This is a genomic window from Kitasatospora sp. NPDC090091, from assembly GCF_044747365.1.
Lineage (GTDB): Bacteria > Actinomycetota > Actinomycetes > Streptomycetales > Streptomycetaceae > Kitasatospora.
In genome coordinates, this window is record NZ_JBIVDY010000010.1 from 1 (window position 1) to 55510 (window position 55510).

A 55510-nucleotide genomic window follows, 5' to 3' on the forward strand; every position below is an offset into this window, starting at 1 on the left:
GTGCGCACGGCGAGCAGGGTCATCCGGCCGGTGGTCACGGTGCCGGTCTTGTCCAGGACGACGGTGTCCACCCGGCGGGTGGTCTCCAGGACCTCGGGGCCCTTGATCAGGACGCCGAGCTGGGCGCCGCGTCCGGTGCCGACCATCAGTGCGGTCGGGGTGGCCAGGCCGAGGGCGCACGGGCAGGCGATGATCAGCACGGCCACGGCCGCGGTGAACGCCTCGGTGGGGCTGTCGGTGACCAGCAGCCAGCCGACCAGCGTGCCGAGCGCGATCAGGATCACCACGGGCACGAAGACGGCGGAGATCCGGTCGGCCAGGCGCTGGGCGGCGGCCTTGCCGTTCTGGGCGTCCTCCACCAGCTTGGCCATCCGGGCGAGCCGGGTGTCCGCGCCGACCCGGGTGGCCTCGACCACCAGCCGGCCGCCGGCGTTCACGGTGGCGCCGGTGACGGCGTCGCCCACCGCGACCTCGACCGGGACGGACTCACCGGTCAGCATCGAGGCGTCCACGGCCGAGGCGCCCTCGACCACCGTGCCGTCGGTGGCGATCTTCTCGCCCGGACGCACCACGAACCGCATGCCGACGGCCAGCCGGTCGACCGGCAGCCGGACCTCGCGGCCGTTCTCCAGCACCGAGACGTCCTTGGCGCCGAGGTCGAGCAGTGCGTGCAGGGCGGCGCCGGCCCGGCGCTTGGAGCGGGCCTCCAGGTAGCGGCCGAGCAGGATCAGCACGGTGACGGCGGCGGCCGTCTCCAGGTACAGCGCGGACGAGGCGTCGGTGGCGCCGATCGAGAGCGAGAACTCGTGCTGCATCCCCGGCATGCCGGCGTGGCCCCAGAACAGGGCCCAGCAGGACCAGCCGAAGGCTGCCAGGGTGCCGAGCGAGACCAGGGTGTCCATGGTCGCGGCGCCGTGCCGGAGGTTGGTCCAGGCGGCGCGGTGGAAGGGCAGCCCGCCGTACACGACGACCGGGCCGGTGAGTGCGAAGGCCAGCCACTGCCAGTTGGTGAACTGCAGGGCGGGGGCCATCGAGAGCAGGACCACCGGGACGCTGAGCACGGCGCTGATCAGCAGCCGGTCCAGCAGCGGGTCGGCCGGGCGCTGTTCCGCGGCGGAGCCGGCCGCGGCGGCCGGCGCACTCGGCGCGGTGGCGGGCGGCGGGGGGAGCTCCGCGGTGTAGCCGGTGTTCTCGACGGTGGCGATCAGGTCGGCGACGTCCACCCCTGGCCCGAAGTCGATCCGGGCCTTCTCGGTGGCGAAGTTGACGGTGGCCTCGACGCCGTCCATCCGGTTGAGCTTCTTCTCGATCCGGGCCGCGCAGGACGCGCAGGTCATGCCGCCGATCGACAGCTCGACGCGGTCCCGGGCACCCGACCGGCCGTCGCCGTCGGCCGCGGCGGCGTCCTGGGCGGTGGTGCCCGGTGTGGAGGTGCTCATGGCGGATCAGCTCCTTGGTGAGGGCGAAGGGCGGAAGGCGGGAGTCCGGGGTGCGGACCCCCGCCGCGCGGCGCGGCCCGGGCTCAGGCGGTCCGGCCGACGAGCTCGTAGCCGGCCTCGTCGACGGCGGCGCGGACGAGTTCCTCGTCGAGCGGGGCGGCGGAAGAGACCGTCACGGTGCCGGCCTTGGCGTCGGCCGCCACCTCGGTGACGCCGGCCAGGGCGGAGAGCTCCTTGGAGACGGAGCTCTCGCAGTGGCCGCAGCTCATGCCGGTCACGGTGTAGGTGATGGTGCTGGACATCGGGGCCTCCGGTCTGTGCCGCCGCGGGCAGACTGGCCCGGGCTCGTCCTCTGATAACACCATACCCCTGCGGGGTATCACCAGCAGGAGGGGGCGGTGTGGTCCGGATCACCGGGCCGGCTGCGCCGCGGCCCGGGCTCCGAGAGCAGAGCGTATGTGCCTGAACACGCGGCGCCCGAATCCGCCGCCGGGGTGGCGGGCGGATTCCCCCCTTGCGCGGGCCGCTTTGGTCGTGCTGTCCGACAGGCCGGGCGTTTCGGTACGGATCGGCCCGGCGGGGGAGGCGGTGGACCGGCCCGCCCCGGGAGCCGGTGCGCGATCGGGCGGACGTGCGCGGGTGGGGGCGTTGAACGTCCGTTATGTTCGATATGTGTTCCTGATCCGCCGATTCCGGTCGCCCGCGCTCCCCACGGCCGCGGGGCTGTCGCCGGAGCGGCGCCGCGGCGCGCTGCTGGCGACCGACCTCCAGGACATCCCGTTCTGGCGCCGGGCCACCCCCGCGCTTCTCGCGATCGTCCTGGTCGCGACGGCTGACCTGCTCTCCGGCAAGGACCGCTACCTCGCGCCGCTGATGACGGTGGTGCCCGCCATCGCCGCACTCACCCTGCGGCCGGTCGAGCTGCTGCTCGTCTGCTCGCTCGGCTTCCTCGCAGTCTTCGGTCTCAGCCACTACGACGAGGTCGACAACGTCGACGACGAGCGCTTCCTCTACGGCGCCCTGGTCAGCTACGTGCTGCTGACGCTCTTCTCCGCCTGGGTCGCCAAGATCCGGATGCGCCGTGCGGAGGCCTTCGCGGCCGTCAGCTCGGTCGCCGAGGCCGCCCAGCGGGCGCTGCTCCGGCTCCCCGGCCCGGAGGTCGGGCCGCTGCGCCTCGCCGTCCGGTACGTCTCCGCCGCCGACGCCTCGCGGATCGGCGGGGACCTCTACTCGGTGCTGGAGACCCCGCACGGCACCCGGGTGGCGGTCGGGGACGTGCGCGGCAAGGGGCTCGGCGCGGTGCAGACCGCCGCCGTGGTGCTCGGCGCGTTCCGCGAGGCCGCCTACGACGAGGCCGGACTGCGCGGGGTGGCCGCCCGGATCGAGGCCAGCGTCGAGCGGCACGCCCCGGACGGGGAGTTCACCACCGCGCTGTTCGCCGAGTTCCGCGCGCCCGGGGTGATGGAGCTGCTCCAGTACGGGCACGTCGCGCCGATCCGGGTCGGCCCGGACGGCGGGGTGCACGTCCTCGACGCGCCCGACCCCTGGGTGCCGCTCGGCCTCGGCCGGCTGGCCACGGGCGAGCCGACCGCCTGGGACCAGCCGTTCGGGCACGAGGACGTGCTGGTGCTCTGCACCGACGGCGTGATCGAGGCCCGGCACCGGGAGAACGGCGAGTTCTACCCGCTGGCGGAGCGGGTCGGCCCGCTGGTCCGGGGCGCGGCCCGCTCCTCGGCGGATCTGGAGGCGGCGGTCGGCCGGGTCTACGCCGACCTGCTGGAACACACCGGCGGGGAGCTGCGGGACGACGCCCTGCTGCTCCTGATCACCCGGACCGACCGGGCCTGACGGCCGCCGGCCCGACGCCGGGCCCGGCGGCGCGCGGTCGTGGCGGCGGGTCAGGGGGCCGCGACGTCGGCCAGGGCGCGGAAGAGCAGAGCGGTGGAGGTCGCGCCCGGATCCTGATGGCCGACGCTGCGCGGGCCCAGGTAGGAGGCGCGGCCCTTGCGGGCCTGGAGCGGCACGGTGTCCCGGGCCCCCTGCTCGGCCGCGTCCGCCGCCGCGGCGGCGGCCTGCGGCAGGTCGGAGCCGGCCGCCACCGCCGCGCGGAAGGCGGCCAGGGCCGGGGTGTAGGCGTCCACGATGGTCTTGTCCCCGGGCTCGGCCTTGCCGAGGTCCCGGACCGCCTGCAGGCCGGCCGCCAGTGCGTCGCCGAGGCCGGCCGGGTCGGCGGGCTCGGGCAGGGCCGCGCCCAGGGCGCGGAAGGCCTTCCCGTACAGCGGGCCGGCGGCGCCGCCGACCTTGGAGATCAGTGTGGTGCCGGTCCTGGTCAGCACCGCGCCGGGGCCGGCCGGGTCGAGCCCGTCCAGCGCGGCCAGCACCGCCGTGAACCCGCGCTGCATGTTGCTGCCGTGGTCGCCGTCGCCGATCGCGGAGTCCAGCTGGGTGAGCCGCTCCTGCTCCTTGCCGACGGCGGCGGCCGCCGCGCGGACCCAGGCCTCCGCGAGGCGGGTGTCGAACTCCATGCCCTCTCCTTCCTGCGTTGTTCCTGCGTTCCTGAGCCGGGGCCCGGCGGCCCGACCGCGCGGTCAGGCCCGCTTGAGCGCGGGGGTGTCCGCCGGGGCGTCCCAGAGCTCCAGCAGCCGGCTGTCGGCCTTGGTCAGGGTCAGCGAGAAGCCCGCCATGTCCAGGCTGGTCACGTAGTTGCCGACCAGGTTCCGGGCCACCGTGATGCCGCGCTCGGACAGCCGCGCCGCCACCTCGCCGAAGACGATGTACAGCTCCAGCAGCGGGGTGCCGCCGAGTCCGTTGACCAGGGCGATCACCTCGTCGCCGGCGGTCAGGTGGTGGTCGGCGAGGACGGTCTCCACCACCTCCGCGGCCAGGTCGCAGGCGGGGCGGAGCTTCTCGCGGCGGCGGCCGGGTTCGCCGTGGATGCCGACGCCGACCTCGATCTCGTCCTCCGGCAGGTCGAAGCCGGGCTTGCCGGCCGCCGGGACGGTCGCGGCGGTCAGCGCGATCGCGAAGGACCGGGAGGCGGCGTTCACCTGCTCGCCCAGGGCGACCACCTCGTCCAGCGGGGCGCCGCGCTCGGCCAGGGCGCCGGCGATCTTCTCCACCAGCACGGTCGCCCCGGTGCCGCGGCGGCCGGCCGTCCAGGTCGAGTCCTCGACGGCGACGTCGTCGTCGACCAGCACCGTGCGGACCTCGATGCCCTCCTCGGCGGCCAGCTCGGCGGCGAGTTCGAAGTTCATCACGTCGCCGGTGTAGTTCTTGACGACGAAGACCACGCCGGCGCCGGAGTCCACGGCCTTGGCGGCGGCCAGCATCTGGTCCGGCACCGGAGAGGTGAACACCTCGCCCGGACAGGCGGCGTCCAGCATGCCCCGGCCGACGAAGCCGCCGTGCAGCGGCTCGTGCCCCGAACCGCCGCCGGAGACGAGGGCGACCTTCGGGGTGCCCGGGCGGACCGCGCGGGTGATCACCCGGTTGGCGACGTCCACCGTCAACTCTGGGTGGGCGGCGGCGACTCCGGCCAGCGCGTCCTCCAGGACGCTCTCCGGGGTGTTGATCAGCTTCTTCAAAGCGCTTCGCTCCCTCGGCAGACGCTGCTGACCCGACGCTACGCCAGACGGGGGGCGGGGGGAGGTGCTGCGACACGCGGGTGACGGGGCGGGACGGATGTGGCGGACGTGGCGGGTGCCGGGCCGCGCCCGGGAGGGCGGGCGGCGGGGACACACCGTCGGGTCACCCTTGCGGAGCAGCCGGTGGGCCGTAGGGTCGGCGGTATGAGCGACTACGTGGGCATCGTCCTGGTCTCGCACAGCCCGCAGTTGGCCGCCGGCCTGCGGCAGCTGCTGGGGGAGCTCGCCCCGGACTCGGTGCGGGTGATGGTGGCGGCCGGGACGGAGGACGGCGGGCTCGGCACGAGCTACGACCTGATCGCCGGTGCGGTCGCGGAGGCGGACGGCGGGGCGGGCGTGGTGGTCGTCCCCGACCTCGGCAGCTCGGTGCTGACCGCCGTCACGGTGCTTGAGGACGTGCCCCGGCCCGGGGTGGTGCTGGTGGACGCGCCGTTCGTGGAGGGCGCGGTCTCGGCCGCGGTCACCGCCGCGACCGGGGCGGGGCTGGCGGAGGTGGTGGCGGCCGCCGAGGAGGCCCGCGGCTTCCGCAAGCTGTAGCGCCCGGCCGCAGGCTCCCCGGCCGACGTGCCCCGCCGCGCCCCGGACAGGCCCTACTTGGCGTCCGCGTAGCAGTCCACCACCGCGGTGGTGAGCGGGAAGCGGACCGGGGTGTCCCCGAAGACCAGCAGCCGGGCCTCGTCGGCCGCGGCGGCGACGGCGGCGGCCACCTCGTCCGCGAGGTTGGCCGGGGTGTGCACCACCACCTCGTCGTGCTGGAAGAAGACCAGGTGCGGGCGGTCGGCGGGGCCGGCCACCGGCAGGGCGGTCAGCCGGCGGCGCAGCGCGGCGAGCAGGGCGAGCGCCCAGTCGGCGGCGCTGGCCTGGATCACGAAGTTGCGGGTGAAGCGCCCCCGGGCGCGGGCCGAGCGCCCGCCGGCGTCGCCGGCCGTCTCCGGGGCCTCGGTGAGGTCGAGCCAGTCGGCCGAGGGCGGCGGGCAGACCCGGCCCAGCCGGGAGGCGACCACGCCGCCGTCCTCACCGGTGCGGGCGGCCGCCTCGACGTAGCCCATGGCGGCCGGGTAGCGGTGGCGCAGGGTGTTCAGCAGCGGGCCGATGTCGCCGCTGGTCTGGCCGTACATGGCGCCGAGCAGGCCGAGCTTGGCCTTGTCGCGGTCCCCGTGGAAGGCGGTGGCGGCCAGCGCCTCGTACAGGTCGCCGCCGGCGGCGGTGCGGGCCAGGCCGGCGTCCTGGGAGAGCGCGGCGAGGACGCGCGGCTCCAGCTGGGCGGCGTCGGCGACGACCAGCAGCCAGCCCGGGTCGGCGACCACGGCGCGGCGCAGGATGCGCGGGATCTGCAGGGCTCCGCCGCCGCGGCTGGCCCAGCGTCCGGACACCACGCCGCCGACCACGTACTCGGGGCGGAACCGGCCGCCGCGGGCCCAGGCGTCCTGCCAGGCCCAGCCGTGCGCGGCGTGGATCCGGGAGAGCTCCTTGTAGCGGACCAGCAGCCGGGCGGCCGGGTGGTCCACCCCCTTCAGCTCCCAGGAGCGGGTGGAGCCGAGCTGGATGCCGCGGTCGGCGAAGGCGCGCAGCACCTGGGTGTGCGAGTCGGGGTTGAACGGGCGCCCGCCGAGGGCCTGCTGGAGCTCGGCGGCGAGGTCGGCGAGGAGCTTGGGCCGGGCGCCGGGGACGCTCGGGCGCGGGCCGAGCAGCTCGGTGAGCAGCCGGTCGTGGATGTCGGCGCGCCAGGGCAGGCCGTCGTACGCCATCTCGGCGGCCACCAGGGCGCCGGCCGACTCGGCGGCGACCAGCAGCCGGAACCGGGCGCGGGCACCGTCGTCCTGGATCGCGGCGAGCCGGCGCTGCTGTTCGGCGTGGACGGCGACCACCGCGGCCAGCGGGTCGGCCCCGGGCGGCAGCTGGAGCCGGTCGGGGGCGAAGAGGGTGTCCTGGCCGTCGTCGGACTCGGCGGAGCCGGGCTCGGGCAGGTCGGGCGGGACGGGCAGGCCGCGGAGCCGGGCCCAGGCGGCGCCGAGCGAGCGCGGCGCGCCGAACCGGCCCTCGTGGGCCAGCAGCAGCGCCTCGACCAGCCGCAGGTCGTGGCAGCGGCCGAGCCGGTCGGGCAGCCGGGGGAGCAGCGGCGCGTAGGCGCTGTCGGCGGCGGCCCAGACCCAGCGGACGGCGCCGTCCCGCTCGGCGGCGGCGACGGCGGCCGCGAGGTCGGGGGCGGTGGCCGGCGGGCCGAGCGGGGTGCCGGCGTCGTCGAGGGGCTGCAGCCGGCCGCCCGGGCCGTGCGGGTCGGGGACGAGGGCGATCCGGGGCGCCACGCGGGCTTCTCCTCTCGGGCGGACGGACGGGGACCTCGACGGTAACCGGTGGGTACGACAGCCGGTCGGCGGCGGGTCCCGCGCGTCGGCCGGGGTCGGGTCCCGCCGCGTCGGCCGGGGTCGGGGGCGGCGGGGGCGCGTGAGAGGGGTACGGCTCGGGCGCGCGGCTCGGGCGCATGGTCCGGGCGGTGCGCCGGGGCCGGTGCGGTGCGCCGTCGAGCCGGCCGGGTGGCGTAGGCAGGGCCGGTGCCAGCGCGTAGGGTCGGCCGAATGACGGAGAACCCCTTCTTCAAGCCCAGCACCCTGGTCTACGAACTGCCGCCCTTCGCCGAGATCCGGGAAGAGCACTACCTGCCCGCCTTCGAGCGCGGAATGGCCGAGCAGCTCGCGGAGATCGGTGAGATCACCGCCAACCCGGAGCCGCCGACCTTCGAGAACACGCTGATCGCGCTGGAGCGCTCCGGGGCCCTGCTGCGCCGGGTCCGGGTGGTCTTCGAGAACCAGAGCTCCGCGGACACCACGCCCGGGGTGGACCGGGTGGACGCCGAGATCAGCCCGCTGCTGGCGGCGCACCGGGACGCGATCCACCTGGACGCGGCCCTGTTCGCCCGGGTCGAGGAGCTGTACGCACGCCGCGCCGAGCTGGGGCTGGACCCGGAGTCGCTGCGGCTGCTGGAGCGGCGGCACACTGCCTTCGTCCGGGCCGGCGCCCGGCTGGACGCCGACCGGCAGCAGCGGCTGCGCGGGCTGAACGCCGAACTGGCCACCGCCTCGGCGGTGTTCCGGCAGAACGTGGCGGCCGACTCGAAGGCCCGGGCGCTGGTGGTGGACTCCGCCGAGGAGCTGGCCGGCCTCTCGCCGGACGAGATCGCCGCCGCGGCCGAGAACGGCCGGGCGCTCGGGCACGACGGCAAGTACGTGCTCAGCCTGAAGAACTTCTCCAACCAGAGCGAGCTGGCCTCCCTCACCGACCGCTCGGTGCGCGAGCGCCTGCTGGCGGCCTCGCTGGGCCGTGCCGTCGCGACCAACGGGCCGCTGGCGATCCGGATGTCCGCGCTGCGCGCCGAGCGGGCCCGGCTGCTCGGGTACGACACGCACGCCGCCTACGTGGTGGCGGACGAGACCGCGGGCACCGTCGACGCGGTGGACGCCCTGCTGGCCCGGCTGGTGCCGCCGGCGGTGGCCAACGCCCGCCGGGAGGCCGCCGAACTGGCCAAGCTGGCCGCGGCCGACGGGATCGACGAGATCGCCGCGCACGACTGGGCCTACTACTCGGAGCAGGTCCGGCAGTCCTCCTACCAGGTGGACGCCGGGGCGCTGCGCCCGTACTTCGAGCTGGAGCGGGTGCTGCGGGACGGCGTCTTCTTCGCCGCCAACCTCGCGTACGGCGTGACCTTCACCGAGCGCCCCGACCTCGTCGCCTACCACCCGGACGTGCGGGTTTTCGAGGTGTTCGAGGAGGACGGCGGCTCGCTGGGCCTGTTCCTCGGGGACTTCCACGCCCGGGCGTCCAAGCGCGGCGGGGCCTGGATGGACGAACTGGTCACCCAGTCGGGGCTGCTGGGGCGGCGGCCGGTGGTGTACAACAACCTGAACGTCGCCCGGCCGGCGCCCGGTGAGCCGGTGCTGCTCTCCTGGGACGAGGTGCGCACGCTGTTCCACGAGTTCGGGCACGCGCTGCACGGGCTCTTCTCGGACGTGCGCTACCCGTACTTCGCCGGCACCGACGTGCCGCGGGACTTCGTCGAGTTCCCCTCGCAGGTGAACGAGATGTGGATGGTCCGGCCGGAGGTGCTGGCCAACTACGCCCGGCACCACGTGACGGGCGAGCCGCTGCCGGCCGAGCTGGTCGAGCGGATGGCGGCGGCCGAGGGCTTCGGGCAGGGCTTCCGGACCGTCGAGTACCTGGCGGCGGCGCTGCTGGACTGGGCCTGGCACAGCGTGCCGGAGGGCCAGGAGATCACGGACGCCGAGGAGTTCGAGGCGGCGGCGCTGGCGAAGGCGGGGCTGGCGGTGGCGGCCATCCCGCCGCGCTACCGGACGGCGTACTTCTCGCACATCTTCTCGGGCGGCTACAGCGCGGGCTACTACGCGTACATCTGGTCCGAGGTGCTGGACGCCGAGACGGTGGACTGGTTCGAGCGGAACGGCCGCAGCGTGCGGGAGAGCGCCGAGGTGTTCCGCCGCGAGCTGCTGTCGCGCGGGGACAGCCGGGACGCGCTGGACTCCTTCCGCGCGGTGGTCGGGCGCGACCCGCAGCCCGGTCCGCTGCTGGCCCGCCGCGGCCTGGCGTAGGCGCTGTCCTGGGTGCTTCGGGGGCGGCCCGCCGGTTTCGCGGCGGGCCGCCCCCGGGCTCGTCGGGGCTCAGCAGGGCTCGGCGGGCCTCAGCGGGGCGTGAGGGTGACCGTGACCGGGGTGCCCGGGCGGGCGTGCGGGAGGCGGATCCGGGCGGTGCCGGCGCGGTCGCCGGCCGGCTGGTCGATCTCGACCCGGGCGCCGGCCGGTACCACGGCGACCCGCACGCCGGTGGGGAACGCCGAGGCGGGCAGGGCGAGTTCGGTGCTGTGGCCGGTGCCGTCGGCGCGGTAGCGCACGGTGTGGCCGCCCGCGGTGGCGGTGGTGGCCGGGTCCGAACCGGCGACCGCCACCGGGTAGGGGCCGAAGGCGGGCTCGTTCCCGGGGGCGGGCCGGCCGGCCGGGTCGAGCGCGCAGTAGCCGCCGTTGCCGCGGCACCAGTACCACATGGTCCAGCCGGCGGCGAAGCCGTCCATGGCCGCGACCTGGCGGCGGACCAGCTGGGTGTTGCCGGGCCTGCGGGAGTCGGGCGGGCCCCACTCGCCGACCAGGACCGGCAGCCGGTGTTCGGCCGGGTACGCGGTGATCGCGGCGGTGTAGTTCTCGACGAAGCCGCCGGCAGGGTCCCAGTCGGCGCCGGATTCGACGGCGGTGTCGTAGAAGTGCGGCGCGTAGCCGATCCGGGCCGGGCCGGGGCGCGGGTCGGCGAAGCCGGGCAGCCGGGTGGGCACGCCCTGGCCGACCAGGACGGTGGGCTCGACGAACAGCCAGGCGCGGGTGTCGACCCGGCGCACGGCCAGGATCAGCCGGCGGTACATGTCGGCGAGCCGGCCCTGTTCGAGGGCGGCCGCGGAGGCGGCGAGGACGGCCGGGTCGGTCGGGTCGCCGTCCACCGGGCCGAACGGCTCGTTGAACAGGTCGTAGCCCAACAGCGATCGGTGGCCGCGCAGTTCGCGGGCGAGCCGGGTGTAGAAGTCGGCCTGCCAGGTGCGCAGGTCGGAGTCGTCGTAGAGGTGGCGGAAGGCGGCCTGGACGGCGGGCTGGAAGTAGCCGGCGAACCAGTCGTCCGGGTCCGGGGTGAACGGCAGGTCGTCGTCGCGGGTGGCCCAGACCGGGATGCCGCGGTCGCCGCCGCCGAACTTCGGCCCGTAGACGTCCTGGTGGAAGTCGACCAGGGCCAGCACGCCGTACCGGTCGGCCCAGCCGAGGACACGGTGCAGCCGGCGCAGCTCGGCCTCGTCGAGGCGGCCGCGCTGCGGCTCCAGCCTGGTCCAGGAGACGGCGACCCGGATCAGGGTGAAGCCCCGGTCGGCGAGGCCCTTGACGTCCTGCTCGGTGGCCTCGGCGTACTTGTCGAGATTGAAGCCGCGCAGTTGGATCCGGCGGCCGGCGGAGTCGGTGAGGCTGGTACGGCCGTCGGCGGCGGTGGCCGTACCGGTCGGGAAGGCGGCTTCACGGGGTGCCGGCCGGGCCTCGGCCGGGCCGGCGGTGAGCGGGGCCACGGCGGCGGTGGCGGCGAGCAGGAGGGCAACGGCGGTGCGGCGTAAGCGCATCGGGACCTCGGGGGGATCGCTCGGGCTGGGGGTGGGGCCCGATGATGCCCGGCTCGCCGTGTACTGCACAAGAGTCGTGTACCGCACAAGAGTCTTGTGGCGTACGGGAGTCTTGCAGCGCACGGGAGCCGGAGAGTTCGGAGAAGTCCCGGCCACCTGCCCGGGCCCCGCCGGCCCGGCCCGCGCCCGGGGCGGCTCAGGCCGGCGGGGCCTCCGCGGCCGGGGCCGGCAGGACGGCGGTGGGCAGGTCGGCGGCGGCCGCGAGCCGGCCCCAGAGCAGGTCGGCGAGCGCCTGCACCATCCGGGTCCGCGAGCAGGGCTTGGTCTCCAGCCACCAGTCCCCGGCCGCCAGGACCATGCCGGTGATGCCCCGCCCCCAGGCCTCGGCGAGGAGTTCGCGGTCGGCGCCGAGGTCGATCTGGCTGTCGACGGCCCGGGTGATCTCCTCGGCGATCTGCCGCAGCGCCGGGGCGAGCGCGTGCCCGGCGCCGCTCGGGTCGCCGGGCTCGGGGTGGGTGAGCAGCCGGTACACCTGCGGGCGGGCTTCGATGCCGGACAGGTAGGTGTCCAGCACGTGCTCGACCCGGTCGCGCCGCTCCAGCGGCTCGTTGAGCGCGGCCCGGACGGCGGCCAGCAGGCCGCTGGTGTGGCGTTCGGTCAGGGCCCGGATCAGCCCGTTCCGGTCGCCGAAGTGGCGGTACAGGATCGGCTTGGTGATGCCGGCCTCGGCGGCGATGGCGTTCATGCTGGCACTCGGGCCGTCCCGCTGGATCACCCGGTCGGCGGCGTTGAGCAGCTGCTCCCGGCGCGGTTCGTCGGCGGGCGGCATGGGGGCTCCTGACGGGTCTGGCCGGCCGGGGCGCGGCTGCGGGGGCGTGCTCCGGCGCGGTCCGGGCGGCGTTGTGCGGGGCGTTGACATTCCTACCTATGAGTAGCAGACTCCGGCCATGTTACCGCCGGTAACACCTGACCGACACCGCTTCAGCGCCCACCCGCCCGGCCGGAGTCCGGGGCGGTGGCCGCCGCTCCCACCGGAGGCATCATGAGCACGTTCTCGCTGGACCCGGGCGCGGACCAGCTCGCCGTACGCGACTGGCTGCACGGCTTCGCCGCCGACGTGATGCGCCCGGCCGCCGCCGAGTGGGACGAGCGGGAGGAGACCCCGTGGCCGGTCATCCAGGAGGCGGCCAAGCTCGGCATCTACTCCCTGGACTTCTACGCCCAGCAGTACTTCGACCCCTCCGGCGTCGGCATCCCGATCGCCATGGAGGAGCTGTTCTGGGGCGACGCCGGCATCGGCCTGTCCATCGTCGGCACCACGCTCGCGGCGGTCGCCGTCCTCGCCAACGGCACCGAGGAGCAGATCGGCACCTGGGCCCCGCAGATGTTCGGCACGCCGGAGGACGTCAAGGTGGCCGCCTTCTGCTCCTCCGAGCCCGACGCCGGCTCGGACGTCTCGGCGCTGCGCACCCGGGCGGTCTACGACGAGGCCAAGGACGAGTGGGTCCTCAACGGCACCAAGACCTGGGCCACCAACGGCGGGATCGCCGCCGTGCACGTGGTGGTGGCCGCCGTCGACCCGGCGCTCGGGGCGCGCGGCCAGGCCTCCTTCGTGGTGCCGCCGGGCACGCCCGGGCTGAGCCAGGGCCAGAAGTTCAAGAAGCACGGCATCCGCGCCTCGCACACCGCCGAGGTCGTCCTGGACGGCGTCCGCCTGCCCGGCCACTGCCTGCTCGGCGGCAAGGAGAAGCTGGACGAGCGGCTGGCCCGGGCCCGCGAGGGCGCGAAGCGCACGGCCGGCAAGGGCAACGCCGCGATGGCCACCTTCGAGGCCTCCCGGCCGGCGGTCGGGGCCCAGGCGATCGGCATCGCGCGGGCCGCGTACGAGGTGGCGCTGGACTACGCCAGGACCCGGGTGCAGTTCGGCCGCCCGATCATCGACAACCAGGGCGTGGCCTTCCAGCTGGCCGACATGAAGACCCGGATCGACGCCGCCCGGCTGCTGGTCTGGCGCGCGTCCTGGATGGCGGCCAACAACCAGCCGTTCACCGCGGCCGAGGGCTCGATGTCCAAGCTGTACGCGGGCGAGACGGCCAAGTGGGTCACCGCGCAGGCGATGCAGATCCTCGGCGGCAACGGCTTCACCCGTGAGTACCCCGTGGAGCGGATGCACCGGGACAGTGCGATCTACTCGATCTTCGAGGGCACCAGCGAGATCCAGCGCCTGGTCATCGCCCGTGCCATCTCCGGTATGCCGATCCGCTGACCACCCCGGGCCGGGCCTTCGACGGCCCGGTTCCCGACACCCGGTTCCCGGCGGCTCGGCTCGCGGCGGCCCGGTTCCCGGCTCCGGCCGGGAGCCGGGCCGGCGCTGTTCGCGGTCCGTGCGCGGGCGCTCAGAAGCGCGGCGGGCGGCCGTCGAGGAAGGCGGCGAGGCCCTCGTGGGTGTCGGAGGCCTCGCGGGAGCGGCGCTCCCAGGGCCGCAGGGCCTCGGCCGCCTGCTCCGCGGGGACGGCCAGGGCCGCCTTGACCGCGCCGATGGTCTGCGGCGAGCGCAGGGTCAGCAGGCGGGCGAACTCCAGGGCGCCGGCGTCGAGTTCGGCATCCGGCAGGGCACGCTCGGCGAGGCCGAGCACCACGTTCTCCCGGCCGGTCACCAACTCGCCGGAGAACAGCAGCAGTTTGGCCCGGGCCGGACCGACCAGCCGGGCCAGCCGCAGGGTCGGCACCGCCGGATAGACCACGCCGAGCTTGGCCGGGGTGATGCCCATCCGGGCGTTCTCGGCGACGAACCGCAGGTCGCAGGCGACGGCCAGCTGGCAGCCGCCGCCGACGCAGGCCCCGTGCACCACCGCGATCGTCGGGTGCGGGAAGGCCGCGAGCGCCTCCTCGGCGGCGACGTTGGTGGCGTGGTAGGCGTCGGCGCGGTCCGGGTCGCCGTAGACCTCGGACAGCTCGGTGATGTCCGCGCCGGCGCTGAAGGTGGCGCCGGCGCCGGTGACCAGCAGGGCGCGCACGCCCGGCTGCTCGGCCAACTGCTGCAGCACCTTCGGCAGCGCCTGCCAGATCGCCAGGGTGATCGCGTTGCGCCGGTGCGGCCGGGCGAACTCCAGCACCGCGACGCCGTCCCCGCCGGTCCAGGCGTTGAGGCCGTCGACGTGCGTGGGCAACGGGGAGCGGTCCCGCGTGAGCAGCGGCTGGTCGTCCATACGCACCTCCGGTGATCGTGGTGCGCCCACTCTCTCAGGAACGCCCGGCGGCACTCTTCGGCGGTCGGGGTGCCGCCCGGCCGGGCGCCCGGCTGCCGGCCGTGAAGAACGGCCGGGCGGTCAGGCGGTCGGCTGCGCCGGTGCGGAGTCGGGCCACACGCCGTAGTCGCCGAGCCCGTGCTCGACCATGTCGTAGGCGCGCCGGGCGTTCTCGACCGCCTCCGGCAGGACGTCCGCGGCCCGTTCGCCGGCCAGCATCCGGTCCTGGTTGTGGGTGGTCAGCGCCACGCGGACACCGAGCAGTTGGGTGGCGGCGACCTTGGCGCGGATCCGGTCGCCGGCCGGGTCCTGCAGCAGCAGCTCCGCGGTCAGCAGCCGGTTCGCCTCGTGGCTGACGCTGGTGATCGCCCGGAGTGCCAGGGTGGGCGTCCGGTGGATCAGCCGGACCACGGAGAGCGTGAACGGGTCGTCGTTGAGGCCGGTGGCCGGGTCGAACTCGGCCAGGGCGGCGAGGAACTGGGCGCGCAGTGCGGCCACCACCGACGTGTCGGGCGCCCGTTCGCGCGCCACCCGGGCGGCCTCGTCGGTGTGGTGCTCCATCGGGGCCATGACCAGGTCTTCCTTGGTCGGGAAGTAGTTGAAGACGGTCATCTTCGAGACCTCGGAGGCGGCGGCGATCTCGGCCACCGAGACCTCGTCGAAGCCCCGCTCCGTGAACAGCCCGATGGCGCTGCGGTAGATCCGGACGGCGGTCTGCCGCTTCTTGCGCTCGCGCAGGCCCAGCCCGTCGTCGGGGTCGATGGGGGTCGCGGTGCGCTTCGCCATGGCAGCACTGTACCAGGATCAAAGATGTATTGGGTCGAAAGATTGGCTCAACAAAAGAATTGACCGAGTCAAAAATGCCTGCCATGGTGGTGGCGTGCCGCCGAGCCGCCCGGGCCGGTGCGGCCCGCTCCTGCTCGAACCGCCGAACTCCACTGCCCCAGGGGGACTTCCATGGCCGCGTCCGCGCCGACAGCAGCTCTGATGACCGAGCCTCAGCGCAAACTGGGCATGCTGCTCTGTCTGATCACGATCATCCTGGCCGTGCTCGACATGAACATCGTGTCGGCGGCCACCGTGCCGATCGTGCGGGACCTCGACCCGGTTCACGGCGTCGACCGGCTGCCCTGGCTGGTCAGTTCGTTCGCGCTGGCCGCCACCGCGCTGCTGCCGCTCTACGGCAAGCTCTGCGACCTCTACGGCGCCAAGCGCGTGCTGCTCGGGGCGGTCGGCACCTTCCTGCTCGGCTCGGCGCTCTGCGGCGCGGCGCAGTCGATGGAGCAGCTGATCGCCTTCCGGGCCGTCCAGGGGATCGGCGGCGGCGGGCTGATGAGCGTGACCATGGTGGTGATGGCCCAGCTCAAGGACCCGGCGGGGGAGAAGGGCGGCGGAGGCGGCATGGGCGGCATCGTCGGCGGCGCCGGCATGGCCGTCGGCCCGCTGATCGGCGCCCTGCTCGCCGACCACCTCGACTGGCGCTGGATCTTCTACGTCAACCTGCCGCTCGGCCTGCTCGTCCTGGTCGGCTCGGCGCTCGTCCTCAAGCTCCCGAAGTCGGACGGCCGCCGCGGCCTGGACTTCGCGGGGGCGGCGCTGGCGGCCGCGTTCGCCACCGGACTGCTGCTGGTCACCGAGTGGGGCGGCAAGAACTACGCCTGGACCTCCCCGCAGATCCTCGCGCTGGCCGCGGCGACCCTCGCCGCACTCGGCCTCTTCGTCCGGCGCCAGGCCACCGCCGCCGAACCGGTACTGCCGCTCTCGCTGTTCCGCGTGCCCGAGATCCGGATCGGCTTCGCGGTGCAGGGGCTGGTCGGGATCGGCCTGATGGGCGCGATCATGTACGTGATGCTGTACCTCCAGGTGGCCCGAGGGGTCGCCGCGACCTCGGCCAGCCTCTACCTGATCCCGATGGCGGTCGGCATGACCGGCGTCGGCCTGGTGATCGGCCGGCTCACCGAGCGGGGCTGGTCGGTCCGCACCGTGCTGGCCTCCGGGGCGGCCTGCGCCTCCGTGGCCCTGCTGCTGCTCGGGCTGAGCGGTCCGGAGACCTCGCTCTGGCTGGTGCGGGCGGAGCTGGTGCTGCTCGGCTGCGGGCTCGGCCAGCTGATCGGACAGCTCGTCGGCGTCGTCCAGGACGCCGCGCCGAAGCACCAGCTGGGCGTGGCCACGACCGGCATCCGGTTCTTCCAGACGCTCGGCGGCGCGCTCGGCGCGGCGCTCTTCGGCACGCTGCTGGCGCGGGTCTTCGCGGACGGCGAGCCGGGGATGCCGCTCGGCGCGGTGGGCCGGACGGCCGGCGCGGCCCGGGTGCACGCGGTGCAGAGCTTCGTCGACGCGGTGGACGTGGTCTTCTTCACGGCGTCCGGTGTGATGGCGCTGGCGCTGCTGCTGGCGCTGCGGCTGCGGCCGCGCCCGGTCGCGGAGGCGGCGGGGGATCCGGCCGACGAGCGGCCGGTGCTCGCCGCCTGAGCGGGGGAGCGGGGGAGCGGGGGCGGGGCCCGGTGGACGGTCGTCCACCGGGCCCTTCGTCGTTCCGGTCGGCCGGGCACCGCGGGCGGAGACGCCGTGCCGCGGGGGCTACGGGTGCGCGGGTGTTGCGGGTGTTGCGGTGTCAGGCGGCGGTCGGCTGCCACTCGTGGGCCAGGATCGACCAGATCTGCGCGTCGTGGAAGACGCCGTTGTTCAGGTAGGACTCCCGCAGGGTGCCGTCCAGCGTCATGCCCATCCGCCGGGCGAGCGCCTGGCTGCGGACGTTGTCCGGGCTGGTGTGCCACTCCAGGCGGTGCAGGCCGCGGACGGTGAAGGCGTACTCGATCAGGTGGCGGACGGCGGCGCCGACCAGGCCGTGGCCCTCGCCGGCGGGCTCCGTCCAGACGCCGATCTCGGCGATGGCGGTGGCGGTGCTGAAGCTCACGAACATCGTGCCGCCGACGAGCGTGCCGTCCAGCCAGATGCCGAAGAGCCGGCCGGCGTCGGCGGCCTGGCGGTCGGCGTAGCCCTGCAGCGTGGCACGGGCCGAGTCCAGGTCGGTGGAGCGGCCGGCCCAGCCGATCCACGGGTCCATGTGGGCGCGGGCCCGCTCGATGTGGGCGAAGAACTCGGGGGCCTGCCAGGGCTCCAGCGGACGCAGCTCGGCATTGTCGGCCAGGGGGACGGTGAACATGGGTGGGCCTTTCGAAGGAGCGCGGGTCGGTGGTCGCGGGTCGGTGGTCGCCGCATCCATAACAAACGTTTGGTATGTACGATAACCCGCATGACGCCTGCCCGTGGAGACCATGCCGCCCGACGCCTGGAGGTCTCCGAGGCGGTGTGGCGGGTGCTCTCGTCGCGCGGCTTCGGCGGGCTGACGCTGCGCGCGGTCGCCGCCGAAATGGGCGCCTCCACCGGCCTGTTGACGCACTACTTCCCCAACAAGCGGGCGCTGGTGGCGTACGCGCTGGACGAGCTCGACCGGCGCTCGCTCGACCGCCCGCGCCGCAATGCCCCGGCCGACGGCACGCCGCTGCCGCCCGAGGGGCTGCCCCGACTGCGGGCCGCGCTGCTCGACATCCTCCCGCTGGACGACGCGGCCACGGCCGGCAACCGGATCTGGGTCGGCTCCTGGGACGCCTCGCTGGCCGATCCCGACCTGGCCGCCGCCCATGCCGTCCGGTACGCGCGGGCCCGGGAGATGCTGGCGGAGCACGCGGCGGCCGCCCAGCGGCTCGGCGAGCTGCCGGGCCGGCCCGCGCCGGGCGAACTCGCGGCCGGGGCGCAGGCCTTCGTCCTGGGGCTGGTGGTGCAGGCGCTGCTCGCCCCGTCCGCGTACCCGCCCGAGCGGCAGACGGAGCTGCTGGACGCCTACCTGGCCGGTCTGGCCGCGACCCCGGCGGACCGCGGCACCTCCTGATCGGCACCTGCCGGCCGCCGGCCGACCGGGCGCCAGCCCGGGGACTATGCCACCGGAATTTGCCCTCGGTGTAGTCGCACGGTCACGCACCGCAAATCACCGCCGATTATCGCTCGGGGTGTTCGCGCATTCACCGTGGGTTCGCGTCGGATTCCGGGCGCGTTGTCGGCCGGGAACGGCCGGGAACTCGGCCGCGGATGCGGCCGCGCGGAGGGGGACGCCCGCTCCGGGCGGGTCGGCCCCGCCGATGTGTGCCCCCAGCAGGATTCGAACCTGCGACCTACCGCTTAGAAGGCGGGTGCTCTATCCGCTGAGCTATGGGGGCGGGACGGACGGCGCCCTGATGGGCGTGACCGTTGCCGGGATCGGGTGACGGACGCGTGCCGCGCCCGCTGTCCGGCCCCGTACCTGAGGGTGGGGTTGGGGGTTGGCGGGCCCTCGCCCTGTCGGGGACAGGATAAGGGTGCCCAGTTCCTCGGCCGGCTGTAACGGCACCGTCGCGGGTGTGTCGGCCTCGGTGGAGCGGTCCGATAATCGCAGGTGAAGACCGTGCGTGCAGCGGTCTGGCGGTCTTCGGGGCCGGACGTTGTGCAGTCGTTACGGGGCTGCCGCCTCACCCGTTATGGATTCGGCACGGAGAAAGCGTCGGCCTCGGAGCGGGTGGGGGGCCGTATTCGGGTTCGTTCGGTCGGATGACGTGCGGGGACGTCCGACGGACCCACCCTTGGGGGTGCCGGGACGGGGCGGGAAGCGGGTCGATTGTTGTCATGGCCAGCGCAGATCGGGCATGGAGGGAGTGCCGGAAGGCTGAAATTCACCCCTGGGAGTGACAGCGGTTTTCCACATGCCCGAGTTGTCCACAGGATTTTGGATCCCCCCTTGCAAGGATTTCCCGGGAAGCGCACTCTCAACCCGCGCCGGTCGATTCCGTACGGTGCATTGGAGAGAACGGAGCGTGTTCCGTGAACGGGGCCGGAGTGACGGTGATCGGTAAATCTCGCGACCGAAGCGACCGGGGCGACCGAAGTGGCCCGCCCCCGGGCAATCGGAGGCGCGCCGACGGCGAACTCCGGCCGCCGTCGGCGGGGTGCCGCTGTGATCGGGGGCGGACCCGGCCGCAACCGGAAGCAGGGGTGCCGCCGCGACCGGCGGCGGGAGGGTCGGGCAGGTGGCGAAACCCCGTGGGTGGCGGTGCCCGTGGGCGGGAGCCGGCCTGACCCGGGGTCGAGCTCAACTGTCGACAAATATGTTGATCGAGACGGCAGTTGTCTCTGCTTGTGCAATCATCCACGGGTTAAGCGAAAGATCCACACTTTCTGGACGATCGTCAGCTTGTGTGGATACTGGGATGGTTGATAACGATCCAGATACGGAATCGTCCTGATTTCGCATGGGGGTTTGCGGACCGGCGGGGCTCAATAGGATTCGTCTGGTTCACACACGTGCAGCGGCGCCACAGGGGGCGCGGCAATGCAAGGCGGGTCGCCCCTCGGTGCGGCCCGGCCCGGAGGGATCCCAGATGTTCCAGATGCAGGGGCGGAGTCTTCCGCGCATATCCACTGTCATGCTCACGACCGGCATTGCGCTGGGCGGAAGCCTGTTCGCGACGGGTGCGGCGGTTGCGGCCGACCACCCCGGCGCGGGTGTGACGGCAGTGATCCAGCCGACGCTGCTGAGCGAGGAGATCGCCATCGAGGGCAGCCACCCCATCCAGGGCGGCCTGTTCACCCTCAAGACGCCCAACGGCGAGATCAAGACGTACTGCATCGACATCGACCACCCGGTCGACATCACCAGCGGTGTCGAGTACCAGGAGTCCGACTGGAAGTCGAGCTCGCTGGGCGGCAAGGACAAGGCCGAGGCCGCCGCCAAGATCCGCTGGATCCTGGAGAACTCCTACCCGCAGGTCAAGGCCGAGGACCTCCCGAAGCTGGCCAAGGCCGCCGGGGTCCAGGGCGAGCTGACCAAGGAGGACGCCGCCGCGGGCACCCAGGCCGCGATCTGGAAGTTCTCCGACGGCAAGAACGCCATCCCGACCGACCCGCAGGCCAAGCAGCTGCGCGACTACCTCGTCAGCGACGCCAACAAGGGCATCGCCGCCGAGCCCAAGCCCTCGCTGAGCCTCACCCCGGACTCGGTGTCGGGCAAGCCGGGCAACAAGCTCGGTCCGTTCACCATCAACTCCAGCGCCAACGAGGTGAAGCTCGCGCTCTCCGGTGACGCCGCGGACAAGGTGAAGCTGGTCGACAAGGACGGCAAGCCGGTCACCGGCCTGACCGGCCCGGTCGCCAAGGACACCCAGCTCTTCCTGGACGTGCCGGCCGGCACCCCGGACGGCGCCGCCACCGTGACGGCCTCGGCCGAGACCGTCGTGCCCAGCGGCCGCGTCTTCCTGAGCAAGGGGTACACCCCCGCGAAGCACAGCCAGACCATGATCCTGGCCGGCTCCACCAAGCTCAGCGTCACCGACGCCGCCAAGGCCGCCTGGAAGCAGGGCAAGGGCGCGCTGCTGGACAGCATCTCCCAGGTCGAGTGCGACAACAACGGCGTCCGCGTCTCCGTCGCCAACGGTGGTGACGAGGCGGCCAGCGTCACGGTGAAGCCGGGCAAGACGCTCACCGTCCAGCCGGGCAAGGTCGAGAACGTTCTCGTCCCGGTCGCCGAGGACACCGCCTACGACATCACCGTCACCGGCCCGAACGGCTTCACCAAGGAGTTCAAGGGCATCCTGGACTGCAAGGTGACCAGCGGCACCACGCCGACCGGCACCCCGTCGCCGACCAAGAGCACCTCGGCCAGCCCGGCGCCCACCGGCACCCCGAGCGGCACCCCGTCGGCCTCCGCCACCACCACCGCCGCCCACCCGGCGCCGACCACCACCACCCCGGCCGGCACCACCGGCCTGGCCCAGACCGGTGGTAACGACGCCACCCCGATCATCGCCGCCGTCGCCGGTGGCCTGGTCGTGGCCGGCGGTGCCGCGGTCTTCGTCCTGCGCCGTCGCGGCCGCCACAGCGGCACCGCCGCCTGAGCACGGTCCGGACCGCACCTGAGGTCCTGAACCACGGGGTCTGAGACCCCTGGCTCGCGAGCACCGACTCGGCCCGGCCCCCCGCAGCAAATGCGGGGGAGCCGGGCCGAGTCGCGTCCGGAGCCGGGCCGAGTCGCGTCCGGAGCCGGGCCGAGTCGCGTCCGGAGCCGGGCCGAGTCGCGTCCGGAGCCGGGCCGGGCCGGGGCGGAGGCGGAGGCGGCGCAGAACGTCCGCCGCGGGGAGCGCGGGGGCGCCGGCCGGATACCCCGGTGGGGCAGGGCGGGCGGTCGGGGCTCCGAGCCGGGTGCGGCACAATGGAACGCTGCAAGCCGAATACTCCCGACGACGCCGGAGCGATCTCACGTGGCGGAATACATCTACACGATGCGCAAGGTGCGCAAGGCGCACGGAGACAAGGTCATCCTTGACGACGTGACGCTCAGCTTCCTCCCGGGAGCGAAGATCGGTGTCGTCGGCCCCAACGGCGCCGGCAAGTCCACCGTGCTGAAGATGATGGCCGGCCTGGAGCAGCCCTCCAACGGCGACGCCTTCCTCTCGCCCGGCTTCACCGTCGGCATGCTGCTCCAGGAGCCGCCGCTCGACGAGACCAAGACCGTCCTGGAGAACGTCGAGGACGGCGTCAAGGAGATCAAGGGGAAGCTCAACCGCTTCAACGAGATCGCCGAGCTGATGGCCACCGACTACTCGGACGAGCTGCTCGACGAGATGGGCAAGCTCCAGGAGGACCTGGACCACGCCAACGCCTGGGACCTCGACGCCCAGCTGGAGCAGGCCATGGACGCGCTGGGCTGCCCGCCCGGCGACTGGGCCGTCACCAAGCTCTCCGGTGGTGAGAAGCGCCGCGTCGCGCTCTGCAAGCTGCTGCTGGAGGCCCCCGACCTGCTGCTGCTCGACGAGCCCACCAACCACCTGGACGCCGAGTCGGTGAACTGGCTGGAGCAGCACCTGGCCAAGTACGCGGGCACCGTCGTCGCCGTCACCCACGACCGGTACTTCCTGGACAACGTGGCCGGCTGGATCCTGGAGCTCGACCGCGGCCGCGCGATCGGCTACGAGGGCAACTACTCCACCTACCTGGAGAGCAAGCAGTCCCGGCTCAAGGTCGAGGGCCAGAAGGACGCGAAGCGCGCCAAGCGCCTCAAGGAAGAGCTGGAGTGGGTCCGCTCCAACGCCAAGGGCCGCCAGGCCAAGTCCAAGGCCCGTCTCGCCCGTTACGAGGAGATGGCGGCCGAGGCCGACAAGATGCGGAAGCTGGACTTCGAGGAGATCCAGATCCCGCCGGGCCCGCGTCTGGGCAGCGTCGTCATCGAGGTCGAGAACCTCAACAAGGCCTTCGGCGAGAAGGTCCTGATCGACGACCTCAGCTTCACCCTGCCGCGCAACGGCATCGTCGGCATCATCGGCCCGAACGGCGCCGGCAAGACCACCCTGTTCAAGATGCTCCAGGACCTGGAGACCCCGGACAGCGGCACGGTCAAGGTCGGCGAGACGGTCAAGATCAGCTACGTCGATCAGACCCGCTCCAACATCGACCCGAAGAAGACCCTCTGGGAGGTCGTCTCCGACGGTCTGGACTGGATCAACGTCGGCCAGGTCGAGATGCCGTCCCGCGCCTACGTGTCGGCCTTCGGCTTCAAGGGCCCGGACCAGCAGAAGCCGGCCGGCGTGCTCTCCGGTGGTGAGCGCAACCGCCTGAACCTGGCGCTCACCCTCAAGCAGGGCGGCAACCTGCTGCTCCTCGACGAGCCGACCAACGACCTCGACGTCGAGACCCTGTCCTCGCTGGAGAACGCGCTGCTGGAGTTCCCCGGCTGCGCCGTGGTCATCTCCCACGACCGCTGGTTCCTGGACCGAGTGGCCACCCACATCCTCGCCTACGAGGGCGAGAGCAAGTGGTTCTGGTTCGAGGGCAACTTCGAGTCGTACGAGAAGAACAAGATCGAGCGGCTGGGCGCCGACGCCGCCCGTCCGCACCGGGCCACCTACAAGAAGCTGACCCGAGGCTGACACCCAGCTGTCACGACGGCCCGGCAGACCGCCCTCCGGGGCGGCCTGCCGGGCCGCGGCCCGCCGGCCACCACCGGTCGGCGGGAACCGGACGTCGAGGAGAACCCGTGGCCCGCCACATCTACGCCTGCCCGCTGCGCTGGTCCGACATGGACGCCTTCGGGCACGTCAACAACGTGGTCTTCCTGCGCTACCTGGAGGAGGCCCGGATCGACTTCATGTTCACCCAGGCCGCCGAGGCCGGCGCCGGGGAGTTCGCGGGCGGCTCGGTGGTGGCGCGCCACGAGATCGACTACAAGCGGCCGCTGGTGCACCGGCCCGAGCCGGTCACCATCGAGACCTGGGTGACCAAGATCGGCGTCGCCTCGCTGACCGTCGCGTACGAGATCAAGGACACCGCCGAGGACGGCACCGAGACGGTCTACGTCCGGGCGTCCACCGTGGTCGTCCCCTACGACCTGGCCGAGGGCCGGCCGCGCCGGATCAGCGCCGTGGAGCGGGACTTCCTCTCCCGCTACGCGGACGACGCCGACGGTGCCGCCGACGCGCCCAGGCCGGCCGGGGCGCGCGCCGTCGCGGCCGTCTGACCACCGGGCGCCGCACCGCCGCCGGGCACCGCAACCGCCGCCGGGCGCCGCACCGCGACCCCGGACCACCACCACCGACCCACGGATTCGAGCTGAACGCGTTGACCGGTACCGCCCCCCTCGCCCTCGCCGACGCCGGGGAGGCCGCAGACCTCGCGGCGTTCCTGGTCCGCCTGCTGCGGTTCGACCGGGCGGCGGCGGTGCGCCTGCAGGCGGTGCCGGCGGCGGGCGGCTCGGACGCGGGCGTGCTGGCGGTCTTCGGCCGGCTGCCGCTGGGCGGGTCCGGCGCGCTGGCGATCCGCACCGCGCGGCTGGCCGGGAGCGTCGGGCCGGCCGACCGGACGGTCTCCGCGGGCCAGCTGCTGGACGGCCTGGACGGCGAGGCCAACACCGTCGCCCTGCCCGCCGCCGTCACCGGACCGGCCTGGGCCGGCCTGCTGCCGCCGCGCGCCGGCTGGCGGCCGGTCGGGGAACCGCCGGTGGCCGAGGTCTACCCCGAACTGATGGCGGGGGTGCGGGAGTTCCGCGAGCGCAGCGAAGCCGTTCCGGAGCACCACCGCAGCCGCGCGGTGCTGGACGCGCTCGCCGACGAGATCTGGTCGCGGCCGGTGACGGCGCTGCCCGAACTGCCGCTGCGCGCCGCGCACGCGGCCTATGTGATCGGCTTCCTGAAGCCGGACGCCCCGCTGACCGTGCACCGGGCGGGCGGCTGGCTGCGGCTGAGCGCCCCGGCCGGGTCGGTGGCGGTCCGTACGGCTGCCGCACCCGGCGCGGGCCTGGGGCTCAGCCCCGCCCGGTAGGCCCTGTCCCGCCGCGGGCCTGTCCTGTGGATCAGCCCTCGGTGTTGACCATCGAGGCGGCGGCGTACGTCAGGTAGTCCCAGAGCTGCCGCTCGGCCTCGGCCGGCAGCGCCAGCTCGTCCACCGCCGTCCGCATGTGCCGCAGCCAGGCGTCGTGCGCCGCGCGGTCCACCCGGAACGGCACGTGGCGCATCCGCAGCCGCGGGTGCCCGCGCTCCTCGCTGTACGTGCGGGGGCCGCCCCAGTACTGCATCAGGAACAGCGCCAGGCGCTCCTCGGCCGGGCCCAGGTCCTCCTCCGGGTACATCGGCCGCAGCAACTCGTCCTCGGCGACGCCCTGGTAGAACCGGTGCACCAGCCGCCGGAAGGTCGGCTCGCCGCCGACCTGGTCGAAGAAGGTCTCCTCGCTGAGCGTGCCACGCCGGATCTCGTTCACCCGACCATGGTCGCAGACGGCGGCGGGGCCGTACACCGGGACCCGGGACCCGGGACCGCGGGCGTACGACCCCGCACACTCACAGCGTTACGGCCGCTACGCGTCCTCCCAGCGGAAGAACCGCCAGGCGATCGCGGTGACGACGACGGCGAAGGCCAGCAGCCCGCCCATGGCCGGCAGCGCGTCCATCACGCCGCCGCCCCGGGACAGCACCGACTGCGCGGCGGTGACCAGGTGCTTGAGCGGCAGTGCGTTGGAGATCGCCTTCAGCCAGCCCGGCATGTCGTCGGTCGGGAAGAACGAGCCGGAGAGGAAGGACATCGGCAGCACGATGATCTGCGAGATGCCGTTGGCCGCCTCCTCCGTCTTGGCGAGCGACCCGGCGAGCAGGCCGATCGACATGAAGGCGACGGTCGCGCAGACCACCAGCGGGATGATCAGCCACCAGTTGCCGGTCAGTTTGAGCCCGAAGAACGGGGTGGTGGCGACCACGAGGAAGATCGCGGTCTGGGCCAGCGCCGTGATCACCGAGACGGCGACCCGGGAGGAGATGATGGCCCCGGCGCTCACCGGCGCCAGCCGCAGCCGGCGCAGCACCATCTTCTTCCGCCAGGACACCAGGGTCAGCGAGGCGCTGAACACCGCACCGGTGGCCACCGCCCAGCCCAGCAGGCCGGGGGTGAGGAACTGGATCGGCTTCAGCGACTCGTCCTCGACCCGGCTCACGTCCAGCGAGAAGGCCGGCGGCTTGCCGGTGGCGGCCTGGTTGGCCTGCTGGACGACCGAGTTGACGATGCCCTGGACGGAGCCGGCGCGGACCTGGTCGGCGGCGCTGAACCGCAGCACCACCCGGCCGTCCGGGCCCTGGGTGATCACCGCGTCGAGGTCGCCCTTGCGGACCTTCTCGACGGCGGCGGCCTCGTCGTCGGTGCGGCTGATGGTCAGGACCTTCTCCAGCTCGGCCCGGCCGTCGCCCTGCACCGCGTCGAGCACCTGGACCGCGCCGACCTGCGCCACCTTGGCGTGCGGGCTGCTGGCGCCCTTGAGGAGGGTGCCGAACAGCATCAGGAACATCAGCGGGAAGAGGAGCACGAAGAAGACGGCGGCCTTGTCGCGGAAGAAGGCGACCAGCATCACCCGGGAGAGGCTCGCGAAGGCGCTGACCCGCTCGTGCTCCGGCTGTCCGCCGGGCGGGGTGGGGCGGGCGGCTCCGCGCTGGGCCGGGACGGCCGCCCCGCGGGTGCGTTCGTCGGCGGTCATGCGCGGTACTCCCGTCCGGTGAGCTGGAGGAAGACGTCCTCCAGGGTGGCGCCGCGGACCTCCAGGCCACGCAGGGCGTTCTGCTCGGCCAGTACGGAGAGGACCGGGGCCGGCAGGCGGGTGGAGACGGAGAGCGAGACGCCGTCGTCGTCCACCGCGGCGACCTCGGCGCCGGCCGCGGCCAGCAGCTCGCGGGCCCGCTCGGCGGTGAGCAGCCCGGACTCCACGCTGATCCGGACGGTGTCGTCGATCTCGCGGACCAGGGTGGCCGGTGCGCCGGTGCGCAGGATCTTCCCGTGGTCCATCACCGAGACGCGGTCGCAGAGCACCTCGGCCTCGTCCAGGTAGTGGGTGGTCAGGACGACCGTGCGGCCCTCGGCGTTGATGGTCCGCAGCAGGTCCCAGAGGTTGCGGCGGGCCTGCGGGTCGAGGCCGGTGGTGGGCTCGTCCAGGAAGACCAGCTCCGGGTCGTGGACCAGCGCGCAGGCGATGGAGAGCCGCTGGGCCTGGCCGCCGGACATCTTGTCGGTCATCACCCCGGCCGACTCGGTCAGGCCGACCCGCTCCAGCATCGCGTCCGCCCGCTTGGGGCCGACGCCGTAGAACGAGCCGAAGCTGCGGATGGTCTCACGTGCCGTCAGCTTGTTGAAGAAGGCCGAGGCCTGGAACTGCACGCCGATGCGCGGCAGCAGCTTCTTGTTGCGCGGCCAGGGCGCCAGCCCCAGCAGCTCGATGCGCCCTTCGTCGGGCTTGCGGATCCCTTCCAGGATCTCCAGTGTGGTGGTCTTCCCGGCGCCGTTCGGGCCCAGGATCCCGTAGAACTCGCCGGCCTCGACGGTGAGTGACACGCCGTCGACCGCTTGTACGTCCCCGTACCGCTGACGGATCCCGTCGGCGGATATTGCTGCAGTCATGGACCCTGAGACTAGGGGCGCCGGGCACGTCGGGGCAGCGATCCGGCGCGATTTGAAGATCATTTTCCCAAAGTGTGCCCGAGTCGTGTCCGGCCGGGCCCCTGGCCGTCCCGTCGCGTTGCTCCGGCCGGAGCCGGACAGGGCGTGCTGCCCCGTCCGGCTCCGGCCGAGCGGCGGCTCAGGCGCGGTGCACGCTGATGGTGGTCCAGGCCCCGATGTGGATCCGGTCCCCGTCGTTCAGCGGGATCGCGGTGTGGGGGGTGACCGGCTCGGCGCCGCCGTTCACCGTGGTGCCGTTGGTGGAGTCCTGGTCGACCAGCACCCAGCTGCCGTCCGCCTGCTCGGCGAGCAGTGCGTGCTGGTGCGAGGCGCCCGGGTCCTCCGGCGGGACGGAGAGGTCGATCTCCGGCACCGTCCCGCGGTGCTGGCTGCGCCGCCCGATCCGCAGCTGGCCGCGGCCGGTCAGCGGGATGCGCCGCTCGGGGCAGTACGGCGGGAAGAACAGGCCCGCCGCCTCCGGGCCGCTGCGGGCCATCATCTCGGTGAAGTAGTCGCGGTCGGCCGCGACCACCGCGATCCAGTTGGACCGGACCGGCTCCGGCGGAGCGGCCGGCGGCTGCTCCGCCTGCGGGGGCATCGGCGGGGCCAGGTTGAACGAGGTGCCGAACTCGCCGCCGCGCCCGGTCGGACCGGGCTGGGCGTAGACCGGGCCGGACTCCTCGCGCGGCAGCGGCTCGGGGTAGGCCGGCTCACCGAAGCCCGGCTCGCCGAACCCCGGCTCGCCGTAGCCCGGCTCCCGGTAGCCCGGCTCCTGGTACGGGGCGCCGGGTGCGGGCGCGGCCGGCGGGTAGCCGTAGCCGGAGGGCGCACCGCCCGGTTGGCCCGGCGACGGCTGGACGGGCTGCGGCTGGGCGTGCGGCTGCACCGGCGGCTGGAGGTGCGGGGCCGGCGGCTGCGGGCCGCCGTACGCCGCGGGGATGTTCAGCGGGGCCGGAGCCGGGGCGGGCCCGGGCACCGGGGCGCCGGCGGCCGGGGGCTGGCGGCGCGAGGGCGTGGAGAGGTCGTAGTCGTACCCGCACTCCTCGCAGAACCGCCCGGTCTGCGGGCTGCGGCAGATCGGGCAGACCACCAGGCCCTCGGTGAGCTCCGGGTACGCCGGGGCCACCGGCGGCGGCACGGCACCCGGCGGCATGGCACCCGGAGGCATGGCACCCGGCGGCGGGGGCGGCGGCGGGTACGCCCCGCCGACCGGACCGGCGTGGCCGTGGCCGTGGCTGTGGCCGGCGGGCGGAGGGCCGGGGTTGGCGGGCGGCGGCGGTGGCACCGGCGATGTCATCGGCGGCGTCATCGGGAAGCCGCAGAAGTCGCACCAGTCCTCGGCCTGCGACTCGTGGCCCCTCGGGCAGATCGGCATCAGGTCCCCCCTAAATTCCAGCCAGCTGGGGCGGTGTCCGGCCGGGCCCCGGCCCGGTCAGCTCTTCAGCGGTCACTTCTTCACACGCACTGTCTTGGTCGACCGGGTCTCAAGGGTCATCGAGTCGGCCTCGCTAACGTTCTTACGGAACCGAACCGTACCCTCCTTGGGGTCGACCACGTCGACCACCTTCTGCAGCAGCTTGAACGTGCCCTCGTTGCCGGTGGCGTGGGCGATCCGAACGGCCGCCCCCAGCTTGGCCGTGGCGCGGTCGACGTCCCCGGCGCGGTGCGCCTCCAGGCCCTCCTGGATGGACGAGGCCAGCTCGGCCTGCCCGGTGTAGTGGGCGACCTGCGGGCTGATCCGGGTGGACGAGGCCAGGTCGTCCGTCCAGACCGCCTTGACCAGGCCCTGGGAGAGCACCTCGGCGGTGGCGCCGGCCTGCGGCGGCAGCACCAGGCTGACCCGGGCGGCGAGCATCTCGTTGCCGACGGCGGCCGCCGGGACCTCGACGCAGACGTGGTAGTCCCGGCTCTCGTCCCCCCAGGAGCCGGTCGGGTAGTCGCCCGCCCGGAGCCCCGCCTCGGTGCGGCGGCCGGTGAGGTCCTCCACCGAAGGGGCGACCTGCTTGACGAACCTGACCACCGCGTTGGCCGGCGTCCAGATCCGCAGCGCGACGTCGGCCACCTGCTTGCCCATCGCGCCGGCCATCATCGAGCGGAAGTCGTCGGCCAGGCCGGCGGGCTCGGCGACGATGTCGACGGTGCCGAGCAGCGCGGAGGAGATCTTGCGCAGCTCGTCGACCCGCCAGTCGGTGCCGACACCCCGGCAGTCGGCGGTGAAGTGGCCGGTGACCCGTTCGATGGTGCGGTCCAGGTCGGCCGTCGCCTCGTGCTCGTTGTTGCCGTCAGTGAGCAGGATGGCGTGCCGGATGGCGATGTCACGGCGGGTCAGGAAGAGCTGGTCGGCCTTGGCCAGCCAGGTGCCCATCGCGGTGCCGCCGGCGGCGTTCAGGCGGCGCAGCGCCTCCTTGGCCCGGGCCCGGGTGTCCGGCGAGGCGATCGCGAGGGTGCCGTCGCCGGGGAAGACGTCCCGGGCCTCGTGGGTGCCGGCCACCACGGCGAAGGCGACGCCGTCGCGGACGGTGTCGACGGCGGCCGCGGTGGCCTCCCGGGCGCCGCGCATCTTGCTGGCCGGGTAGTCCATCGAGCCGGAGCAGTCCACCATGATCACCACGGCGGCGGACTGCGCGTCCGCGCCGGACGGGCTCGCGTCGGCGACCCCGAGCGGCCGGCCGCCGGAGGTGCCGCCGCCGGTGGCGGTGACGGTGACGATGGCGTTCACCTCGCGGGCGCCGTCCGCGAGGAACTCGTTCTGGAAGATCTCGACGTCGAACCTGGGCAGGTTCGGCTTCGCGAGTGTGGCCATGGGCCGGTGGCTCCCGTCGGGTGGTCGGATGGTGCGAGCGGTCGGTGGCGGCGGGCGTCAGCCCACCGGGGGGTGCGGCGGGCGCGGCGGCGCGGCCGGCGGGCCGGGCGGGACCGGCGGCAGCGGGGCGGCGGGCGAGCCGATCACCGGCAGGTCCGGCAGCGTCGGGTCGTGGTCCTCCTCCTCGGCGGCCCCGGTCGGGCCCCCGCCGGGCCGGACGACCGGCAGGTCCACGGCGGTGGCGGTCCGGGCGGCCTCGCCGGCGGCCGGGCGCTCCGCGCCGGCGAGCCCGACCGGCGGGTCGATCGGCAGGACGGCGACGGTGATGTTGTCGTGCCCGCCGGCGGCGACCGCGAACTTCACCAGGCTCTGGGCAGCCGCGAGCGGTTCGGTCCGGGCGTCCGGGCGGACGTAGTACGCGAGGTCGGTGGCGGCCTCGGCGTAGTTCCAGAGGCCGTCGGTGCAGATCAGCAGCACCCCGGGGACGTGCGGGGTGAAGTCCAGCGTGTGCGGGACGACCTCCTCGGCGTCGGCGCCGAGCCAGCCGGTGATGGCGTGGGCGCGGGGGTCGGCGTACGCCTCGGCCTCGCCCATCAGGCCGGCCTCGACCATCCGGGCCGCCCAGGAGTCGTCCTGGGTGAGCCGGAACGGCTCGGCCGAGACCCGGTCGTCCGGGATCCAGTACGCCCGGGTGTCGCCGACCCAGCCGATGGTGACCCGGCCGCCGGCGGCGACCGCGCTGACGTAGGTGCAGGCGGGCGCGTTGATGTCGGGCCGGCGGGGCGAGGCACCGTCGGCGGCGAGGCGGGCCACGGCGGCGGCCGCGTCGGCGATCGCCTGCCGCATCGCGGCGTTGGGGTCGCGGCCGGCCTCCAGCGCGGTGAGCAGCGACTCGGAGGCGGCGTCGACCGCGGTCTCGGAGGCCTCGTCGGGCCGGTCGGAGGAGGAGACGCCGTCGCAGACCACGGCCACCACGACCGGCTCGCCGCCGGGCAGCGAGCTGGCCGCGACGGTGAAGGAGTCCTCGTTGCGGTGGTGGCGCACGCCCCGGTCGCTGACCCCGGCGACGCCCGCGAGGGCCTTCTCCATGTGGTCGCGCGGGCGCGGCTGGGCGCGGCCGCAGGCCTCGCAGTAGCCGTCGGCGGTGACCTGCGGCACGCCGCAGTGCGCGCAGGCGGGCCCGCTCTGGGCGGGCACGGCGAGCGTCGGCGGGTGGTCGGCCCCGCCGGGGGCGGCCGACCAGCTCGCCGGCATCGCGCCGGCGGCGGGTCGGGCGTCCCGGCCGTGGCCGCAGGAGCCGCAATAGACGTCCTCCGGGTCCAGCGGCTCGGAACAGCTCTGGCACACGGTCTGCTGCGGCATCGGCTACACCCACGTCCTGGGGCGGACGCGGTTGGCCCGCTCCACCATCTCGATCCTGGTCTCGGCCCGGTCGGCCAACCGGGCGAGTATCCGGTATGACTGCTCCAGCGCGAACCGCAGTTCCCGCTCCACCGCAGGTCGTCCCAGCACCTTGACCTCGCCGGTGGCCCGGCCGAGGCCGGTCTCGCCGGGCGAGCCCGCGGCGACCCAGCCGAGTGCGGCGCCGAGCACCTCGACCGAGAGCTCCTCGCGGCGGCGGTCGTCCAGCCGGAGCGCCGTCAACTGGTCGGAGCCGGCGCCGAGGTCGGGGCCGAGCGGGTCGGTGGACGGCCGCTCGCGCAGCCGGGCCCGGACGGCGGCGATCCGGGCGGCGGTGTACTGGCTGGAGGTGGCCGGCACCGACTCCAGGACGGCGACCGCGCCCGCCCGGTCGCCGTCGGCGAGGCGGACCCGGGCCAGCCCGAAGGCGGCGCTCAGGTAGGCCTGGTCGGTGGTCCACACCAGCCGGTAGAACTCGGCCGCGTCCGCGCCGTCGCCGAGAAGTTCGGCGCAGATGCCGAGGGCCAGCTTGGGGGCGCACTCGCCGGGGAAGGCGTCGTAGACGGCGTCGAAGGCCTCGGCGGCGGCGCGGAGCCCGTCCTCGTCGGCGGTCTCGCCGGCGGCCGCGACCAGCGCGGCGAGCCCGCGGTACCAGACCACCCGCCAGTCGTCCGGGTGGTCCTTCTGCAGGGCGGTCAGCGCCTCCTCGGCCGGGGCGCCACCGCCGAGTTCGAGGTGGGCGCGCAGCTCGCGCAGCCGGCGCTCGACGGAGTCGGCGGGCGCGCCGGCCAGGGCGGCGAGCGCCTCCTCCGGGTCGGTGGCGAGCAGGGTGGCCAGGAAGCCGGCGTTCGGGTCGGCCGGGTCGACCCGCGGGACGGGCAACGCCAGCGCGGCGGCGGCCGGGTCCAGCGCGGTCACCCGCAGCTCGCCGGGGGTGCGGGGCGGCTGCACCAGTTCGGTGTCCACCACCCGCAGCTCGGGGCCGAACAGGGTGGACAGCGCCGGGCGCGGCCGGCCGTCCTGGAGCGCCAGCACCTCCCGGAGCACGCCGGTGAGCTGGTCGGCCATCTCCTCGGCGGAGGCGAACCGGCGGGCCGGGTCGCGGTCGGTGGCGCGGACCAGCAGGCGGTAGTACGACTCGTACGCGGCGAAGGCGGGGACGGTCTCCGGGCCGGGCAGCGAGTCGCGGTAGGTGGTGCTGTAGCCCTGGAAGTCGAAGCTGAGCACCGCCAGGGTGCGGGCCACGGTGTAGAGGTCGGAGGCGGGGGAGGGGCCGTCGGTGGCGATCTCCGGGGCCTGGTAGCCGATGGTGCCGTAGATCGGGCCCTCGTCGTCGAAGCGGCGGACGGCGCCCATGTCGATGATCTTGAGGCTGTCGCCGCTCTGGATCACGTTGTCGATCTTGAAGTCGCAGTAGACCAGGCCGCGGCCGTGCAGGTAGCCGAGCGCCGGCAGGGCCTCCAGCGCGTACGCGATCGCCTGCTCCACCGGCAGCGGCTCGCGCCGGTCGTCCGGGGTGCGGCGCGCGTTGGCGATGTCCTTGAGCGACTTGCCGCCGACGTACTCCATCACGATGTAGCCGTCGGTGGCGCCGGTGCGCAGGTCCGGGTGCTCCGCGAAGTTGATGATGCGGACGATGTTGGGGTGGTCCACCTCGGCCAGGAACCGCCGCTCCGCGACGGCCGCGGCGAGCGCGTCCTCGTCGCCGGTGTCCAGCAGGCCCTTCAGCACCACCCACTTGTCGTTGACCCGCCGGTCCACCGCCAGGTAGATCCAGCCGAGCCCGCCGTGCGCCAGGCAGCCCACCACCTCGTACTGCCCGCCGACCAGGTCCCCCCGGCGCAGCTTGGGCGTGAACGAGTACGGCGTGCCGCACTTGGTGCAGAAGCCGTCCGGACGGCCCTTCCGCTCGCCCTTGGTCCGGCCCACCGGGGAGTCGCACTTGGAGCAGAACCGCTTGCGCTCCGGCACCTGGGGGTCGGCCATCACCGCCTGCAGCGGGTCGGCGCTCGGGACGGTCGGGACGGTCACCAGGCCGGCGCCGAGCCGGTTGCGGGTGCCGGCGCTGGTGCTGCGGCGGGAGCTGACCACCGACACCGAGCGGCTGCCGTCGGTGCGGGTCGAGCGGTGGTCGCGGGAGCGGCCGGACATCGAGCGGGCCGAGCCGGTGCGGGTGGAGCGGGCCGAGTCGCGGGCGACCCGGGCGGAGGGCACGTGGGGCTGGGTGAGCCCGGTGTCGGTGCCGGGGGCGGCGAGGCCGCACTCGTCGCAGTAGCCGTCCGGGTCGATGGTGCCGGAGCACTCGCGCGGGCAGGGGGAGCCGGGAGCCGGTGCCGCGCCGGTGCCCGTGCCCGCGCTCGGGCCGGTGTCGTCGCCCGCGCTCGTGCCCGTGGTACCCGTGGTGCCCGTGCCCGCCGGTGCGAGCCCGCACTCGTCGCAGTAGCCGTCCGCGTCGACCGTCCCGCCGCCGGTGCACTCCGGCCGCTCGCACGCCTCGCCCATGAACCTCAGCCCCCCAGTCCGTGTTCCTGTGCCTGTCCGTCGACCGGCGCGCCGCCGCCGGGCCGCTCGACCTGCGCCGGCCGCAGCGACTGCTGGAAGCGGGACACCGCCGCCGCGGCCGCCCGCAGGTCGCAGGGTGCGCTCCAGAGCAGCCAGCGCGCCTTCTCGTACCGCTCGACCACTTCCGGGTCCTCGGCCACCCGCAGCCGGGCCGCCATCGCCTTGTACGCGTCCAGCCGCCCGCGCAGCTCGGCCCGGACGGCCAGCGGCTGGGTCACCTCGGTCAGCGACTGCCGGGCCCGGGTCAGCTCCTTGGCGGCCGCGTCCTCCAGCGCGTCCAGCAGCGGCGCCAGCCGGTGCCACTGGCCGCCCTGGCGCAACTCCAGCGCCAGCACGATCCGTTCGCGCAGCGCCGAGGCCGGGCCCGGCACCGCGGGCACCTCGGTGGCGGCTATCTTCGCCAGCACCTCGCCGCGCGCCCGGCGCGCCTCGGCCAGCGTGGCGTCCGCCCGCTGGAGCAGGTCGCCGACGCCCTGCAGCCGCTCCTCGGCGTCGTCGCGCAGCCGCAGCAGGTCCTCCAGCTCCAGCCGGACGCCGTCCAGCGCCCGGCCGGCCCGGTCGAACCGCTCGGTGTCGACCACGCCGGAGGGCGTGGCCAGCGCGGTGCCGTCCGGGACGGTGCCCCGCTGCGCGGGCACCCGGGCCGGCCGCCAGAGCGCCAGCGGGTCCCCGCGGACCTCGGTCCGCAGCCCGGTCAGATCGGCCCCCAGCCCGGCCAGGTCGTCGCCGAGCGGGTGGCTGCCGGGGTGCACGCCGAGCGAGCCGGCCAGCGTCTGCACCCGGCGCAGCTCGGCCAGCAGCAGGTCGATCCGGGCCGGCAGCGCCGACCAGACCGCGTCCGCGGCGCAGACCACCTCCAGCACGGTGGCGTACCAGGAGTTCATCCGGACCATCAGGTCGTCCAGGCTGACCCGCTCGACCAGCTTGGCGGGCGCGCCGAGCAGCTGCGGGCCGTCCGGCACGGCGCCGCCGGGCACGGTGACCGCATCGCCGGTCAGCAGCTCGCTCAGCTCGGCGAGTTCGGCCGCGCCCGGCCGGGCTTTACGGGCCCGCACCGCGCGGGCCGAGGCCAGCGCCTCCGAGTACCGGTCGAACAGCGCCCAGAGCAGCGGCAGGCCCTGTCCGGCGACGGCCCAGCGCTCCTGGGTGCGCCCGGTCAGCTCGGCGCCGTCGAGCAGCCGCAGCCCCGCGTGGTCCTGGAGCGAGAGCAGCGCCGCCTCGACCGCGTCGCGCTCCGCGCCGAGGCGCGCGAGCGCGCGGTCCACCTCCTCCCGGCTCAGCACCGGGCCAGCAGAAGCCGCCAACGCCGTCTCTCCTTCGTCGTCCTGGTGGTCCGTCCCGGACCGGTTCCCGACCCTAGCCTGCGGCCTCCGGGCCCGGTCCGGGCCGGTCGTCAAGGGGCCGTCGAAGCGCTGCCGGGCGCCCCGGCGGCCCGCCGCTCAGTGCTGCACCGGCCAGTAGTGGTCGGCGTCGTTCAGCAGGTACGGCTTGAGCCAGCGGTCGTACGTGCCGCGCCAGGCGCCGCTTCCGTAGTAGTCGGCGAGCACCTGGTTGACCCGGGCGGTCAGGTCGGTGCTGGTCTTGAGCATCGCGATGCCCATCACGCCCGGGCGGACCTCGCCGTCCACCACCCGGACGCTCTGGTCCTGGGCCGCCTGGCTGGCCGCCAGGGCGTCGTCGGTCATGGTGGCGTCGACCTTGCCGAGCTGCATCAGCACCAGGCAGTCCAGGTTGTTCTCCGGGGAGACGACCTGCTTGACCGGACGGTTCTTCAGCTCGTCCTGGGCCGAGGAGCCGGCCGCGGCGCAGACGGTCGCGCCGTTCAGCGCCTCGTCGAGGTTGCGCGCCGGGGAGGACTTGGGCACCACCACCCGCTGGCTGGTGTTGAAGTACGGACGGGAGAAGGCCACCTGCTCCAGCCGGTCGCAGGTGATCGTCATGGTGCGGACGATCAGGTCGACCCGGCCCTCCTGGATGAACTTGATCCGCTCGGCGGTGGGCACCGCCTTGAGCGTCACCTTGTCCGGGTCGCCCATGATCGCGGTCCCGATCGCCCGGGCGAGGTCGATGTCGAAGCCCTCGATCTGGCCGGTGTCCGGGTTGCGGGAGCCCCAGCGGTAGCTGTTCAGGTCGATGCCGATGACCAGGCTGCGCTTGGCCTTGACGGCCTTCACCGCCGGGCCGTCCTCGCTGCTCGGCGGGACGCTCCGGTAGACGTCGCAGTCGCCGGCCTGCTCCTGCTGCCCCCGCTGCGGCGCCTGTGTCGCCTGCTGCGCCCCGGGCAGCACCGCGCCCTGCGGGCTGCCGGCGCCGAGCACCGCCGCACAGGAGGCCAGCAGCGCCACCGCCGCCACCGACCGGGCCCGTCCGCTCCTGCCGCTCTTTCCGTGCATCATGTCCGTTCCCCCCTCTACCGGTACTCGGCCAGCCGCCGGCCGAGGCCGCGGACCGCCGCGGCGGCCGCCACCAGGGCCAGCACCGCGACCGCCACGGCGGCGGTGCGCAGGTCCCCGTCCGTTCCCTCGGCCGCCTGCCGGAACTCCTGGAGCTCGGCCCCGGCCGCCTCCGCCAGCTTCCGGTCGGCGGCGTTGAACGAGGCGTCGGCCGTCTTCGCCGCGTCCTCCGGCCTGGCGGCCACCGTGGCGTTCAGCGCCGCTTGGTAGTCCCCGTCGACGGTCTCCAGCTTGGTCGCTGCGGCGTGCTGGTCGCGCCAGTACCGGTACTGCTCACCCGCAGCGGCGACGGCGGCTTGGGCGTCGGCCGGGGCCAGCAGCTGGGCCTCCCACAGGGTGCCGGTCGGCTCGCCCCGGGAGCCCGTGCCGGACAGGTGCTCGCCGGTCTTCGACCAGAGGTCGGCGTACTTGGTGCTGGAGCCGCGCGCGACCAGGTGCAGGTTCTCCGCCAGCCGGGCGGTCAGCACGTCCACCCGGGCCGCGTTGAGCGCCCGCAGCGGGGCAGCGCCGCGCTGCTCGCTGCGCTGCAGCGCGGAGTCGGCGGTGGTGCCGGCCACGGTCAGCCAGAGGACGGCGGACAGCACGGCGGCGGTCGCGGCCACCAGCCCGACGTTGAACACCCGGTTGGTGCGCCGGAACAGCACCACCTGCACCCAGACCAGCACGGCCAGTGCCAGCACGCCCAGCCCGTACGCCGCCCACGGCACCGACCGGGCCGCGGCGTAGTCGTCCGCCAGCTCCTGGTTCTCGGCGGTGCTCAGCTGCGCGGCGGCCGGCAGCAGCACGGTGCGCATCTGGTCGGAGGCGTACCGCAGGTAGGCGCCGCCGAGCGGGTAGCCCACCCGGTTGTTGGCCCGCGCCGTCTCCACCAGGCCGGCGTAGACCGGGACTTGCTGGTTGAGCGTGGCGAGCCAGCCCTGGGCGGGGGAGGAGGCGGTGGTCCGTGCCGCCGCCTCGGCGATCAGCCGGGACGCCGTCGCGAGGTCCTGCTCGTAGCGCTCCCGGACGGCCTTCGGCTCGGTGCCGGCCAGCAGGAAGCCGGTGGCCGCCGTGGTGTCCGCGTCGGCCAGCGAGCGGTGGATGTCGGCGGCCGCCTGGCTCAGCGGCTGGCTGTACGAGACGACCCGCTCGGCCGCCCGCGCCCGGGCGTCGACCTGCCAGGCCGTGAGCGCGCCGAACGCGACGGTGACCACCGCCAGCAGCGCCCCGGCCAGCCGCAGCCGGCCCGGCGCCGTCCGGGTGGCCCGGTTCAGCCAGGCCACCGGACGTGGGCGCCCCGCCGCAGCGGTGCGCCCCACCGCGACCGGGTCGTCCGGCCGTGCCGGCGCGCCCGCCCCCTCCGTACGTACTGGTGTCGCCACCCCGCCTCACCCTCCCCTGTGGCCCGCCCCGTGGCGACGGGGCCCGGCCGTTGCCAGCAGTATGGCCGTCACTCCCCGCGGCCACACCCGACTTGCGCCGATCTTGAGCATCTTCGAGCCCGTCCGGGGCCGGGGGCGAAACGCGTTTCCGCGGGCGCCGCCGGGAGCCGTTCCGGGCATGCGGTCGAGCACTGTGGTCGAGCACTTCCAGGGCCCGCCGCCCCGGTGTGGGGCAGGTGGCGATCGGGTCGACGCCGGATGCACCCTATGTGGTTCCCCACACAGTCGGAGGGTGGGGGTCCGCTTGTGTCCGGTCCGAGTGGGCGGTGCTGCGGGGAACCGCCGCGCGCCGCCGTCCGTGGCCGCGCGCCGCCGCACGCCGTGCTGCCGGTGTCGCCGGTGTTGCCGCGATGCCGCCGCCGACCGGGCGCCCGCTCCGTACCATGGCGGTATGCGCCTGATGGGAACGATCTCCGCCGACCGCCCGCTCGTCGTCGTCGCCGTCCGGGAGGAGGCCGCCTACCTCGGGGACAAGCTCCCGGTGCTGCTCACCGGCATCGGCAAGGTCAACGCGGCCGCCGCACTCGCCACCGTGCTGGCCCGGGGCGAGCACCCCTCCGAGGTGCTCAACCTCGGCACCGCCGGCGCCCTGCGGCCCGGTTGGGAGGGCACCCACACCGTCACCCAGGTCATCCAGCACGACCTGGACAGCCCGGCCCTGGAGGAGCTCACCGGCCGCGTCTACGGCGCCCCGCTGGTCGTCGGCAAGGGCGAGGGCCCGATCCTGGCCACCGGCGACCTCTTCGTCTCCTCCGCCGCTGCCCGCGAGCGGCTGGCCGAGCACGCCGACCTGGTCGACATGGAGGGCTACGCCGTCGCCTCCGTCGCCCACCGGGCCGGAGTGCCGGTCCGGCTGGTCAAGCACGTCAGCGACGAGGCCGGCGACGGCGCCGCACACACCTGGCGCGAGTCGGTCGACGACTGTGCCCGCCACCTCGCGGACTGGCTGCACGGCCAGGGGTGGTGACGGTCCGTCAGGGCTCCTGGCTAGGGTGGCGGGCGTGACCGAGAACACCGCCGCGCGCAAGCGCTCCGACGTCCGCCCGCCCGGCCTCAACGCCGACGAGCCGACCACCCTGCTGACCTTCCTCGACTACCTCCGCGAGGCCGTCATCGGCAAGACCGCGGACCTCTCCGACGAGGACGCCCGGCGCCCCGGCGTCGCCTCCGGCACCAGCCTGCTCTGGCTGGTCCGCCACCTCACCGCGGTCGAACTCAACTGGTTCCTCTGGGCCTACCGCGGCGACGACGTCGAGCCGTGGGACGACGACGCCCCCTCGCCCGGCGGCGAGACCGTCGCGGAGTCGGTCGCCGCCTACCGGGCGGCGATCGCCCGCGCCAACGAGGTCGCCGCCGCGGCCGCCGGCGATCTCGACCGCCCAGGGGTCCGCTCGCTGCGCCCCAACGCCGAGGCCCCCTCGATGCGTTGGCTGCTGGTCCACATGATCGAGGAGACCGGCCGGCACGCCGGCCACGCCGACATCATCCGCGAGCAGCTGGACGGCGCGATCGGGCGCTGACGCCGCGCCACCCGGGGGCGGGTGGCCGGCGCGCTGACGGACAGTGGAATACTCCCCCGCGCACCGCGGTGCCGCCTCGACGGCCGCGCCGCGCGTTTTCCAACAGGGGGATCAGAAGTTCATGTCATCGTCAGCCAGAAACACGGGCCGTTCCGCCGTGCGCGCCACCCGCTCCGCCCGGACCGTCCTCGGGGCCTCGGTCCTCGCCCTCACCCTGCTCGGCACCTCGGCCTGCGGGCCGGACAACGAGGGCTCCGCCGACGCCGCGGCCGCCGCGGCGGCCGCGCCCAACCTCGGACTGCCGGCCAACCTCGACGACCTGAAGAAGTGGAAGTTCGAGGACTGGGAGAAGTGGGCGAAGGACTACGCCCTCCCGGCCGCCGCCAAGGGCTTCTGGACGCTGGAGAAGCTGCTCCAGGCCAAGCCCGACGAGCCGATCGCGCCGCCGGCCGCGCCCGCCCAGCCGTCGCAGCCGGGCCAGCCGCCCGCCCAGCCCGCGCAGCCGTCGCAGCCCGGCAAGCCGTCGGCCCCGGCGCCCGCCACCACCGCGCCGGGCGCCAAGCCGCCGGCCGGCCAGCCGACCACCCCGGCCGCGCCGAAGCCGTCCACCACCCAGCAGCCCGCCTCGCAGGCCCCCGCGCCGCCCAAGTCGCAGCCGCCGGCCCAGCCCGCCCAGCCGCCGGCCGCCCAGCCGTCGCAGCCGGGCCAGGCCCCGGCGCAGCCGCCCGCCCAGCCTGCGCAGCCGCCCGCCGCGCAGCCCTCGCAGCCGGGCCAGCCGCCGGCGCAGCCCGCCCAGCCGGGCGACAACGGCAACGACCCGCTGCCGAAGACCGTCAACGCCCAGCCGGTCCAGCACCCGTACACCAAGTTCGCCGTGCACGGGAAGCTGTTCGCGGACGAGCCGGGCGCCGGTGCGAACGCCGCGGGCGGCCTCAACCACAACCAGTGCTCGGCGACCGTGGTGGCCGACCCGGCCCACCCCGGCAAGAGCAACCTGGTGTGGACCGCCGGCCACTGCGTCCACCAGGGCAAGGGCGGCTCGTTCTACAGCAACATCACCTTCATCCCGGCCTTCAACAGCAGCGCCGCCCTGAGCGGCGGCAAGCAGGCCGACGAGTCCCAGTACGCGCCGTACGGCATCTGGCCCGGGACGCAGGCCGTCACCTCCCCGCAGTGGAAGGCCGAGGGCGGCAAGACCGGTGACGCGGCCACCCACTACGACTTCGCGATCATCCGGGTGAAGCCCGCGGACAACGGCAAGTCGCTGGAGGAGACGGTCGGCGGCGCGCTGCCGGTCTGGTTCAACGCCCCGCGCGACCAGCTCAGCATCTCCGAGTTCGGCTTCCCGGCGGCCCCGCCGTACGACGGCATGGAGCTCAACCACTGCGAGAGCGGCAAGCCGACCCGGCTGTCGTTCGACCCGAGCCGCCCGCCGATGCTGGCGATCGGCTGCACCATGACCGCCGGTTCCAGCGGCGGCGGCTGGCTGGCGGTGAAGGACGGCAAGCCCGCCCTGGTCAGCAACGTCTCGGTCGGCAAGCACACCGGCGACCCGAAGTTCCAGGCCGGCCCGTACCTGGACGACGTGGCCGCGGGTGCGTACGACTTCCTGTCGAAGAAGGGCTGATCCCGGCCCGGCACCGCTGACGCGACCGCCCCCGCACGGAAGCCCGTGCGGGGGCGGTCGTGCGTGCGCCGGCTCAGTCCTCGAACGCCGTCACGTCGAGGGCGCGCAGCTGCTCGGGGTCGGTCAGCACGTCGATGGCCACGATCGCGCCGTCGACCACGGTGAACGCCATGATCGACACCAGCTTGCCGTTGGCGCCGATCACCACGACGCCGGCCGCGCCGTTGATCAGCGCCGGGCGGACGTACGGGGCCAGCGAGCGGTACAGGACCGCCTGGCTCGCCACCGTCCGGGCTCCGGAGAGCACCACGGTCTGCCGGATCCGGCCGACGTCGCCGTCGGCGCGCAGCACGACCTCGGGATCGAGCACCGAGAGCAGCGCCTCCAGGTCCCCGGTCCGGGTGGCGGCGAAGAACGCGTCCACGGCCACCCGCTGCCGGGCGAGGTCCCGGTCGGGCGCCGGCGCCTGCCCCTGGACCTTGCGGCGGGCCCGGCTGGCCAGCTGCCGGGTGGCGGCCGAGGTCTTCTCGATCAGCGGGGCGATCTCCTCGAACGGCACCTGGAACATGTCGTGCAGCACGAACGCCACCCGCTCGGCCGGCGAAAGCGACTCCAGCACCACCATCAGCGCCAGCCCGACCGAGTCCGCGAGCAGCACCTCCTGCTCCGGGTCCACCACGCCCTCGCGCCCGAGCACCGGATCGGGCATCCGCGACTCCAGCGACTCCTCGCGCCGCTGCGCACGGGAGCGCAGCAGGTTCAGGCAGACCCGCCCGACCACCGTGGTGAGCCACCCGCCGAGGTTCTCCACCTCGGAGGTGTCCGTCCGGTCGTAGCGCAGCCAGGCCTCCTGGACGGCGTCCTCGGCCTCGCTGAGCGAGCCCAGCATCCGGTACGCCACGGCGCGCAGATGCGGGCGGTGCTCCTCGAAGAGCCCGGTCCGTACGTCGGCCGGTCCGCCGGCCGGCAATGAATTCCCGATCACCGTGTCACATTCCTCCGTCGCCGCGGGTCACATCTGCAGAACCACGTACTGCAGGACCACGACACCTAACGGCCGAGGCCGGAGATCCACTCCCGGCCGGACGAATCGGAGACGATCATGGTGAACTCCCCGCTCCTCGTGACCGGCGGCACCGGTACCCTCGGCGGCCACGTCCTCCCATTGCTGCGCGCGGCCGGCCGCGATGTCCGGGTGCTCACCCGCACCGCACGCCCGGCCGCCGACGGCGTCACCTACGTGACCGGCGACCTGCTGGGGGACGAGGGGATCGACGCGGCGGTGGCCGGCGTGGGGACGGTGCTGCACCTCGCGGGCGGCGCCAAGGGCGACGACGTCGCCACCCGGAACCTGGTGCGCGCCGCTCGCCGGGCCGGGGTGGAGCACCTGGTTTACATCTCGGTGATCGGGGCGGACCGGCTCCCGCTCGGCTACTTCCGCTCCAAGCTGGGTGCGGAGCAGGCCGTCGCCGACTCCGGCCTGCCGTACACCACGCTGCGCGCGGCCCAGTTCCACGACCTGGCGCTCAAGGTGGCCACCGGGATGGCGAAGCTGCCGGTGGTCCCGGCGCCGGGCGGGATCCGCTGGCAGCCGGTCGACTCGCGCGAGGTGGCGGCCCGGCTGGTCGAGCTGGCCCTGGACGAGCCGGCCGGCCCGGTGCCCGACCTCGCCGGCCCGACCGTCTACCCGATGGCCGAGATGGTCCGCGGCTACCTCCGGGCGAGCGGCCGGCGCCGGCCGATGCTGCCGGTCCGCGTCCCGGGCAAGGTCGGCCGCGCCTACCGGGCCGGCGACAACCTGACCCTGATCGGCGCGCAGACCGGTCGGCGCACCTGGGAGGACTTCCTGGCCGAGCGGGTGGGCTGACGCCGGGACGACGTGAGGGCGGGACCGCGTCGGCCCACCGGGTGCCGCGCCCACCGGGAGCCGGGCCTACCGGGCGCCGGCCGCCGCGGGCCGGGCGGCGCCGGCCGCGGCGACCACGGCCCCGGTGCCGACCACCTTGGCGAACCGCATCGCGTGCAGCACCGTGCTGGTGGCGCGGGCGAGTTCGGCGGCGGGCACGGTGACGCCATCGGGGCCGGTCATGTCGAAGGCGTGCATCGCATCGGCCGGGAAGATCGCGTCGTAGCCGAGGTTGCCGGCCATCCGCGCCGTGGTCTCGTTGCACACGTTGGTGATGATCCCGGTGATGACCACCTGCCGGGCGCCCCGCTGCTGCAGCCACTCGTGCAGGTCCGGCGTGCCGTAGAAGGCGCTGTTCACCTGCTTGGTGATGTGCAGGTCGGACTTGGCCGAGGCGACGAAGTCCTTCAGCTCGTAGCCGGGGGTGCCCGGCACGAGCGGCCCGCCCGCCGAGGCGTGCTGCACGGTGACGATCGGACGGCCGGTGGCCTCCCACACGTCGATCAGCTCGCCGATCCGCTGCTCCGCCTCGGGGTTGTCCCGCTCGCCCCAGAACGCGTAGTCCTCGAAGCCCTTCTGGACGTCGATGACGACCAGAACGGCGTCGGAGTCGATGGTGAGCGGGGCGTCGAATGCGCTGGTGTTCGTCATGCGTCCATCGTGCTGCGGCCGGGGCGCGGGCCGTGAGGGGCGCTGCTGCCACCCATCGATCGAATCCTGCCACCGCGGCGGGCCCACGGCGTAGGTTTGCTGCCATGCGTACGGTGGCTTGCCTGATCTTCGACGGGGTGCGGGCGTTCGACTATGCGGTGATCAACGAGGTCTGGTCGAACCGGTCCACCCGCCCCGGCCTGCCGCCGTTCGACCTGCGGGTGTGCGGGCCCGCCGGGGCCCGGGTGCGGCTGGGCGGCGGGCTGGAACGGGTGCCCGACTTCGGACTGGACGAGCTCACCCGGTGCGACCTGGTCGTCGTCCCGGGCCTGGAGAGCGTCCAGGAGCCGTGCGACCCGGCCGTACTGGCGGCGCTGCGGGCCGCCCACGAGCAGGGGGTGACCGTCGCCTCGCTCTGCGCGGGCGCCTTCGTGCTCGCCGAGGCCGGCCTGCTGGACGGCCGCCGGGCCACCACGCACTGGGCGCTCAGCGCCGAACTCGCCCGCCGGTTCCCGGCGGTGGACGTGCACCCGGAGGTGCTCTTCACCGGCGAGGGCGGCCTCTGGACCTCCGCCGGGGTGGCGGCCGGCATCGACCTCTGCCTGCACCTCGTCCGGGCCGCCCACGGGCAGCAGGCCGCCGCCACCATCGCCCGGGCCATGGTCACCGCGCCCTTCCGCGCGGGCGGGCAGGCCCAGTTCATCCCCTCGCCCGTCCCCGAGGGCGCCGGCCGCGGCGACGACGCCCTGGCCCGGGCCCGCGCCGACGTCCTGGCCGCACTGGACACCCCGTGGACGGTCGCCCGGATGGCCGGGCTGGCACTGATGTCGGAGCGCTCCTTCGCCCGCCGGTTCGTCGAGGCCACCGGGACGACGCCGCTGCGCTGGCTGCTGGAGCAGCGCGTGCTGCTCGCCCAGCGGCTGCTGGAGGAGACCGACCTGCCGGTGGACGCGGTCGCCGTCCGCTGCGGGTTCGGCTCGGCGGTCTCGCTGCGCCCGGCGTTCACCTCGCGGGTCGGCGTCGCCCCGCGGGAGTACCGCCGTACCTTCCGGGGCCGGGAGGCGGGGTAGCGCCGGTCCGGTGGATCAGGCCCGGTCGTGCCCGGCGGCGGCCCGCTCGATGCGGGCGGTCAGGCCGTCCAGCAGGTTGGCCAGGCCGAACTCGAACAGTGCGTCCAGGTCCAGGTCGTAGCCGTCCGGGAGTTCGGCCACCAGCCGGGTGTACGCGGGGAAGCGGCCCGAGGCGATGAGCGCGCCGAGGGCCGGGGTCCGGCTGTCCATCCACTCCTGCTCGGTGAGGCCGGTGGTGGCCTGCGCCTGGGCCTCGCGCTCCAGGTTGACGGCGATCCCCTCGATGTAGCTGTAGAGCAGCACATGGGTGTCCAGCACGGTCGTGGCGTCCAGGCCGTGGCCCTCCAGCGCGGCGAGCGCCCACTCCGCGTGCGCCATCAGGTTGGGCAGCACCAGCGGCCGGGTGACCGGGCTGAGCTGCGCCAGCCAGGGGTGCCGGCGGAACAGCGACCACAGGGTTCGCGCGCCCAGCTCCAGCCGGGCCCGCCAGCCCGCGGGCGGTTCGGCGGGGTAGGCCGCCTCGCCGAAGGCCAGGTCGGCGGTGAGCAGGACGAGCTCGTCCTTGCTGGTGACGTACCGGTACGGGGACATCGCGGAGACGCCGAGCCGGGCCGCGACGGCGCGCATCGAGAGAGCGGCCAGGCCCTCGGCGTCGGCCAGCTCCAGAGCGGCCCGGAGGATCCGCTCGCGGTTCAACTCGCCCTCGGCGGCGGGGGAGCGGTGGGGCTGTCCGGGCGCGGTGTCCGCCGGGGTGCCGGGCGCCGCCGGGGTGCCGGCCGGCGGCCCGGCGGGTGCCGCCACCACGGTGCCGACCCGGGGCAGGGCCTCCACCAGGCCCTCCAGGCGCAGCACGGTGAGCGCCTTGGTGGCGGTGGCCAGTGCGACGCCCCAGTCCTGGGCGATCCGCCGGGTGGAGGGCACCCGCTCGCCGGGCGCGAGCTCCCCGGCGGCGATGCGCCGGCGGAGCTCGGCGGCGATGCGCTGGAAGGGCGGCTCCGTCTCCGGTGCCATGGTGCCGACTCCTCGGAGGGTCGCTGTGTCGCCGGCCGCTCTGTACTGGTCCGTACCGGACCGGCCTGTACTGGCTCAGACCCTACCAGCGCGGATTCGCCCCGCAGCCGCTCGCGCCGCGGCGGCCGGCGGCCCCGGGGACGGCCGGCTCCACGGCCCGGCCTACGGCATGGCCGCCCCGGAGGCGCGGCCGGGCGTGCCGCTCTGGGCGGGTGTGGCGCCCTGGCCGGGGATCGCGTCCGGGGTGGGCGGGCCGGTGAGCAGGGCGCCGGTGTCGGAGTACGGCCAGCCGTTGGGGACGCAGCCGTTCAGGCCCTTGATCTGCTGCTGCATCACCGGTGCCGGGGCGCCCGGACCGGGGCAGTCGACGTGCCCGTTGCCGAGGATGTGGCCGACCTCGTGGTTGACGGCGAGGGCGTGGTAGAGCTCGGGGCGGCCGACGTAGAACTCGGACAGCTCGGTCCAGCGCTTGACGTTGATGACCACCTGGTGGCCGGCGCCGCAGTTCACCCAGCCGCCGGTGTCCAGCCCGTACTGGCCGCATATCCGGTCGGTGGACTTCGGGGTGGCCAGGTAGACGGTGAAGTCCACCGGGTCGGCGGCCACGCGCTGGAAGGACACCTCACCGCCCGCGGCCCAGCCGAGCTTGACGTTCCCGAGGACGGCGTCCACCTCGGCGGCGAACTGCTCGGGCCGTTCGGCGAGCCCGTCCTCCACCCGCACCTTGTAGCGGTAGAGGTGCGCCCCGGTGCCGAACTGGGCGGAGCCGCCGGTGGCGGTGGTGAACTGCAGCGGCTTCGGGCCGGGGGCCTTCTTCTCGCTCCACGGGTGCCACCAGAGCAGGCCGGCCGCCACGGCGGCGACCAGCAGCAGCGCGAGCGCGCCCTTCAACGCCCGGCCCCGGTTCGGCTTCTCCGGCGGGGTCTCTCCTCGGCGGGCCTCTTCCCGGTCTGCTTCCCGGTGCTGGGCCGGCCCCTGTCGGTGGCTGGTGTCGTGGACGGACATGGCGATGGCAACTCCTGGACGTCGGCGATCGGCCTCGGCGGACGATCGGGATCCATCTGAACCACGCTCAGGAAGCGTCGGAGGTTCACTCCTTTTCGTACCGAATCGACCATGAACGCTCCCTTCCGGGCGGCGGCACCGGCCGGAACGCGCGGAATGCTGCGCCTTGTGTACTAGTACAGGTTGGCCCTGTATGCCCTGATGAACTGCTTGCGCGTGCTGAATTTACGTCGTACATTCAGTTCAGCGCTTACGGCGTACAGGCAGAAGTCGGCAATCCGCCCCGACGTGAACCAGCCCGACGTGAACCAGGGAGTCCCCGTGAAGACCGTGCTCATCTCCGGCGGCGGCATCGCCGGCACCGCGCTCGCCCACCTGCTGCGCCGCCAGGGCTTCGCCCCGACCGTGGTGGAGCTCGCCCCCGGCCCGCGCCGCGGCGGCCAGGCGGTCGACATCCGCGGCGTCGCCCTCGACGTGATCGGCCGGATGGGCCTGACCGAGCAGGTCCGCGCAGTGCGCACCCGGATGCGCGGCATGTCCGTGCTCGACGGCGACGGCACCGAGGTGCACCGCTCCACCGAGGAGACCTTCAGCAGCGGCCGGCTCGACAGCGAGGACGTCGAGCTGCTGCGCGAGGACCTGGTCGCGATACTGGCCGAACGCGTCGCGGACGAAGCCGAGTTCGTCTGGGGCGACGCCGTCACCGGGCTGCGGGAGGACGAGCACGGCGTCCACGTCACCTTCCGGCACGCACAGCCCCGCACCTTCGACCTGGTGGTCGGCGCGGACGGCCTGCACTCCCGCGTCCGCCGGCTGGCCTTCGGCCCCGAGGAGCAGTACCTGAACCACCTCGGGATGCACGTCGCCATCTTCGGCGCCGACAACTTCCTCGGCCTGGAGGACTGGCAGGTCTGGCAGCGCGACGGCGACGCCGGTTACGGCATCTACCCGGTGCGCGGCAACAGCGAGTTGCGGGTCACCTTCGGCTGGGCGAGCGAGGAGCCGGCCGTCCGGGACGCCGACGAGGCCAGGGCCCGGGTCGCCGAGCGGATGGCGGCGCTGCGCTGGGAGACGCCCCGGCTGCTGGAGGCGCTGCACCGCGCCCCCGACTTCTACGCCGACGAGATGGCCCAGGTCCGCATGGACCGCTGGTCGGCCGGCCGGGCCGTCCTGGTCGGCGACGCCGGCTACTGCGCCTCCCCGCTCTCCGGGCAGGGCACCAGCCTCGCCCTGGTCGGCGCCCACCTGCTCGCCGACGAGCTCGGCCGGGCCGCGGCCGCCGGCGAGGGCCACCGTGCCGCGTTCGAACGCTACGAGGAGCGGATGCGCCCCTTCGTCGCCCTCAACCAGGCGCTGGCCACCGAGAACCCCGGCGGCCCGGCCTCGGAGGAGTCGGTGGAGAAGGCCAAGAACGCGATCAGCCTGGACCGTTGAGCGCGGGGCGCCGGCCGTGGAGGGGGTCGGCGGGAGTGGTCGGACTCGATCGGGGGACGGGTCCGGCCGGTGAACTAGGCCCGGTCGAGCCGGTTTTCGGGGCGGCGGCCCTCAGCTCCGCCGCCCCGGCCGGGACTTGCGTCGGATGGGGCATCGGCACCCGCACACCGATCGGTTGAGCCAAACCCCACGTTGGGGGGAAGTCGATGCGCGCAGGAGCGGGATGCACCGATCCGGCCGCCCTGTCGCAGGGGCCGGTGACACCCACGAATTGACCCATGATTCTGGCATCAGAATGAACCACAGAAGTGGTCTTTCAGGCTCGTAGAGTAGTGATCACAAGGCCACGGAGGAACACCGAAGTGGCCACTGACCAGGGGAGATTCACTGTGAGCGCCACCGCTGCCAAGCCCGTTCTGACCCGCGCCGCCACCGCCGAGACCACCAGCGACCCGAGCAGCGTGATGACCCTGCTGGCCGACTGCGGCACCGACGGCAGCCCGATCACCAGCTACCGTTCCACCTTCGCCGAGGGCGCCGTCGGCGCGCCGGCCCATTTCCACACCCGGGCCTCGGAGCTGTTCTTCGTCATCGGCGGCTCGCTCCAGGTGCTCGTCGACGAGGAGGTGACCGTCCTCAACGAGGGCGACTTCCTGGTCGTCCCGCCGCACACCCCGCACGCCTTCGCCGCCGCCCCCGGCTCGACCGCCGATGTGCTCTTCACCTTCACCCCCGGCATGCCCCGCTTCGACTACCTGCGCCTGCTCGGCCGGGTGATGCGCGGCGAGGCGAGCCCGCAGGAGATCAAGGACTCCTCCGAGCTGTACGACAACCACTACGTCGACAGCCCGCTCTGGCGCGCCACCCTCGAAGCCGCCGCGAAGTAGTGGCGGACGGGCCCCGGTTCGCCGGGGCCGGCGCCGGCCCCGCGGGAGCAGTCACGCGTGGGCGAAGAGCGTGCTCGCGAGGGCCACGTGCACGGCGGTCCCGCCCAGGATGCTCAGCACCGCGTTGCGCCGCCACAGGTGCAGGCCGAGGGTGGCCGCCAGGGCGAGGAGCGTGGGCGCGGCCCGGAACGGACTGGCGAGGGGCAGCTCGCGCAGCGAGTAGACGGTGAGGATCACCATCACTCCGACCGGCATGCGCACGCTCAGGAAGTGCAGGACGGCACTGGCGCGCAGCGGGGCGAGGGCGGCGAACGGCAGGGCGCGCAGGCCCCAGGTGACGGCGGTCGAGACGCCGATGGCGGCGAGCAGGTAGGGCGTGTCAGGCACGGGCCGGCTCCTTCGCGGTCGGGGCGTCCGGCGTGCGGTGCTTCGCGCGGGCGTACCGGACCAGCAGCCCGGCGGTGAACAGGCCGGTGGCGGCGAGCAGCATCTGACCCGGCAGGACGAAGCGCGCGGCCAGCGCGCAGACCAGGGCCAGCGCCGGGGTGGCGATGTCCCGCCGGGCCCGGTAGGCGTCGACGGTCAGGACGACGAACAGCGCGGTGAGCGCGAAGTCCAGGCCGACCAGGCGGGCGGGCACCAGCGCCCCGAACAGCGCGCCGGCCGTGCCGCCGGCCACCCAGTAGACCTGGCACAGCACCTGGAGCCAGATGATCCGCCGGCCGTTCCAGGAGCGGGCGCCCGCGCCCGTGGTCAGCGCGTAGGCCTCGTCCGTCATGCCGAAGGTGCTGTACGCCTTGCCGAGGCGCCCCTGCACGCGGTGCAGGGGGAACGACAGGGCGTAGAAGACGTGGCGGAAGTTCACCAGGAATGCGGTGAGCGCGATCTGCGCGAGCGGGGTGACGGCGACGACCAGCCCCACGAGCAGGAATTCCAGCGACCCGGCATAGACCAGGGCCGTGAATGCGGTGGCCCACCACCAGTCCAGGCCCGCGTGGACGACGAGCACGCCGAAGGCGATGCCGAGCGGGAACAGGCCCAGCCCCACCGAGCTGGAGTCCCGCAGCGCCGCCACCAGGTCGGCCCGCGGGGCGCGGGTGGGAGTGGGAGTCGGAGCGGGTGGAGGCGGCGTGGGCGGGGAATCGAGGCGCGTGAGCGTCCCGGCGGATGCGGAAGCCATATCGGCAATTCTAGGGAGAATTGCAGGTAATATGGTTTCCAATCATTGCCCTGGAGTCGCAGAATGAGCAACAGAGAAGTGCTGGATGCCATCGATCGTGAAATATTGTTTCATCTGCGCCGCGACGGTCGCCTGACCAACGTCGAGCTGGCCAAGCGGGTCGGGCTCACCCCGCCGCCCTGTCTCCGCCGGGTCAAGCGGCTGGAGGAGGCCGGGATCATCGCGGGCTACCGGGCCCGGATCGACCCGGCGGCCGCGGGCCGCGGCTTCGAGGTGGTGGTCGCGGTCGAGATCGGCGTCAACGACCTGCAGACGGTGGAGGAGTTCGAGTCGACGGTGGCCTCCTACGAGGAGGTCGTCGAGTTCCGGCGGCTCTTCGGCCGGCCGGACTACTTCGTCAGCGTCGCGGTCACCGACCACGCCGCCTACGAGAGCTTCCTCACGACCCGGCTGATGGGGCTGCCGGCCGTCACCCGCGTCGACTCGCACCTGACCATGAAGATCATCAAGAGCGACGGCTGAGGCGGGGCCGGAGTCCCGGTGGACGGCGGGGTGGCGGCGGGCAGCGCCGCCATCCCGCTCGTCCCGTGGGGGGTGTGGGGGTGTGTGCGGGGTGGGGGTCAGGCGTTGGCGCAGATCACGTACACACTGATGCCCACGCTGCTGTAGGCGTTCTGGCGACCGAGGGCGACCCAGCCGCTGCCGTCGGGCGTCGGGAAGCTGCCCACCAGGATGGCGTCGTTGCCCTGCGCCTCGGCGCCGCCGCCGAGGGCCTTCTTACCGGCCGGGCAGTAGACGGTTCGGCGCTGGAAGTTCGGCACGTTGGCATTGGGCAGGGTGACCAGCTGGTAGCCGTCCACGGCCTGGACGGCGGCCGCGTCACGGGCCGGCGAATTGTCGGTGGTCAGGCCGTCCGCGTTGGCCTGCACGGCCCAGCCCGTTCCGACGGCCAGCGCCGCCGCCAACAGGCCCGCCCCCAGAGCGCGCTTGCTCCGCAGCATCATGTGTCCCCATTCGTATCGGCGAGTCCGCCGATACGGACCCGTGCCGAATGGGGCATCGGTCGTGGACGGATGGTGGGTTGAGCCAAACCCCACCTTGGAGGGAACGTGCTGCGCACGGTGGCGCGAAGTGCGCCGGTCGGCGCCGCCCGCCGTCAGACCGCGACGGCCGCCCGGGTCGCGTCCAGGGCCGGTTCGGCGAGGCCGGCCGCGGGGGCGATCAGCGCCCAGACGAACTTGCCGACCCCACCCGCTCGCGGGCAGCAACCCCAGCGCTCGGCCAGCTCGTTGACGAGGAAGAGGCCGCGGCCGCGCTCGTCGTCGGAGGAGGAGCCTCGGGCGGTGGCCCGGCCGCTGCCCGCATCGTGCACCTCGATGCGCAGGCGACCGGAGGTCAGCGCGAACCGGACCTCGACCAGCCGGTCCGGCGGTGCGTCGCTGTGCTGGACGGCGTTGGCGAAGAGCTCGCCGAGGAGCAACTCGGAGATGTCGGCGTAGTGCTCGCCCTGCGGCATGCCGGCGAGGTAGGCGCGGAGGAGGAGCCGGGCGAGCGGGGTGGAGTCGGGCCGCGAGCGCAGCCGGGCGGCGAACTCGCGGGGCCGGCGGTGGGTGCAGTGCGTGGGCATGGCGGGGCAGCCTCCGGGGTGTCAAAGGTGACGGGTGGCGGGGGGAGCGGAAGCGGCTCGCAGCAGGGGCGCACACCTCACGCTGCGCAGGCAGACGATCGCGTTCCGGTCTCAATCATCGGCCCCCAGAGGTACGGTGACGGCCGATTGGCAGTGCATGGCACATCCGGCACGTGAGGGAGTCGGCATGTCACACCGGCGCGCGAAGCAGGGGCCGACGGCGAGCTCTGCCGTGATGTTCGGCGAGGAGCTGCGCTTCTACCGCGAGATGCTGGGCTACACGCAGGAGGAGCTGGGCAAGCTGCTCCATTGCAATCGGACCAACATCACCCGGTACGAGAGCGGCAAGCGGCGCATGCCGGCCGACTCGGTCGAGGACGCCGACCGGGTGCTGAAGACGGGCGGCCTGCTGAAGCGACTCTGGGACCGGGTCGACTGGGAGGCCGAAGTCGAGCACCCGGACTGGTTCCGGGACCACGCGGACATGGAGGCCGAAGCGGTCGCGGTCCGGGTGTTCCAGCACTCAGTGATTCACGGACTGCTTCAGTGTCCCGAGTATGCCCGCGCGGTGTTCGAGGTCAGCGATGCGGCGGGCGTGCCAGAGGTGATCGCCGAGCGGACTGCTGCTCGACTCGGTAGGCAGAAGCGCTTCCTCGATCCCGATGGGCCCCTGCTGCTCGTCATCCTCGACGAGAGTGCAGTTCGAACGGTCTTCGGTGGTGCTGGCGTGATGAGGCGCCAGATGGAGCACCTACTCGCGGTGTCACAGCTTCCCAACGTCATCATCCAGGTCGCGCCGTTTGCCTACCGGTCGGCGATCATCGACAAGTCCATGGTGCTGTTGGAGATGCCTGACGGGCAGAACTGGGTCTACTCGGAGAGCCTTGATCGGGGGCATCCCAGCGACGTAGCGGCCGTCGTGGCCGGGCATCGGCGGAGCTATGATCGCCTGCGTGGGGACGTTCTCTCGGTGGGCGCCTCGCGTGCGCTGATCGCTGATGCGCTGGAGGGGTTCAGGGGTGACGAGGAGCGAGCTCGACACTGTCGTCTGGCGGAAGAGCAGTCACAGCGGCGGCAACGGCGGCGACTGCATCGAAGTGGCCCCCGGATTCCCCGGCGTCGTTCCGGTGCGTGACTCCAAGGACCCCGAGGGTCCGGCCCTCCTCTTCTCCTCCTCTGCCTGGGAGTCCTTCCTCGCCGCCGTCCGGGCCGGCGACTTCTCCTGACCGATCGCGTTCCGCCACTCACCGTCCCGCCCGGACACTTTCGACCACTCTCGGTCACGGCCTGGTGCCCTCCGTAACCGAACCGATACCGTCGCCCTGCGCGCGCTGATGATCGCTCCTCACCACGACAGAGGCGGTACTCATGGCACAGGAACCCCGGATCGACGTCGCCCTCACCCTCCTGGGGCGCGAGACCGAGCCCACCGAGGCCGAGCAGGCCGAGCTGGCCGCGTCGCTGAAGCCCGAGGTCTGGTTCGCGGCCGCCCCGCAGCGCATCGACGTCGGCGAGTCGCGCCCGGCCGACTTCACCTGGGACCTGGTCGGCGACCCCTACAAGGGCGAGATCCCCACCGGCCGGGCGGCGGTCTACCTCGCCAACCCGAGGCTCGGCCTCCGCCGCCCGTTCCTCTTCGCGGACGGCTTCAACTACGGCGCCAGCGACCTCCCCGGCCTCTTCGCCTACTTCAACACCCCCTACCAGCCGGGCACGCCGGGCTTCTTCGACCAGCTGCTCGCCCACGGCATCGACGTCGTCCTGATCGGCTTCGAGAAGCGCCACACGCACATCCAGGCCAACGCCGGCGTCGCGATCAGTGCCATCAAGCGCGCGATCGACGAGCGCCTGGGCGACGCCCCGCTCACCGTCGGCGGCGTGAGCATGGGCGGCATCATCACCCGCTACGCGCTCGCCAAGCTGGAGAACGAGGGCGTCGACCACCAGACCGCCACCTACCTCTCCTACGACTCCCCGCACAACGGCGCATGGATCCCGCTGGTCCTCCAGCAGATGGCCTACTTCTTCGAGGACTTCACCCCGGCCGCCCCCGGTCAGCCCAAGCAGGCCGAGCTGATCCGCAGTGCGGCCGCCCAGCAGCTGCTCTGGGCCTGGGTGGAGGACTCCAAGTACTCCGGCCCGGTCGCCACCTCCAGCCCGCTGCGCCAGGAGTTCCTGGCGGACCTCGCGCGGATCGGCAACTTCCCGCAGCGCCCGCGCAAGCTCGGCGTCTCCAACGGCCGCCGGGACGGCACCGGCCTGCCGCTGCCCGCCGGCGAGGTGGCCTTCGACTGGCAGGCGCTGATCGCCAGCGCCACCGCCCGCTTCCAGCCGGAGCGCGGCGAGGCGCAGAAGATCGGCGGCATGCACCTCGGCCTGGCGGTGCGGCGCAGCACCACCACCGAGGTCCCGGCGCTGGACGGCGCGCCCGGCGGCACCCTGGACTCCTTCGGCAAGGTCGCGGACGCACTGAAGGCGAAGATCTCCGACGAGTACCGCAGCGGGACCTTCGTGCCGTCCGTCAGTGCGGCCGCGCTCGCCTTCGACCCGGTCCGGTGGAACGTCAACCCGACCCTCTCCATCACCGACGCCGACCTCGCCGCGGGCCACCTCGACGACGTCGCCTTCGACGTCGACAACACCGAGCACAGCCACGTCTCCGCCACCCTGGTCGAGTGGATCCTGGAGCGCGTCACCCGCTGACGTCGCACGTTCCGCGGGGGTGCCGGGAAACCTGGTGCGGAGCACCCCCGCGGATGGGCTAAGCTTTAGCCCATCACCAGATGCGCGGGTGGCGGAATAGGCAGACGCGCTGGATTCAGGTTCCAGTGCCCGAAAGGGCGTGGGGGTTCAACTCCCCCCTCGCGCACCATGGTGAAGGGCCCCTTACGGTTTCGTGAGGGGCCCTTCACGTTTCTCCGCGGCATGCAGCCCGCGGCCCGGCCCCCGGCTCCACGGTGGAATTCACTCAGGACAGCCGCCGATCCGTCGCAGCGGCCGGTGCGGCCACGTGTCGCACGCCTCGGCGGGGCCTTGGGCAGTGCCGGGCCCCGCTTCGCTGTGACGGGGGTGAGGACCGGCCGTCAGGGCCGGCTTGCGTCGGCGGAGTGCCCGGCGGGCCGGTCGGTGCCCACGCGCGGCCTCGGCCGGGGCCGGGGGCGGGCCCGGCCGGCAGCCAGTGGCGCCAGCGCGAAGCCGATTCCGGCGGCGAGGAGGTGACCGACCGTCGTGAAGTCCGGCAGCGGCCCGCTCCAGTCGGCGCCGCCGAGCGGCCAGCCGAGCACGAAGGCCGCCCAGGGCAGCCGGGCGCGGCGCGGCAGCAGGGCCGTGGCGGCCCCCATGACGGCCTGGGCGCCGTAGCTGACGCCGAAGTCCGAGGCCTGACGCACGCTCTCCGGGTACCAGCCCTGCCCGAGCGCGGCCGTGATGACCAGGGCGGTGAGCAGCGTCGCCCCGATGTGACCGGCGAGGAACGCCCCG

At 74.0% G+C, this 55510-nt stretch carries 50 protein-coding genes and 2 tRNA genes (1 of these 52 cut by a window edge); 22 read left to right on the plus strand and 30 right to left on the minus strand.

The window, feature by feature from the left end; genetic code table 11:
* The coding region (locus ACIPSC_RS18590) for a heavy metal translocating P-type ATPase (protein WP_400826851.1) at positions 1-1439 on the minus strand (1439 nt) is incomplete at its 3' end.
* Between the two features lie 83 nt (positions 1440-1522).
* A complete protein-coding gene (locus tag ACIPSC_RS18595; protein ID WP_400826852.1) occupies positions 1523-1741 on the minus strand; it encodes a heavy-metal-associated domain-containing protein in 219 nt (72 codons plus the stop codon).
* 370 nt (positions 1742-2111) lie between these two features.
* Here ACIPSC_RS18595 and ACIPSC_RS18600 point away from each other — a divergent pair, with 370 nt between their 5' ends.
* The gene (locus ACIPSC_RS18600) at positions 2112-3287 is read left to right on the plus strand and encodes a PP2C family protein-serine/threonine phosphatase (protein WP_400826854.1); all 1176 of its coding nucleotides are present in this window, start codon (positions 2112-2114) and stop codon (positions 3285-3287) included.
* A gap of 50 nt (positions 3288-3337) precedes the next feature.
* On the opposite strand, the gene dhaL is transcribed toward ACIPSC_RS18600, so the two are convergent.
* On the minus strand, positions 3338-3964 hold the full coding sequence (gene dhaL, locus ACIPSC_RS18605) for a dihydroxyacetone kinase subunit DhaL (RefSeq protein WP_400826855.1): 627 nt from the start codon (positions 3962-3964) through the stop codon (positions 3338-3340).
* Positions 3965-4027: 63 nt separating this feature from the next.
* A complete protein-coding gene (gene dhaK / locus ACIPSC_RS18610) occupies positions 4028-5023 on the minus strand; it encodes a dihydroxyacetone kinase subunit DhaK (RefSeq protein ID WP_400826857.1) in 996 nt (331 codons plus the stop codon).
* Positions 5024-5227: 204 nt separating this feature from the next.
* Here dhaK and dhaM point away from each other — a divergent pair, with 204 nt between their 5' ends.
* Positions 5228-5620, plus strand: coding sequence for a dihydroxyacetone kinase phosphoryl donor subunit DhaM (dhaM, locus tag ACIPSC_RS18615; protein ID WP_400826858.1), 393 nt, complete (start codon positions 5228-5230; stop codon positions 5618-5620).
* A gap of 53 nt (positions 5621-5673) precedes the next feature.
* Here dhaM and ACIPSC_RS18620 read toward each other — a convergent pair whose 3' ends face one another.
* On the minus strand, positions 5674-7389 hold the full coding sequence (locus tag ACIPSC_RS18620) for a bifunctional 3'-5' exonuclease/DNA polymerase (RefSeq protein WP_400826859.1): 1716 nt from the start codon (positions 7387-7389) through the stop codon (positions 5674-5676).
* A 270-nt stretch (positions 7390-7659) separates the two neighbouring features.
* On the opposite strand from ACIPSC_RS18620, the gene ACIPSC_RS18625 reads away from it, so the two are divergent.
* Positions 7660-9684, plus strand: coding sequence for a M3 family metallopeptidase (locus ACIPSC_RS18625; RefSeq protein ID WP_400826860.1), 2025 nt, complete (start codon positions 7660-7662; stop codon positions 9682-9684).
* Between the two features lie 89 nt (positions 9685-9773).
* Here the strand turns inward: ACIPSC_RS18625 and ACIPSC_RS18630 are convergent, their stop codons facing one another.
* Both ACIPSC_RS18630 and ACIPSC_RS18635 read right to left on the minus strand, forming a co-directional pair.
* A complete protein-coding gene (locus ACIPSC_RS18630; protein WP_400826861.1) occupies positions 9774-11237 on the minus strand; it encodes a cellulase family glycosylhydrolase in 1464 nt (487 codons plus the stop codon).
* A 196-nt stretch (positions 11238-11433) separates the two neighbouring features.
* Positions 11434-12066: a TetR family transcriptional regulator gene (locus ACIPSC_RS18635; protein WP_400826863.1), complete on the minus strand. Its 633-nt coding sequence runs from the start codon at positions 12064-12066 to the stop codon at positions 11434-11436.
* A gap of 213 nt (positions 12067-12279) precedes the next feature.
* On the opposite strand from ACIPSC_RS18635, the gene ACIPSC_RS18640 reads away from it, so the two are divergent.
* Positions 12280-13503, plus strand: a complete 1224-nt coding sequence (locus tag ACIPSC_RS18640; RefSeq protein ID WP_400826864.1) for an acyl-CoA dehydrogenase family protein — start codon at positions 12280-12282, stop codon at positions 13501-13503.
* A 130-nt stretch (positions 13504-13633) separates the two neighbouring features.
* On the opposite strand, the gene ACIPSC_RS18645 is transcribed toward ACIPSC_RS18640, so the two are convergent.
* Positions 13634-14446, minus strand: coding sequence for an enoyl-CoA hydratase/isomerase family protein (locus tag ACIPSC_RS18645; RefSeq protein WP_400826866.1), 813 nt, complete (start codon positions 14444-14446; stop codon positions 13634-13636).
* A gap of 120 nt (positions 14447-14566) precedes the next feature.
* Entirely contained in the window at positions 14567-15271 is a 705-nt protein-coding gene (locus tag ACIPSC_RS18650; protein ID WP_400826867.1) for a TetR/AcrR family transcriptional regulator, read from the minus strand.
* Between the two features lie 201 nt (positions 15272-15472).
* On the opposite strand from ACIPSC_RS18650, the gene ACIPSC_RS18655 reads away from it, so the two are divergent.
* Positions 15473-16957, plus strand: a complete 1485-nt coding sequence (locus tag ACIPSC_RS18655; protein ID WP_400826868.1) for an MFS transporter — start codon at positions 15473-15475, stop codon at positions 16955-16957.
* A 142-nt stretch (positions 16958-17099) separates the two neighbouring features.
* On the opposite strand, the gene ACIPSC_RS18660 is transcribed toward ACIPSC_RS18655, so the two are convergent.
* On the minus strand, positions 17100-17651 hold the full coding sequence (locus ACIPSC_RS18660) for a GNAT family N-acetyltransferase (RefSeq protein WP_400826870.1): 552 nt from the start codon (positions 17649-17651) through the stop codon (positions 17100-17102).
* A 90-nt stretch (positions 17652-17741) separates the two neighbouring features.
* Between ACIPSC_RS18660 and ACIPSC_RS18665 the strand changes: the two genes are divergently transcribed.
* Positions 17742-18377, plus strand: coding sequence for a TetR/AcrR family transcriptional regulator (locus ACIPSC_RS18665; protein WP_400826872.1), 636 nt, complete (start codon positions 17742-17744; stop codon positions 18375-18377).
* Positions 18378-18629: 252 nt separating this feature from the next.
* On the opposite strand, the gene ACIPSC_RS18670 is transcribed toward ACIPSC_RS18665, so the two are convergent.
* Positions 18630-18702 (minus strand) — tRNA-Arg (locus tag ACIPSC_RS18670).
* Between the two features lie 1239 nt (positions 18703-19941).
* Between ACIPSC_RS18670 and ACIPSC_RS18675 the strand changes: the two genes are divergently transcribed.
* The 4 genes from ACIPSC_RS18675 (at position 19942) to ACIPSC_RS18690 (ending at position 24823) form a co-directional block, all read left to right on the plus strand.
* Positions 19942-21408: a Cys-Gln thioester bond-forming surface protein gene (locus ACIPSC_RS18675; RefSeq protein WP_400826873.1), complete on the plus strand. Its 1467-nt coding sequence runs from the start codon at positions 19942-19944 to the stop codon at positions 21406-21408.
* A 363-nt stretch (positions 21409-21771) separates the two neighbouring features.
* Positions 21772-23436 carry an energy-dependent translational throttle protein EttA gene (ettA, locus tag ACIPSC_RS18680; RefSeq protein ID WP_400826875.1) on the plus strand — a complete coding sequence of 555 codons (1665 nt, stop codon included), beginning with the start codon at positions 21772-21774 and terminating at the stop codon, positions 23434-23436.
* A gap of 107 nt (positions 23437-23543) precedes the next feature.
* Positions 23544-24023 (plus strand): acyl-CoA thioesterase, encoded by a 480-nt coding sequence (locus tag ACIPSC_RS18685; protein WP_400826876.1) that lies wholly within the window; start codon positions 23544-23546, stop codon positions 24021-24023.
* Positions 24024-24124: 101 nt separating this feature from the next.
* Complete coding sequence (locus tag ACIPSC_RS18690) at positions 24125-24823, plus strand: hypothetical protein (protein WP_400826877.1); 699 nt, start codon at positions 24125-24127, stop codon at positions 24821-24823.
* A 31-nt stretch (positions 24824-24854) separates the two neighbouring features.
* Here ACIPSC_RS18690 and ACIPSC_RS18695 read toward each other — a convergent pair whose 3' ends face one another.
* From ACIPSC_RS18695 to ACIPSC_RS18740, 10 genes are all read right to left on the minus strand, one after another.
* A complete protein-coding gene (locus tag ACIPSC_RS18695; protein WP_238863881.1) occupies positions 24855-25259 on the minus strand; it encodes a globin in 405 nt (134 codons plus the stop codon).
* Positions 25260-25355: 96 nt separating this feature from the next.
* Positions 25356-26519: an ABC transporter permease gene (locus ACIPSC_RS18700; protein ID WP_400826878.1), complete on the minus strand. Its 1164-nt coding sequence runs from the start codon at positions 26517-26519 to the stop codon at positions 25356-25358.
* A complete protein-coding gene (locus tag ACIPSC_RS18705) occupies positions 26516-27433 on the minus strand; it encodes an ABC transporter ATP-binding protein (protein ID WP_400826879.1) in 918 nt (305 codons plus the stop codon). Before ACIPSC_RS18705 ends, ACIPSC_RS18700 begins: the two co-directional genes overlap by 4 nt.
* 178 nt (positions 27434-27611) lie before the next feature.
* Positions 27612-28847: an FHA domain-containing protein gene (locus ACIPSC_RS18710; protein WP_400826881.1), complete on the minus strand. Its 1236-nt coding sequence runs from the start codon at positions 28845-28847 to the stop codon at positions 27612-27614.
* Positions 28848-28919: 72 nt separating this feature from the next.
* Positions 28920-30275: a VWA domain-containing protein gene (locus tag ACIPSC_RS18715; protein WP_400826882.1), complete on the minus strand. Its 1356-nt coding sequence runs from the start codon at positions 30273-30275 to the stop codon at positions 28920-28922.
* A gap of 57 nt (positions 30276-30332) precedes the next feature.
* A complete protein-coding gene (locus tag ACIPSC_RS18720) occupies positions 30333-31637 on the minus strand; it encodes a protein phosphatase 2C domain-containing protein (RefSeq protein WP_400826884.1) in 1305 nt (434 codons plus the stop codon).
* A 3-nt stretch (positions 31638-31640) separates the two neighbouring features.
* On the minus strand, positions 31641-34178 hold the full coding sequence (locus ACIPSC_RS18725; RefSeq protein WP_400826885.1) for a tetratricopeptide repeat protein: 2538 nt from the start codon (positions 34176-34178) through the stop codon (positions 31641-31643).
* 5 nt (positions 34179-34183) lie between these two features.
* On the minus strand, positions 34184-35542 hold the full coding sequence (locus ACIPSC_RS18730) for a hypothetical protein (protein WP_400826886.1): 1359 nt from the start codon (positions 35540-35542) through the stop codon (positions 34184-34186).
* Positions 35543-35677: 135 nt separating this feature from the next.
* A complete protein-coding gene (locus ACIPSC_RS18735) occupies positions 35678-36634 on the minus strand; it encodes a glutamate ABC transporter substrate-binding protein (protein WP_400826887.1) in 957 nt (318 codons plus the stop codon).
* A 14-nt stretch (positions 36635-36648) separates the two neighbouring features.
* Positions 36649-37953: a hypothetical protein gene (locus tag ACIPSC_RS18740; protein ID WP_400826888.1), complete on the minus strand. Its 1305-nt coding sequence runs from the start codon at positions 37951-37953 to the stop codon at positions 36649-36651.
* Between the two features lie 550 nt (positions 37954-38503).
* Between ACIPSC_RS18740 and ACIPSC_RS18745 the strand changes: the two genes are divergently transcribed.
* The 3 genes from ACIPSC_RS18745 to ACIPSC_RS18755 all read left to right on the plus strand — a co-directional run bounded on the left by ACIPSC_RS18745 (position 38504) and on the right by ACIPSC_RS18755 (position 41259).
* Entirely contained in the window at positions 38504-39079 is a 576-nt protein-coding gene (locus ACIPSC_RS18745) for a nucleosidase (RefSeq protein ID WP_400826889.1), read from the plus strand.
* Positions 39080-39113: 34 nt separating this feature from the next.
* Positions 39114-39632 carry a DinB family protein gene (locus ACIPSC_RS18750; RefSeq protein WP_400826890.1) on the plus strand — a complete coding sequence of 173 codons (519 nt, stop codon included), beginning with the start codon at positions 39114-39116 and terminating at the stop codon, positions 39630-39632.
* Between the two features lie 157 nt (positions 39633-39789).
* Positions 39790-41259, plus strand: coding sequence for a hypothetical protein (locus tag ACIPSC_RS18755; protein ID WP_400826891.1), 1470 nt, complete (start codon positions 39790-39792; stop codon positions 41257-41259).
* A 73-nt stretch (positions 41260-41332) separates the two neighbouring features.
* On the opposite strand, the gene sigJ is transcribed toward ACIPSC_RS18755, so the two are convergent.
* On the minus strand, positions 41333-42244 hold the full coding sequence (gene sigJ, locus ACIPSC_RS18760) for an RNA polymerase sigma factor SigJ (protein ID WP_400826892.1): 912 nt from the start codon (positions 42242-42244) through the stop codon (positions 41333-41335).
* A 117-nt stretch (positions 42245-42361) separates the two neighbouring features.
* Here sigJ and ACIPSC_RS18765 point away from each other — a divergent pair, with 117 nt between their 5' ends.
* Positions 42362-43126, plus strand: a complete 765-nt coding sequence (locus tag ACIPSC_RS18765; RefSeq protein ID WP_400826893.1) for an SDR family oxidoreductase — start codon at positions 42362-42364, stop codon at positions 43124-43126.
* Between the two features lie 66 nt (positions 43127-43192).
* Here ACIPSC_RS18765 and ACIPSC_RS18770 read toward each other — a convergent pair whose 3' ends face one another.
* Complete coding sequence (locus tag ACIPSC_RS18770) at positions 43193-43816, minus strand: cysteine hydrolase family protein (RefSeq protein WP_400826894.1); 624 nt, start codon at positions 43814-43816, stop codon at positions 43193-43195.
* Positions 43817-43920: 104 nt separating this feature from the next.
* Here ACIPSC_RS18770 and ACIPSC_RS18775 point away from each other — a divergent pair, with 104 nt between their 5' ends.
* Positions 43921-44886, plus strand: a complete 966-nt coding sequence (locus ACIPSC_RS18775) for a GlxA family transcriptional regulator (protein ID WP_400826895.1) — start codon at positions 43921-43923, stop codon at positions 44884-44886.
* A 15-nt stretch (positions 44887-44901) separates the two neighbouring features.
* Here ACIPSC_RS18775 and ACIPSC_RS18780 read toward each other — a convergent pair whose 3' ends face one another.
* Together ACIPSC_RS18780 and ACIPSC_RS18785 are read right to left on the minus strand one after the other, a co-directional pair.
* Entirely contained in the window at positions 44902-45897 is a 996-nt protein-coding gene (locus ACIPSC_RS18780; RefSeq protein ID WP_400826896.1) for a TetR/AcrR family transcriptional regulator C-terminal domain-containing protein, read from the minus strand.
* A 162-nt stretch (positions 45898-46059) separates the two neighbouring features.
* Positions 46060-46902 (minus strand): DUF3152 domain-containing protein, encoded by an 843-nt coding sequence (locus ACIPSC_RS18785; RefSeq protein WP_400826897.1) that lies wholly within the window; start codon positions 46900-46902, stop codon positions 46060-46062.
* A gap of 321 nt (positions 46903-47223) precedes the next feature.
* On the opposite strand from ACIPSC_RS18785, the gene ACIPSC_RS18790 reads away from it, so the two are divergent.
* Positions 47224-48336, plus strand: a complete 1113-nt coding sequence (locus ACIPSC_RS18790) for an FAD-dependent monooxygenase (RefSeq protein WP_400826898.1) — start codon at positions 47224-47226, stop codon at positions 48334-48336.
* Positions 48337-48725: 389 nt separating this feature from the next.
* A complete protein-coding gene (locus tag ACIPSC_RS18795) occupies positions 48726-49223 on the plus strand; it encodes a cupin domain-containing protein (protein WP_400826899.1) in 498 nt (165 codons plus the stop codon).
* A gap of 51 nt (positions 49224-49274) precedes the next feature.
* Here ACIPSC_RS18795 and ACIPSC_RS18800 read toward each other — a convergent pair whose 3' ends face one another.
* Positions 49275-49610, minus strand: coding sequence for a branched-chain amino acid transporter permease (locus ACIPSC_RS18800; protein ID WP_400826901.1), 336 nt, complete (start codon positions 49608-49610; stop codon positions 49275-49277).
* The gene (locus tag ACIPSC_RS18805; RefSeq protein WP_400826902.1) at positions 49603-50403 is read right to left on the minus strand and encodes an AzlC family ABC transporter permease; all 801 of its coding nucleotides are present in this window, start codon (positions 50401-50403) and stop codon (positions 49603-49605) included. Before ACIPSC_RS18805 ends, ACIPSC_RS18800 begins: the two co-directional genes overlap by 8 nt.
* Before the next feature lie 63 nt (positions 50404-50466).
* Between ACIPSC_RS18805 and ACIPSC_RS18810 the strand changes: the two genes are divergently transcribed.
* Positions 50467-50925, plus strand: a complete 459-nt coding sequence (locus tag ACIPSC_RS18810; protein WP_400826904.1) for an Lrp/AsnC family transcriptional regulator — start codon at positions 50467-50469, stop codon at positions 50923-50925.
* 98 nt (positions 50926-51023) lie between these two features.
* On the opposite strand, the gene ACIPSC_RS18815 is transcribed toward ACIPSC_RS18810, so the two are convergent.
* Together ACIPSC_RS18815 and ACIPSC_RS18820 are read right to left on the minus strand one after the other, a co-directional pair.
* Positions 51024-51407, minus strand: a complete 384-nt coding sequence (locus ACIPSC_RS18815) for a hypothetical protein (RefSeq protein WP_400826905.1) — start codon at positions 51405-51407, stop codon at positions 51024-51026.
* A gap of 152 nt (positions 51408-51559) precedes the next feature.
* Positions 51560-52030, minus strand: coding sequence for an ATP-binding protein (locus ACIPSC_RS18820; protein ID WP_400826907.1), 471 nt, complete (start codon positions 52028-52030; stop codon positions 51560-51562).
* 187 nt (positions 52031-52217) lie between these two features.
* Here ACIPSC_RS18820 and ACIPSC_RS18825 point away from each other — a divergent pair, with 187 nt between their 5' ends.
* The 4 genes from ACIPSC_RS18825 to ACIPSC_RS18840 all read left to right on the plus strand — a co-directional run bounded on the left by ACIPSC_RS18825 (position 52218) and on the right by ACIPSC_RS18840 (position 54902).
* On the plus strand, positions 52218-53165 hold the full coding sequence (locus ACIPSC_RS18825) for a helix-turn-helix domain-containing protein (RefSeq protein ID WP_400826909.1): 948 nt from the start codon (positions 52218-52220) through the stop codon (positions 53163-53165).
* Positions 53128-53256, plus strand: a complete 129-nt coding sequence (locus ACIPSC_RS18830; RefSeq protein WP_400826910.1) for a DUF397 domain-containing protein — start codon at positions 53128-53130, stop codon at positions 53254-53256. The genes ACIPSC_RS18825 and ACIPSC_RS18830 overlap by 38 nt, the downstream gene beginning before the upstream one ends.
* A 142-nt stretch (positions 53257-53398) precedes the next feature.
* Positions 53399-54733 (plus strand): hypothetical protein, encoded by a 1335-nt coding sequence (locus ACIPSC_RS18835; RefSeq protein ID WP_400826911.1) that lies wholly within the window; start codon positions 53399-53401, stop codon positions 54731-54733.
* Positions 54734-54815: 82 nt separating this feature from the next.
* Positions 54816-54902 (plus strand) — tRNA-Leu (locus ACIPSC_RS18840).
* A 211-nt stretch (positions 54903-55113) separates the two neighbouring features.
* Here ACIPSC_RS18840 and ACIPSC_RS18845 read toward each other — a convergent pair.
* A protein-coding gene (locus ACIPSC_RS18845; RefSeq protein WP_400826912.1) for a rhomboid-like protein crosses the window boundary here: on the minus strand, positions 55114-55510 show its 3' portion. Its footprint extends 329 nt past the window's final position; the window shows 397 of its 726 coding nt (coding positions 330-726); its start codon lies off the right edge, out of view; it ends in the stop codon at positions 55114-55116.

Excerpts from the sequence above, each read along its gene's own strand:
- ACIPSC_RS18825 (WP_400826909.1), top strand. The coding sequence starts at position 52,218 with ATGTCACACCGGCGCGCGAAGCAGGGGCCGACGGCGAGCTCTGCCGTG.
- ACIPSC_RS18765 (WP_400826893.1), top strand. The coding sequence starts at position 42,362 with ATGGTGAACTCCCCGCTCCTCGTGACCGGCGGCACCGGTACCCTCGGC.
- ACIPSC_RS18770 (WP_400826894.1), bottom strand. The coding sequence starts at position 43,816 with ATGACGAACACCAGCGCATTCGACGCCCCGCTCACCATCGACTCCGAC.
- ACIPSC_RS18710 (WP_400826881.1), bottom strand. The coding sequence starts at position 28,847 with ATGCCGATCTGCCCGAGGGGCCACGAGTCGCAGGCCGAGGACTGGTGC.
- ACIPSC_RS18595 (WP_400826852.1), bottom strand. The coding sequence starts at position 1,741 with ATGTCCAGCACCATCACCTACACCGTGACCGGCATGAGCTGCGGCCAC.
- ACIPSC_RS18805 (WP_400826902.1), bottom strand. The coding sequence starts at position 50,403 with ATGGCTTCCGCATCCGCCGGGACGCTCACGCGCCTCGATTCCCCGCCC.
- ACIPSC_RS18715 (WP_400826882.1), bottom strand. The coding sequence starts at position 30,275 with ATGGCCACACTCGCGAAGCCGAACCTGCCCAGGTTCGACGTCGAGATC.
- ACIPSC_RS18630 (WP_400826861.1), bottom strand. The coding sequence starts at position 11,237 with ATGCGCTTACGCCGCACCGCCGTTGCCCTCCTGCTCGCCGCCACCGCC.
- ACIPSC_RS18660 (WP_400826870.1), bottom strand. The coding sequence starts at position 17,651 with ATGTTCACCGTCCCCCTGGCCGACAATGCCGAGCTGCGTCCGCTGGAG.
- dhaM (WP_400826858.1), top strand. The coding sequence starts at position 5,228 with ATGAGCGACTACGTGGGCATCGTCCTGGTCTCGCACAGCCCGCAGTTG.
- dhaL (WP_400826855.1), bottom strand. The coding sequence starts at position 3,964 with ATGGAGTTCGACACCCGCCTCGCGGAGGCCTGGGTCCGCGCGGCGGCC.
- ACIPSC_RS18785 (WP_400826897.1), bottom strand. The coding sequence starts at position 46,902 with ATGTCCGTCCACGACACCAGCCACCGACAGGGGCCGGCCCAGCACCGG.
- ACIPSC_RS18705 (WP_400826879.1), bottom strand. The coding sequence starts at position 27,433 with ATGACTGCAGCAATATCCGCCGACGGGATCCGTCAGCGGTACGGGGAC.
- ACIPSC_RS18645 (WP_400826866.1), bottom strand. The coding sequence starts at position 14,446 with ATGGACGACCAGCCGCTGCTCACGCGGGACCGCTCCCCGTTGCCCACG.
- ACIPSC_RS18700 (WP_400826878.1), bottom strand. The coding sequence starts at position 26,519 with ATGACCGCCGACGAACGCACCCGCGGGGCGGCCGTCCCGGCCCAGCGC.
- ACIPSC_RS18735 (WP_400826887.1), bottom strand. The coding sequence starts at position 36,634 with ATGATGCACGGAAAGAGCGGCAGGAGCGGACGGGCCCGGTCGGTGGCG.
- ACIPSC_RS18635 (WP_400826863.1), bottom strand. The coding sequence starts at position 12,066 with ATGCCGCCCGCCGACGAACCGCGCCGGGAGCAGCTGCTCAACGCCGCC.
- ACIPSC_RS18820 (WP_400826907.1), bottom strand. The coding sequence starts at position 52,030 with ATGCCCACGCACTGCACCCACCGCCGGCCCCGCGAGTTCGCCGCCCGG.
- ACIPSC_RS18665 (WP_400826872.1), top strand. The coding sequence starts at position 17,742 with ATGACGCCTGCCCGTGGAGACCATGCCGCCCGACGCCTGGAGGTCTCC.
- ACIPSC_RS18675 (WP_400826873.1), top strand. The coding sequence starts at position 19,942 with ATGCTCACGACCGGCATTGCGCTGGGCGGAAGCCTGTTCGCGACGGGT.
- ACIPSC_RS18835 (WP_400826911.1), top strand. The coding sequence starts at position 53,399 with ATGGCACAGGAACCCCGGATCGACGTCGCCCTCACCCTCCTGGGGCGC.
- ACIPSC_RS18625 (WP_400826860.1), top strand. The coding sequence starts at position 7,660 with ATGACGGAGAACCCCTTCTTCAAGCCCAGCACCCTGGTCTACGAACTG.
- ACIPSC_RS18720 (WP_400826884.1), bottom strand. The coding sequence starts at position 31,637 with ATGCCGCAGCAGACCGTGTGCCAGAGCTGTTCCGAGCCGCTGGACCCG.
- ACIPSC_RS18725 (WP_400826885.1), bottom strand. The coding sequence starts at position 34,178 with ATGGGCGAGGCGTGCGAGCGGCCGGAGTGCACCGGCGGCGGGACGGTC.
- ACIPSC_RS18810 (WP_400826904.1), top strand. The coding sequence starts at position 50,467 with ATGAGCAACAGAGAAGTGCTGGATGCCATCGATCGTGAAATATTGTTT.
- ACIPSC_RS18655 (WP_400826868.1), top strand. The coding sequence starts at position 15,473 with ATGACCGAGCCTCAGCGCAAACTGGGCATGCTGCTCTGTCTGATCACG.
- ACIPSC_RS18780 (WP_400826896.1), bottom strand. The coding sequence starts at position 45,897 with ATGGCACCGGAGACGGAGCCGCCCTTCCAGCGCATCGCCGCCGAGCTC.
- ACIPSC_RS18745 (WP_400826889.1), top strand. The coding sequence starts at position 38,504 with ATGCGCCTGATGGGAACGATCTCCGCCGACCGCCCGCTCGTCGTCGTC.
- ACIPSC_RS18775 (WP_400826895.1), top strand. The coding sequence starts at position 43,921 with ATGCGTACGGTGGCTTGCCTGATCTTCGACGGGGTGCGGGCGTTCGAC.
- ACIPSC_RS18650 (WP_400826867.1), bottom strand. The coding sequence starts at position 15,271 with ATGGCGAAGCGCACCGCGACCCCCATCGACCCCGACGACGGGCTGGGC.
- ACIPSC_RS18815 (WP_400826905.1), bottom strand. The coding sequence starts at position 51,407 with ATGATGCTGCGGAGCAAGCGCGCTCTGGGGGCGGGCCTGTTGGCGGCG.
- ACIPSC_RS18640 (WP_400826864.1), top strand. The coding sequence starts at position 12,280 with ATGAGCACGTTCTCGCTGGACCCGGGCGCGGACCAGCTCGCCGTACGC.